At 70.1% G+C, this 46,136-nt stretch carries 37 protein-coding genes and 5 tRNA genes; 19 read left to right on the forward strand and 23 right to left on the reverse strand.

Annotated features, from left to right (window positions below; all coding sequences use genetic code 11):
* A partial coding sequence (locus Q664_RS10010) for a lantibiotic dehydratase (RefSeq protein WP_043392736.1) occupies nt 1-2,535 on the reverse strand: 2,535 nt, incomplete at its 3' end.
* Nucleotides 2,532-3,785 (reverse strand): lanthionine synthetase C family protein, encoded by a 1,254-nt coding sequence (locus Q664_RS10015; protein ID WP_075207400.1) that lies wholly within the window; start codon nt 3,783-3,785, stop codon nt 2,532-2,534. The genes Q664_RS10010 and Q664_RS10015, both read right to left, overlap by 4 nt.
* Before the next feature lie 217 nt (nt 3,786-4,002).
* Between Q664_RS10015 and Q664_RS58945 the strand changes: the two genes are divergently transcribed.
* Nucleotides 4,003-4,152: a hypothetical protein gene (locus tag Q664_RS58945; RefSeq protein ID WP_160174375.1), complete on the forward strand. Its 150-nt coding sequence runs from the start codon at nt 4,003-4,005 to the stop codon at nt 4,150-4,152.
* A 119-nt stretch (nt 4,153-4,271) separates the two neighbouring features.
* On the opposite strand, the gene Q664_RS10020 is transcribed toward Q664_RS58945, so the two are convergent.
* From Q664_RS10020 to Q664_RS51880, 5 genes are read right to left on the reverse strand one after another with little or no spacing between them, the layout of a single operon-like run.
* Nucleotides 4,272-5,036: a VanW family protein gene (locus Q664_RS10020; protein WP_152622016.1), complete on the reverse strand. Its 765-nt coding sequence runs from the start codon at nt 5,034-5,036 to the stop codon at nt 4,272-4,274.
* The gene (locus tag Q664_RS10025) at nt 5,020-5,751 is read right to left on the reverse strand and encodes a class I SAM-dependent methyltransferase (RefSeq protein WP_052517919.1); all 732 of its coding nucleotides are present in this window, start codon (nt 5,749-5,751) and stop codon (nt 5,020-5,022) included. The genes Q664_RS10020 and Q664_RS10025 overlap by 17 nt, the downstream gene beginning before the upstream one ends.
* 26 nt (nt 5,752-5,777) lie before the next feature.
* A complete protein-coding gene (locus Q664_RS10030) occupies nt 5,778-6,506 on the reverse strand; it encodes a glutathione S-transferase family protein (RefSeq protein WP_043392740.1) in 729 nt (242 codons plus the stop codon).
* Between the two features lie 10 nt (nt 6,507-6,516).
* Nucleotides 6,517-8,718: a molybdopterin oxidoreductase family protein gene (locus tag Q664_RS10035; protein ID WP_052517920.1), complete on the reverse strand. Its 2,202-nt coding sequence runs from the start codon at nt 8,716-8,718 to the stop codon at nt 6,517-6,519.
* Nucleotides 8,715-12,818, reverse strand: coding sequence for an ELWxxDGT repeat protein (locus Q664_RS51880; protein ID WP_052517921.1), 4,104 nt, complete (start codon nt 12,816-12,818; stop codon nt 8,715-8,717). The genes Q664_RS10035 and Q664_RS51880 overlap by 4 nt, the downstream gene beginning before the upstream one ends.
* A gap of 192 nt (nt 12,819-13,010) precedes the next feature.
* On the opposite strand from Q664_RS51880, the gene purL reads away from it, so the two are divergent.
* The 3 genes from purL to Q664_RS57555 all read left to right on the forward strand — a co-directional run bounded on the left by purL (nt 13,011) and on the right by Q664_RS57555 (nt 19,239).
* On the forward strand, nt 13,011-16,907 hold the full coding sequence (gene purL, locus Q664_RS10050) for a phosphoribosylformylglycinamidine synthase (protein ID WP_043392743.1): 3,897 nt from the start codon (nt 13,011-13,013) through the stop codon (nt 16,905-16,907).
* A gap of 85 nt (nt 16,908-16,992) precedes the next feature.
* Nucleotides 16,993-17,727 carry a LytR C-terminal domain-containing protein gene (locus tag Q664_RS10055; protein WP_043392746.1) on the forward strand — a complete coding sequence of 245 codons (735 nt, stop codon included), beginning with the start codon at nt 16,993-16,995 and terminating at the stop codon, nt 17,725-17,727.
* A gap of 75 nt (nt 17,728-17,802) precedes the next feature.
* The gene (locus tag Q664_RS57555; protein WP_043392749.1) at nt 17,803-19,239 is read left to right on the forward strand and encodes a hypothetical protein; all 1,437 of its coding nucleotides are present in this window, start codon (nt 17,803-17,805) and stop codon (nt 19,237-19,239) included.
* A gap of 58 nt (nt 19,240-19,297) precedes the next feature.
* On the opposite strand, the gene Q664_RS10065 is transcribed toward Q664_RS57555, so the two are convergent.
* The 6 genes from Q664_RS10065 to Q664_RS10090 are packed head-to-tail and all read right to left on the reverse strand — an operon-like array spanning nt 19,298 to nt 25,007.
* Entirely contained in the window at nt 19,298-19,906 is a 609-nt protein-coding gene (locus Q664_RS10065; protein WP_043392750.1) for an iron-containing redox enzyme family protein, read from the reverse strand.
* Nucleotide 19,907: 1 nt separating this feature from the next.
* On the reverse strand, nt 19,908-21,137 hold the full coding sequence (locus Q664_RS10070) for a CapA family protein (protein WP_043392752.1): 1,230 nt from the start codon (nt 21,135-21,137) through the stop codon (nt 19,908-19,910).
* A complete protein-coding gene (locus tag Q664_RS10075; RefSeq protein WP_043392756.1) occupies nt 21,134-22,117 on the reverse strand; it encodes a fatty acid desaturase family protein in 984 nt (327 codons plus the stop codon). Before Q664_RS10075 ends, Q664_RS10070 begins: the two co-directional genes overlap by 4 nt.
* A gap of 6 nt (nt 22,118-22,123) precedes the next feature.
* Entirely contained in the window at nt 22,124-22,735 is a 612-nt protein-coding gene (locus Q664_RS51885; RefSeq protein WP_052517922.1) for a methyltransferase family protein, read from the reverse strand.
* A complete protein-coding gene (locus tag Q664_RS10085) occupies nt 22,732-24,006 on the reverse strand; it encodes a condensation domain-containing protein (protein ID WP_043392759.1) in 1,275 nt (424 codons plus the stop codon). Before Q664_RS10085 ends, Q664_RS51885 begins: the two co-directional genes overlap by 4 nt.
* Entirely contained in the window at nt 23,988-25,007 is a 1,020-nt protein-coding gene (locus Q664_RS10090) for a hypothetical protein (RefSeq protein ID WP_043392761.1), read from the reverse strand. The genes Q664_RS10085 and Q664_RS10090 overlap by 19 nt, the downstream gene beginning before the upstream one ends.
* A gap of 265 nt (nt 25,008-25,272) precedes the next feature.
* On the opposite strand from Q664_RS10090, the gene Q664_RS10095 reads away from it, so the two are divergent.
* The gene (locus tag Q664_RS10095; protein WP_043392765.1) at nt 25,273-25,824 is read left to right on the forward strand and encodes a hypothetical protein; all 552 of its coding nucleotides are present in this window, start codon (nt 25,273-25,275) and stop codon (nt 25,822-25,824) included.
* Between the two features lie 307 nt (nt 25,825-26,131).
* On the opposite strand, the gene Q664_RS10100 is transcribed toward Q664_RS10095, so the two are convergent.
* The 3 genes from Q664_RS10100 to Q664_RS10110 form a co-directional block, all read right to left on the reverse strand.
* A complete protein-coding gene (locus Q664_RS10100) occupies nt 26,132-26,755 on the reverse strand; it encodes a Uma2 family endonuclease (protein ID WP_326938687.1) in 624 nt (207 codons plus the stop codon).
* Nucleotides 26,756-26,819: 64 nt separating this feature from the next.
* Nucleotides 26,820-28,451 (reverse strand): M20/M25/M40 family metallo-hydrolase, encoded by a 1,632-nt coding sequence (locus Q664_RS10105; RefSeq protein ID WP_084609692.1) that lies wholly within the window; start codon nt 28,449-28,451, stop codon nt 26,820-26,822.
* 15 nt (nt 28,452-28,466) lie between these two features.
* A tRNA-Cys gene (locus tag Q664_RS10110) sits at nt 28,467-28,538 on the reverse strand.
* A 130-nt stretch (nt 28,539-28,668) separates the two neighbouring features.
* On the opposite strand from Q664_RS10110, the gene Q664_RS10115 reads away from it, so the two are divergent.
* The 4 genes from Q664_RS10115 (at nt 28,669) to fdxA (ending at nt 31,910) form a co-directional block, all read left to right on the forward strand.
* On the forward strand, nt 28,669-29,823 hold the full coding sequence (locus tag Q664_RS10115; protein WP_043392771.1) for an acyl-CoA dehydrogenase family protein: 1,155 nt from the start codon (nt 28,669-28,671) through the stop codon (nt 29,821-29,823).
* 98 nt (nt 29,824-29,921) lie between these two features.
* Entirely contained in the window at nt 29,922-30,275 is a 354-nt protein-coding gene (locus tag Q664_RS10120) for a rhodanese-like domain-containing protein (RefSeq protein ID WP_043392827.1), read from the forward strand.
* A 112-nt stretch (nt 30,276-30,387) separates the two neighbouring features.
* Nucleotides 30,388-31,476: an aspartate-semialdehyde dehydrogenase gene (gene asd, locus Q664_RS10125; protein WP_043392774.1), complete on the forward strand. Its 1,089-nt coding sequence runs from the start codon at nt 30,388-30,390 to the stop codon at nt 31,474-31,476.
* A gap of 98 nt (nt 31,477-31,574) precedes the next feature.
* Nucleotides 31,575-31,910 carry a ferredoxin FdxA gene (gene fdxA, locus Q664_RS10130; RefSeq protein WP_043392776.1) on the forward strand — a complete coding sequence of 112 codons (336 nt, stop codon included), beginning with the start codon at nt 31,575-31,577 and terminating at the stop codon, nt 31,908-31,910.
* Nucleotides 31,911-31,981: 71 nt separating this feature from the next.
* Here the strand turns inward: fdxA and Q664_RS10135 are convergent, their stop codons facing one another.
* The 3 genes from Q664_RS10135 to Q664_RS10145 form a co-directional block, all read right to left on the reverse strand.
* A complete protein-coding gene (locus tag Q664_RS10135) occupies nt 31,982-32,761 on the reverse strand; it encodes a hypothetical protein (RefSeq protein ID WP_043392779.1) in 780 nt (259 codons plus the stop codon).
* A 142-nt stretch (nt 32,762-32,903) separates the two neighbouring features.
* Nucleotides 32,904-33,971, reverse strand: a complete 1,068-nt coding sequence (locus tag Q664_RS10140; protein ID WP_043392782.1) for a hypothetical protein — start codon at nt 33,969-33,971, stop codon at nt 32,904-32,906.
* A gap of 13 nt (nt 33,972-33,984) precedes the next feature.
* Nucleotides 33,985-35,148, reverse strand: a complete 1,164-nt coding sequence (locus Q664_RS10145; protein ID WP_043392785.1) for an MFS transporter — start codon at nt 35,146-35,148, stop codon at nt 33,985-33,987.
* A gap of 81 nt (nt 35,149-35,229) precedes the next feature.
* Between Q664_RS10145 and Q664_RS10150 the strand changes: the two genes are divergently transcribed.
* Entirely contained in the window at nt 35,230-35,706 is a 477-nt protein-coding gene (locus Q664_RS10150; RefSeq protein WP_043392830.1) for a GNAT family N-acetyltransferase, read from the forward strand.
* Nucleotides 35,707-35,830: 124 nt separating this feature from the next.
* Here Q664_RS10150 and hrpB read toward each other — a convergent pair whose 3' ends face one another.
* The 4 genes from hrpB to Q664_RS10170 form a co-directional block, all read right to left on the reverse strand.
* Nucleotides 35,831-38,395, reverse strand: coding sequence for an ATP-dependent helicase HrpB (gene hrpB, locus Q664_RS10155; RefSeq protein ID WP_043392790.1), 2,565 nt, complete (start codon nt 38,393-38,395; stop codon nt 35,831-35,833).
* A gap of 159 nt (nt 38,396-38,554) precedes the next feature.
* Nucleotides 38,555-39,610 (reverse strand): hypothetical protein, encoded by a 1,056-nt coding sequence (locus tag Q664_RS10160; protein WP_043392792.1) that lies wholly within the window; start codon nt 39,608-39,610, stop codon nt 38,555-38,557.
* Between the two features lie 72 nt (nt 39,611-39,682).
* A complete protein-coding gene (locus tag Q664_RS10165; RefSeq protein WP_043392795.1) occupies nt 39,683-40,387 on the reverse strand; it encodes an HAD family hydrolase in 705 nt (234 codons plus the stop codon).
* A gap of 151 nt (nt 40,388-40,538) precedes the next feature.
* Nucleotides 40,539-41,180: a HEAT repeat domain-containing protein gene (locus tag Q664_RS10170; protein WP_052517924.1), complete on the reverse strand. Its 642-nt coding sequence runs from the start codon at nt 41,178-41,180 to the stop codon at nt 40,539-40,541.
* A gap of 119 nt (nt 41,181-41,299) precedes the next feature.
* On the opposite strand from Q664_RS10170, the gene Q664_RS10175 reads away from it, so the two are divergent.
* The 9 genes from Q664_RS10175 (at nt 41,300) to Q664_RS10215 (ending at nt 46,098) form a co-directional block, all read left to right on the forward strand.
* The gene (locus Q664_RS10175; RefSeq protein WP_043392797.1) at nt 41,300-41,692 is read left to right on the forward strand and encodes a DsrE family protein; all 393 of its coding nucleotides are present in this window, start codon (nt 41,300-41,302) and stop codon (nt 41,690-41,692) included.
* A gap of 126 nt (nt 41,693-41,818) precedes the next feature.
* Nucleotides 41,819-43,141: an adventurous gliding motility lipoprotein CglB gene (cglB, locus tag Q664_RS10180; protein WP_043392799.1), complete on the forward strand. Its 1,323-nt coding sequence runs from the start codon at nt 41,819-41,821 to the stop codon at nt 43,139-43,141.
* Between the two features lie 65 nt (nt 43,142-43,206).
* Entirely contained in the window at nt 43,207-44,169 is a 963-nt protein-coding gene (locus Q664_RS10185) for a RimK family alpha-L-glutamate ligase (RefSeq protein WP_052517925.1), read from the forward strand.
* 72 nt (nt 44,170-44,241) lie between these two features.
* Entirely contained in the window at nt 44,242-44,694 is a 453-nt protein-coding gene (locus Q664_RS10190; RefSeq protein ID WP_043392803.1) for a protein-disulfide reductase DsbD family protein, read from the forward strand.
* A 6-nt stretch (nt 44,695-44,700) separates the two neighbouring features.
* The gene (rlmB, locus tag Q664_RS10195; protein ID WP_043392839.1) at nt 44,701-45,549 is read left to right on the forward strand and encodes a 23S rRNA (guanosine(2251)-2'-O)-methyltransferase RlmB; all 849 of its coding nucleotides are present in this window, start codon (nt 44,701-44,703) and stop codon (nt 45,547-45,549) included.
* Nucleotides 45,550-45,678: 129 nt separating this feature from the next.
* A tRNA-Thr gene (locus Q664_RS10200) sits at nt 45,679-45,751 on the forward strand.
* Nucleotides 45,752-45,833: 82 nt separating this feature from the next.
* Nucleotides 45,834-45,917: transfer RNA gene (locus tag Q664_RS10205), tRNA-Tyr, on the forward strand.
* 8 nt (nt 45,918-45,925) lie between these two features.
* Nucleotides 45,926-46,001 (forward strand) — tRNA-Gly (locus Q664_RS10210).
* A gap of 21 nt (nt 46,002-46,022) precedes the next feature.
* A tRNA-Thr gene (locus Q664_RS10215) sits at nt 46,023-46,098 on the forward strand.
* Nucleotides 46,099-46,136: the final 38 nt, after the last annotated feature.

Genomic DNA, 46,136 nt, shown 5'->3' on the forward strand with positions numbered 1-46,136 from the left:
GCCGTGCAAGCGCAGGCGCACGTGCCAGTCCGGGTCCCCGTAGCGGATGAAGAACCCGTGGTCCGCATCACCCGAGGCCAAGGCCTCCCTCATCAACGGCGCCACCGCCTCGCACAGGACGCGGTCGGCCGTGGCCGTGCCCGTGTAGAGCTTCGCGTAGAGCCACTCGGAGCCGGGGGCGAAAGAGCGGGGCAGTGACGCGGAGCGCGGACGGGGCTCCGCGGCGGCGGGGCGATCCGTGCGCACGAATGGCACCACCAACTCGTTGACGAAGCGGCCCTCGGGGCCGTGCGCGCAGCGGGCCTCATCGGGGAACTCGACGAGCTCCGCGTGATCTCGGTCCTTCACCAGGTGGACGAAGGTCTCCACGCTCAGCACGTTGTCGAGGTCCACCGGCAGCACGTTGTCCGCGTCCGTCACTCCCACGAAGCGCGGCAGCCCCAGCTCGTCGCGCAACCGCTGCACCGCCTGGAAGCGCGCGCCCTCGTGCACCTCACCCAGTGCCTCGAGCGCCTTCGCCGGCAGCCGCCACCGGGCACGTTGAAGGATGACCCGTCCAGCGACGACGCGAGGCAGGAAGGGGCTCGTCTCCAGGGCGCCCCATCTCCACTTCATGCCCCCCGTCGTGCCCTGCTGCTGGAGCGTGGCCAGGAATCGGTACAGCCGCAGGTGGGCCCGAGCGAAGTTGTGGGCGTTCGTCAGCCTCGGCAGCACTTCGCGCCCCAGGCGCTCCGAGCGCAGGACGATGCGGCGCCCCCGCACGCTGACGCGCAGGTCCGTGATGGGCAGTTGCCGCTCCGGCTCCGCGCCCGAGCGGCCGAGGAAGACGAGCTCATGTCCGCGCAGCACGGGCCGGCTCAGGATGTTGCCCACCCGTCCCTCGGGCTGGTGGACCACCTCCGCGTGGATGACGTCCGGACGGAGCGCCTCCTCGGCACGCAGGTGGGCCTCCACGTGCCGGTGGAGCTCCGGGTCCGCGTGGCAGAAGCGGCCCAGCAGGTTCGCTCCCGAGGGCCCCACCACCGCGTCGATGAGCACCTGGAAGTCCCCGGCGCCAACGGCCTCCTCCGAGGGGGCCAGCAGGGTCGCCATGACCGCGAAGGAGTCCGGCAGGGGCGGCGGCGAGTCCTTGGACTCCAGGGCCTTCAGGTCGCGCTCGTCCAGCACCAGCTCGCGAGCACCCGTGCGCAGCGTCTCCGCCAGCCGGCGTTGCAGGTGTTGCTGCCGGGCTCCCCAGGCGACGCGCTCCTCCGCGGCCGGGGCGGGGAACGCGAGCCCCTCCAGCAGTGGGGAGGCCTCCGCCGTGGGCACGTCCGTCTGGTCGAAGCCGATTCCCGCCTCCTCGTCGAGCACCTCGACGAGAGGGACCTCGCGCTCGCCGTAGCGCTGCTGGAAGGCCTCCCGGAAGTGGCGCAGGTGGAGCGGTTCCTGCGCCGGGTGGAGGCGGTGCAGCAGCCGGACGGCGCGGGTGAGCTCCTCCACGGGTCCCGTCCCCAGCTTCAGCTCGTGGGCGGGCTTCACCATGTCCACCTGGAACATGCGCGACAGCTCCACCGGAGCGGGCAGTGCCTCCAGCCCCCGCGCGAGGGCCCGGTAGCGCTCGGGGTCCACTCCAGGGGGGTGCTGGTTCAGCTCCTCGAGTACCCGCCGGGCCTGCTCCAGCCGCTGGTGGACTCCGGCGGCCGGAGCGAGGGAACGCAACTGCGTGAGCAGATCATGAATGGGCTCGGGGCCCGTCACCGCGGGCGCCAGCTCCGGCACGAGCAGCTGACTGGAGATCAGCTCCGCGACATACGCCTCGGCCTCCTCCAGCGACACGTCGGAGTCCGCGTCCGCGAGCGCCTGGGCCAGCGCGCGGGGGCTCGCTCCGGAGCGGGCCCGGTCGAGCGTGGCCTCCAGGTAGTCCGTGGGCTCCACCGCGACGAGGTGGTACGTACGCGCCCGGCCCTGGAGGCGCGACTCGGCGTAACGCAGCCGTCCCCCCGCCCGGTAGAGGCTGGTGTTGGGACGATAGAGGAGCGCCTCGCGCAGCTCGGGGAGCGCGGCCAGACGCTCCGCCAGCGTGCAGACGTAATCCATGTCCAGCCGCGCGTGCCGCTGGTACCGCTGGCGTCCGGTCAGCGCGAACCGGGTGGTTTCGCCCAGGTGGCCCACGGAGCAGCCCGCGAAGAGGCCGAACGGGGTGGCGCGTCCGGCGAGGCGGAACCAGTAGCGCACGAGGGCGCGCTCGACCTTCTGCCCACGCTCGCTCCCGGGGGCCTGTTTCCAGCTGTCGTGGCTCTCGTCGAGCGACGGCGAGGCGAGGAAGAGGGCCTCGCGAATCTCGGGGCGGGCGAGCGCTGCCTGGAGTCGCGCGCGCAGCAGGGCCCGATCCTCGGCCAGCGCCGCTTCCAGCCGGTCCATGTCGCCCTGTCGCGCGGCCTCGCGGGCCGAGAGCCCCTCGCTCCACGCGAGCAGCTCGTCGAAGGGCAACAGGGGCGTGCGGAGGGCGAAGAAACCCGAGGGGACGAAGCCGTTGGGCGTGGGCACGGTCATGGAACGGGCGAGGACGGAAGGGACATGAGGAACATCCGATCCCACTCGGGCTCCACCGGCGACGCCGCGGCCAGCAGTGCCAGCGCGACACCGGTGGCCCCCGTGAGGAGCGCCGGGGAGGCGATCCACTCGCGCGTGAGATCGGGCCGCACCTCATGGGAGAGGAACCCTCCCAATCCTTCTCCCGGCCGGTGGAAGGAGAGGGTATTGCGGAACCAGGCGCGCGAGGCCCGCGCGAAAACCTCTTCGCCGGTGGCGTGGAAGAGCCGGTGGTGGAGGTGGGCCAGCCCGGCGGCGCCATGGCACAGGCCCGCGTCCTGCACCTGCGAGCCGTCCGTCGATCGCTCCGCCATCTCACGGCAGAGCGCCAGGGCCTCCCGCTCCCAGCTGGGTTCCTCCACGGCTCGAGCCACCTGCAGCAGCGTGAGGGTCAGGCCTGGATCGCCGTAGCACCATGCCGGGCGGTTGGGCCAGGTCTGGAGGTGGGCGCTGATCCACGAGGGAAAACACGAGCCATGGGTGGCTGGTTGCCTCCGCGCCATCAACCCGCTCCAGCCTCCGCGCAGCAGCTCGAGCGCCTGGGACGTGGCGATGCCCGCGGCGGCGGCCCCCGCGAGCACCCAGAGGACTCCCGGCATGCCGTGGGCCACGCCCAGGTTGTACGCACCCTCGGGGAACTGCCCGCGCATCGGCGCGGGAACGAGGGGCGGTGGCGTCCACCAGCGCAGGCCTCCCTCGGCCGGCTGGGCGAGCTCCGCGAGCCGGGCGACGAGCTGCTCCAGACAGTCCCGGGCACTCGGACGGGGAAGCCGCTCCAGCGCGTAGACACCCAGCCCCACCAGGCCACTCACGAGATCATAGTGGTACTGCCAGGGACGGGTGCGCAGCAGTCCGGCGAGCGCCTCGTCGATCTCCGTGAGCGGATCCTCCTCCGCGACGTCCGTGCCCCGCAGGTGCTCGACGGTCCAGGCGATGCCGGTGAAGCCCTGGTAGAGGTCGGGCGGCAGGGGTTGTGTGGCCACCGCCTCCGAGGCCGAGTCGAGCAGTTGCTCCATGCGCTCCAGGTGGTGGGGCTGCGCACCCGCTCGCGCGAGGTAGGAGAACAGCAGGGCCATGCCGGCCTGGCCCGAGGCGAAGGAGGGATCGGGCGTCGCGAGCCGCTCCGGCATGGAGAGCTCCTCCGCGATACCGGCGGCGAGACGCAGGGCCGTCTCGCGCTCCTCTCCTTCGAGCAGGGGACTCCATCTCATGAGCGGGGGCATACGGGTTATCCATATTACCCGCTTCTGACATTCCTGTCCCTCATGACGGCTCTACGGCAATTATCTACTTCGGGTGGTGCACACCGGAGCCTCGTTCAAAGACAATCAAACAAAGCTTGTCACACGCATTGGAACACGGTTAGCCTGACAATGCCGTCCGCGAAGACGGTTGAGTCCCCATCCACGCGATGTCGAGGAGCAGGCCATGAACGAGCAGAAGAAGCAGCCCAAGAAGCTGAGCTTGAACAAGGAGACCCTCCGCAACATCACCACCGAGCAGGGTCCGCAGATGAAGGCCCCCCTCACCACCCCGCGGTGCACGGACTACAACTGTCCGACCGACATCTGCGGCTGATTCCTCGCACTGTCGGAATGGCATGACACAGGCCTGGCGGCTCCGTGGGAAACCGTGGAGTCGTCGGGCTTGTTTGTCTTTGTTCGTTGTCTTTGTTCGTTGTCTTTGTTCAGCCGGGCCTACGCCGCCTGCTCGGGTTTGCGGTACCGCGACACCCCGAGGCAATCCGGCTCCGTGGTGTTGGGGCGCCGCAGCCACGTCGTCACCTGGCGGCCGTCCGGTTCCTCCTCGATGGAGAACTCGACGTCGCAGGGCTCCAGCGGCACGGGCGCGCACACCGAGCCGGTGAGCGTGTCCGCGCCCAGTTCGAATCGCAGGGCGATGGGGAAGGGGAGCGTGTTGTGGAAGCGCAGATCCTTGTAGCCGTAGGCCACCGTGGCATCCGCGCCCAGGGGCGCGAAGCGGGTCTGCTCCGTGTAGATGTCCACCGAGTGCGCGTGCCGCTCCGTCACCCACAGGCCACCGCGCAGGGCCAGCAGGTACGTCAGCCCCGAGAGCTGGCACAGCCCCCCTCCAATGCTCACCTCGAGCCGCCCCCGCACGAGGTTGCGGCCGGGCACGAAGCCCCGGCGCTTCGTGGGCTGCCCCACCAGGTGCCAGAACGAGAAGAGCTCCTCCGGCCCCACGCGCGTGTCCTGTAGCTCGCGGATGGCCAGGGCGAGGTTGTGCTTCTTGCTCTCCACGTGCGCGGACTGGCCGAGCGGCTGCGTGACGCTCACGTACGCCGGCCACCCCCGTGCCTCGGCGCGGGAGTGCTCCGAGCCGGTGGCCATCCTCCTCCTCGCCCCCGAGCGCAGATCGCTCAGCGCACGCCGGGCGGCGGCCATCCGCACCCGGACGGGTACCGGGACGAGCGGGCGGAGGAGCTCAGTCCACCTTCTCAAGCTTCACCAGGTGGTACGAAGCGAGGTGCTTCAGCGGCGTGCGCCCGAGCAGCACCTCCGCGGCCATGAAGGCCGGACGGGCCGCGTGCGGCAGGCGGTGGATGGGGGCCAGCGCGAGGCCTCGCGAGCTGGCGAGGCGCCAGTGGCGTCCCCCCAGCATCTTCAGGTCCCACGTCATCAGCTCCGTGCCCGCGTGCCATCCCGTGCTCTGGTAGCGCACGAGCCGGCGGCGCAGCGCATTGGGAAAGTCGAACACCAGCACCCCTCCCCGGCGCAGCACCCGCCGGCACTCGGCCATCACCCGGCGGATGTCTCCCAGGTGCAGGTGCATGAAGAGGTGCAGGGCGAAGACGCTGTCGTAGCTGCCGTCGGCGGCGGGGATGCTCCAGGCCGGGGCGTGGTGGATGCGCCTGCCCGGCCAGCGCTCCCGGGCGCGCTCCACCATCTTCTCGCTGAGATCCAACCCCTCGCTGGCCAGGTCCAGGAAGCGGCCCGTTCCACAGGCGAGGTCCAGCACCCGTGGGCCCTGGAGCCACTCGCGCAGGGCCCGGCGCTCCAGCCCGTCCAGGTAGGCCCCGTACGAGGTGCCGAAGCGTTTCGCGTCGTACGTCGGCGCGAGGGCATCGTAGTAGGCGATGACCTCGCGGGTCTCCGCGGAGAGCTCCTCCGCGGAGGCCGGGGCCTGACCACTGACATCGGAAGGGTCCGAGCTCATCGGGACAGGCCTCTGGGGAACAGGGGTCAGGCGGCCTGGTTCTCGGGCGGCTTCCAGTTCGCGAAGAAGCGCGCCTTGAAGCGGGTGCAGTAGCGGACCAGGTTCTCCTGGGACAGGGTGTACTGCTTGAACTCCGTGTCCACCGGGTTGGCGATGATGCTCACCAGGAACGAGTAGACCACCGCGTCGAAGGACGTGGGGGATTCCCCGAGCAGGAAGGTCTTGTTGCCCATGATCGTCGCCAGCGCGGAGATGTCCTGCTTGGCCAGCGCCTGGACCTCCTCCATGTTGTGACGGCCCGTCCCCTGGTCATGGAGGATCCCCAGCATCTTCTGGCGCAGCGCCGTCAGGGGCACGGGGCCACCGGTGACCCTGGGCACCATCGTCTCCACGATGGGGATGTAGGCCCGCCAGCCCGCCTCATCCACCCAGCGCATGTAGACGATGTACCAGTAGGTGCACTCCTCCAGCATGCGCCGGATGGTGTGGCCGACCGCCATCTGCTCCGGCGTCAGGTGCGCATCGAGCGTGTCCCCGTGCTTGCGCTTGAGGTACTCGATGATGAACTGGGAGTCGCCCATGAGCTGCCCGTCGATCTCGACGTAGGGCGCCTTGCCCTTGGGCGCCTTGAGCAGCTCGGCCATCTTCACCTGGTAGGGCAGGCCCACCATCCGGAAGTACGCCTCCAGTTTGAAGCAGAAGGGGCTCAGGTTCGGGGTGCCCCAAGCCATGGGGGTCTGATAGAGGGTGATCATCGGTGTTGTCTCATCCAGTTGCCGAATGCTGCTGTGGTTCTTCCGTGCGTCCTGATTCTACCGGCTTGACGCGGACCTGGACTCCACTGAACGCGGCGTTGCCACTGAGGACATCCAACGCCTGGTCGTCGGTCAGGTCATTGATGCTCACGCCCGCATGCTCCCCGGCTACCCGGAGCCTCACGCCCTCGCGCCCGTGTCCGTAGCCGTGCGGCAGGCTCACCACGCCCGGCATCACCTCGTCCGTCACACTCACCGGTGCCTTCACCTCGCCGACGCGTGAGGATACCACCGCTTGCTCGCCTTCCCGTAGACCCAGTCGCCGGGCATCCTCGGGGTGTACCATCAGCGTACATCTCGGCTTGCCTTTGACGAGCTGCGGCACGTTGTGCATCCAGGAGTTGTTGTCCCGCAGGTGCCGCCGGCCGATGAGCAGCAGGGAGCCGTCCCCCGGGGCTCCCGCGCCCTCGGGGAAGCTCTGGCGCAGGCGCTCGAGGTCCGCCACCAGCGGCTCGGGGGCGAGCTGGATGCGGCGGTCGCGGGTGGCCAGCCGCCTCGGGAGGCTCGGCGCGAGGGGCCCCAGGTCCACCCCATGGGGTTGGGCCCTGAGGCTCGCCAGGCTCAGGCCCTTGCGGAACGGACGGAGCTTCATGCCGTACGGGCCGGCGCGCAACCCCAGGTCCAGCAGGCCATCCGGGCCGAGCGCCTCGAGCGTCCTGTAGGTCAGCTCGCCGCGCACACGGGGCTCTCCCCGCAGCGTCTCCAGCCGGTGCTTCAGCTCCAGGAAGAGCTGCCAGTCATGGCGCGTGTCCGGGCCCGGCTCGAAGAGGGGTGGGGAGTACTTGGCGGTGTTGCGCACCGCCAGGACGTGGAAGGCCAGGTCGTAGTGGCTGCGCTCCAGCTTGGAGCTGGGTGGCAGGATGATGTGCGCGTGCCGCGTCGTCTCGTTGATGTACGGGTCGATGCACACCATGAAGTCGAGCGACGCGAAGGCCGTGTCGAGCTGCCGCCCGTTGGGGGTGGACATGACGGGGTTGCCCGCGGAGGTGACCATCGCGCGGATGCGTCCGGGACCCTCGGTGAGGACCTCCTCGCCGAGCGCGGCCACCGGCAGCTCGCCCGAGAACTCGGGCAGCCCGCGCACCCGGCTCCGCCAGCGGCCGTAGCTGCCGCGGCTCATGGCCATGGCCTTGGGGCCTCCCACGATGTCGAAGGCGGGGCGGGTGAAGAGGGCTCCACCCGGGCGATCCAGGTTGCCCGTCACGATGTTGATGACGTTGATGAGCCACTGGCACATCGCGCCGAAGGCCTGCGTGGAGACGCCCACGCGGCCGTAACAGACGGCGGCTTCCGAGGCGGACAGCTCGCGGGCGATCCTCCGGGTGGTCTCCGCGGGCACGCCGGTGTGGGGCTCGGCGCGCTCGGGGGTGAAGCCGCGCGCCAGCTCGCGCACGGTGGCCAGGCCGTCCACGAGCTCCGCGAGCTTCCCCAGCTTCGGGCCCGTCTCCTCCAGCAGGACGTGCAGGAGCGCGAAGAGGAAGAGCGCATCGGTGCCGGGGCGGATGAAGACGTGCTCGTCCGCGACGTGGGCCGTCTCCGTCTTCCGGGGATCCACCACCACCACGCGGCCCCCTCGCTGCTGGATGGCCTTGAGCCGGTGGCGCACGCCCGGAGCGCTCATCAGGCTGCCGTTGGAGGCGAGCGGATTGGCCCCGAGGATGAGCATGTAGCGCGTGTGATCGATGTCAGGGATGGGGATGAGGAACTGGTGCCCGAACATCAGGTACGCGGTGAGCTGGTGGGGGAGCTGATCCACCGAGGACGCGGAGAACTTGTTCCGCGTGCGCAGTGCCCGCAGGAGGAACGGCAGGAAGATCAGCGAGCCGTGGTCGTGCACGGTGGGGTTGCCCACGTACACGCCCACGGCGTCCTTGCCGTGCTCGCGCTGGATGGCGTGCAGCCGCCGCGCCGTCTCGTCCAGCGCCTCCTCCCAGGAGATGGGCTGCCAGCCGGTGGCCGTGCGCCGGACGGGCTGCCGGAGCCGGTCCGGATCCTCGTGGAGATCCTGGAGCGCCACGGCCTTGGGGCAGATGTGGCCCTGGCTGAACGGATCCTCGTCGTCACCCCGGATGGAGGTGACGCGGCCCTCGGAGGTCTCGATGCGCAGGCCGCACATGGCCTCGCAGAGATTGCAGGTACGGAAGTGCGTCATCGTGTGCTCCGCCTGCGGGTGGCGAGGGCCAGCAGTGACAGCAGCCCCATCCACCCGGCCGCGCCCATGCTACCCGGAGCGGCGGAACAGCCACTGGACTTCTCGATGCGCACGTTGAAGGTGCACGTGGCCGAGTTGCCCGCATCGTCCCGGGCCGTCACCTCCACGGGGGTGTTACCGACCTGGAACACACTGCCGCTGGCCGGGGAGTAGGTGATGGTGGGCGAGGCCGTCACCCGGTCCGTGGCGGAGGGCTGGGGCAACTGCACCGCCACCGGCCCCTTGGCGATGTTCACGTCCTGCGGGCAGCTGATCAGCGGCGGCAGGGTGTCCACCACCACGACGGAGAAGCCGCACCCGGCCACGTTGCCCGAGGCGTCACGGGCCTGGACCTGGACGGGCGTCTCTCCGACCGGGAAGGTGCTCCCGGAGGCGTGGCTGAAGGAGAGCTCCACGGTGGAGGAGACGGTGTCCACCACGTTGTTCACGGTGAACTCCGCGGGAGCACCCGAGGGGCCGAGGGCCTCGGTCCGCAGGGTGGCCGGGCACCGGAGCGAGGGCGCCTGGGTGTCGCGGACGGACACCTGGAAGGTGCAGCTCGAGGTGTTGCGGGCGCCATCCGTCGCGGTGGCCGTGACGGTCGTGTCGCCCACCGGGAAGCGGCCGCCGTTGTCGTGGCTGTAGGAGAGGGTCGGGCGGGACATCTCTCCATCCGAGGCCTCGGCGGGCGGCCAGGTGACGTTGGCGCCGGTGGCGTTCTCGGCCTCGACGATCTGGTCCGCCGGGCACGACACCACCGCGGCCGTCGTGTCCTGCACGCGCACGGTGAAGGTGCACTGCTTGCTGTTGTTCCGCGCGTCGGTGGCCGTCACCGTCACCGTCGTGTTGCCCTGGGGGAAGAGGGTGCCGGACGCGTGGCTGACGGAGATGGCCGGGGCGCGGGTGACGGCGTCGGTGGCCTGCGGAGCGGCGTAGGTGACGATCGAACCGCCCGGGGTGGTGGCCTCCACCGTGGCGTTCGCGGGGCACACGGGCTCCGGAGGCGTGGTGTCCAGCACCGTCACGGTGAAGGAGCACGTGTCCACGAGGCCCGCGGTGTCGCGCGCGGTGACGTGCACCACGGTGTCGCCGAGCGGGAACAGGCTGCCCGGCACATGGCTGTAGGAGAGGGCGGGCGGGAGCCCGGTGTCGTCGCTGGCCGTCACCTCGAAGTCGACCCGCGCGCCCAGGAACTGCTGGGCCTCGGCGGGCGGGACCACCGGGCAGGTGACGTTCGGGGGCTCGCTGTTGGTGAGCAGCGACACGGGCATCAGCCACGGCTCGCGGCCGTGCCGCCCATCGTTCGCGCTGAAGGCGATGGAGTCCCCAGTGGGGTTGCTGATGCGGGTGAAGCCCGCGGGGTTGGAGCCGAGCTGCCAGGGCGCGATGTCGTGCAGCACGAACGTGCCCGCCTCGGTGCCGTCCGTGCGCCACAGCTCGGTGCCGCTCACGCCATCATTGGCGGCGAAGAGGACCAGGTTCTCGGCGGGGAGCGCGAAGAGCGACTCGGCGAGCACGCCGCTGCCCGCGCCCGGGAGGAGGTCCTTGACGCGGACGGGGACGGGCTCGGCCGCGGTGGTGTCGAGCTTCCACAGCTCGCGGCCGGAGGTGCCGTCGTCCGCGGTGAAGAAGAGCGTCTCGCCGAGCACCGTGAGGGCGCCGGGTTGGGAGCCCCCGCTCGCCAGCGAGAGGTCCTTGACGGGGACGGTGCCGCTCTCCGTGCCATCGGTGCGCCACAGCTCGCGGCCGGAGCCATCGTTGGCGGTGAAGTAGAGGGTGCCGTCGATTGCCGCGAAGGCGGAGGGCCCGGAGTCCAGCAGGCCCGGGGCGATGTCCTTCACCCGGGAGGTGTTCGCCGGGGTGCCGTCCGTCTTCCACAGCTCGATGCCCGAGGTGGCCTCGTTGGCCACGAAGTAGAGGGTGCTGCCCACCACTCCGGCGATGTTCATCACGGCGCTGAAGTCCACGCTGTCGCGGACCTCGGCCACCCGGGAGGTGTTCGCCGGGGTGCCATCCGTCCTCCACAGCTCGCGGCCGCCGTCCGTGTTCCGGGCGATGAAGTAGAGGGCGTCACCCATGGGCGTGATGCGAGAGGGGCGCGAGGACGGCCCGCTCCCCGGGGCGATGTCCTTCACCAGGCTGGTGCCCGCCTCCGTGCCGTCGCTCTTCCACAGCTCGATGTCGTTCGCGGAGTCCTGGCCGGCGAAGTAGAGGAAGCCGCCGTGCGCGACGAGCTCCATGGGGAGGCCGGACGCGTTGGAGAGCCGGACGGTGCTGGTCACTTGGGACGTGCCCGCGGCGGTTCCATTCGTCTTCCAGAGCCGGAAGCCCTCCGCGAGCGTGGGCATGGCCGCGAAATAGAGGGCTCCGTTCAGCGGCGTCAGGGCGCTCAGGCCCGCCTCCGCGGTGAACTCGGGCGCGTCCTCGGGGACGATGTTCACGAGTGGCACCGTGCCCGCCACCGTTCCATTCGTCCGCCACAGCCGGGCCGCCGCCTCCTGCTCGAAGGTGGTGAAGTACAGCGCGTCCTCCCAGGCGGCGAAGGGGGCGGGGTTCGAGCCCCGGGTGGGCGTCAGCTCGGTTCCCACGGGGACGGTGGTGGCCGCGTCGCCCTTCGACTTCCACAGCGTGGGCAACGGCGGGTTCTCGTCGGAGAGGCCCGTGCCCGGCGCGGTCGCCACGAAGTACACCGTGTCTCCGAGGACGGTGAACGCCTCGGGGGCCGGATCCAGGAGGCGGTCTCCCGGGAAGACGTTGGTGCCGATGCGCCTCGAGCCCGCGGGCGTGCCGTCGCTCGTCCACAGCTCATGGCCCACGCCCGGCTCGTACCCGGTGAAGTAGAGCGTGCTTCCCTGGGCCGTCATCAGCAGGGGGCCCTTGCCGCCCGCGGCCTCGAAGTCCACCAGCTTCGCGGTGCCCGCCGCCGTGCCGTCCGTCGCGTAGAGGGCGCTCTCGGTGTTGCTCGCGTCCCTCAGCATGAAGAAGAGGCGCGAGCTGGCGGCCACGAGCGAGTCTGGCTTCGCCACGGAGTTGTTGCCGGAGATGAGCTCCAGGACGCGCTGCGTGCCCGCCTCGGTGCCATCCGTCTTCCACAGCTCACGCCCCGTCGTGCCGTCCGTGGCGACGAAGTACACCGCGCCCTCGAAGGCCGTGAACTGCACGGGGCTGGAGCCCGTCGCGCCCGGGAGGATGTCCTTGACGCGCACGGTGCCCGCCTCGGTGCCGTCGGTCTTCCACGGCTCGGTGCCGGCCGTGCTCTCGGTGCCCGCGAAGTAGAGCGCCCGGCCGGAGCGGACGAGCCCGCGTCCCGACGTGGGGGCGGGGACGGTCAGGCCCGTGCCGACCCGGACGGTGCCCGCCGGGGTGCCATCGGTGCGCCACAACTGCCGGGCGCCCCCCGGATCCTTGACCAGGAAGTAGAGCTTCCCTCCGAGCTCGGTGAACGACTGGGGCTCGCTGCCGCCCGTGCCCAGGGAGATATCCCGGACGAGCTGCGTGCCCTCCGGAGTGCCATCCGTGCGCCACAGCTCGGCGCCGTACGTGCCGTCATTGGCGCTGAAGAAGATCCACCCATTGAGCTCGGCGAACTCCGTGGGCCGCGAGCTGTCCGGGCCGGGGAAGATGTCCTTGAGCAGGAGGGTCCCCGCGGTGGTGCCGTCCGTGCGCCACAGCTCCACGCCATGTGCGTCGTCCGCGGCGGTGAACCAGGTGAGCCCCCGTGAGTGGAAGAGCCGGGAGGGCGTCGAGCCGGTGTTGCCCGGGACGATGTCGGCTACCAGCGCGGGGCCCGTGGCGTCGAGCCTCCACAGCTCGGGCCCGGTGCTGTCCTCGTTGGCCGTGAAGAGGAGCGTCGTCCCCGCGGCGACGGGGGACTCGGGGTAGCGCACCAGCGCGCGCTCGGCCTTCACGCCCACGTCCACCAGGGAGGCGGGACCTTCACCCAGGGCCCGGCGGGTGGCCTTCGGCGCCTGACGGGCGGGTTCCTCGGGAGAGGGAGACGTGCAGGCCCCCCCCAGCACCAGGACGCCCAAGGCCGCCAGGATCGTGTTCGTTCTCACCATGCTGTTCCTCGGAAGGCTCCCCCGCCGGACCAGGGGGGCCGGACATGTCGGATCGGCGGCATTCAACCATATCCAGACCCGGCGGAAGGCCCTCCGAGCACATCCCGGAGGGCAGGGGAGCAGGGGCTTCTGGCTCCCGTGACGATCTCTTTCAGATGCAGGAGGGGGTCCGTGGAGATAAGAGGCGGCTCCATGCTCACCCTGCGTGGTGCCCCCGCCCTCTCCGAGTTCCGTCTGGCCAAGCTGCTCGCTCGCTGCCGTGAGCTGGAGCCCGCCGTGGCCTCCGTCTACGCGGAGTTCGTGCACTTCGTCGACCTCGCGGCCGATCTCTCCGAGTCCGAGCGGTCCTTGATGGACAGGCTGCTGGAGTACGGACCCCGGCTGGCCCGCGGAGAGCGGCGCGGCGGCCTGCTCCTCGTCATCCCGCGTCCCGGCACCATCTCGCCCTGGTCCTCGAAGGCCACGGACATCTTCCAGAACACCGGCTTGCGCTCCGTGCGGCGCATCGAGCGGGGTATCGCCTGGTGGGTCGCTGACCAGGCCGGCAAGGCCCTGGGCCCCGAGCAGCTCGCCCGCCTCCAACCGGTGCTGCACGACCGGATGACGCAGGCGGTGGTGGGGCGCGAGGAGGACGCCGCCATCCTCTTCGCCGGGCACACGCCCCGGCCGCTCACCACCGTGGACGTGGTGGGCGGAGGCCGGGCCGCGCTCGTCACCGCCAACCGCGAGCTGGGCCTGGCGCTGGCCGAGGACGAGATCGACTACCTGGTGGCGCGCTTCACCGAGCTGAAGCGCAACCCCACCGACGTCGAGCTGATGATGTTCGCGCAGGCCAACAGCGAGCACTGCCGGCACAAGATCTTCAACGCCTCGTGGACCATCGATGGAAAGCAGCAGGAGCGCTCGCTCTTCCAGTCCATCAAGAACACCTACGCGGCGCACAAGGAAGGCGTGCTGTCGGCGTACAAGGACAACGCGGCGGTGATGGAGGGCTTCGAGGTGGAGCGCCTCTTCCCGGAGGTGTCCACGGGCGAGTACCGCTTCCACCGTGAGCCCGCGCACATCCTGATGAAGGTGGAGACGCACAACCATCCCACCGCCATCTCGCCGCACCCGGGTGCCTCGACGGGCTCGGGCGGAGAGATTCGCGACGAGGGCGCCACGGGCCGGGGCGCGAAGCCCAAGGCGGGCCTGACCGGCTTCTCCGTGTCCAACCTGCGCATCCCCGGCTTCGAGCAGCCCTGGGAGCAGCCCTACGGCAAGCCGGAGCGCATCGTCTCCGCGCTCGACATCATGATCGAAGGCCCGCTGGGTGGCGCCGCCTTCAACAACGAGTTCGGCCGGCCCAACCTGTGCGGCTACTTCCGCAGCTTCGAGCAGCAGGTGCCCACGTCCGAGGGCGTCGAGGTGCGCGGCTACCACAAGCCCATCATGATCGCGGGTGGCCTGGGCAACATCCGGGACCAGCACGTGCAGAAGGGCATCCTGAAGCCGGGGGACAAGATCGTCGTGCTGGGCGGCCCGGCGATGCTGATCGGCCTGGGTGGCGGCGCGGCGTCCTCGATGACGCAGGGCTCGAGCGCGGCGGACCTGGATTTCGCCTCGGTGCAGCGCGACAACCCGGAGATGGAGCGGCGTTGCCAGGAGGTCATTGACCGCTGCTGGGCGCAGGGCGAGGCCAACCCCATCCGCTCGATTCACGACGTGGGCGCGGGCGGCCTGTCCAACGCGGTGCCGGAGCTCATCCACGACAACAACCTGGGTGGACGCTTCGAGCTGCGCGAGGTGCCCAATGCCGAGCCCGGTATGGCGCCGGTGGAGATCTGGTGCAACGAGGCGCAGGAGCGCTACGTTCTGGCCATCGCGCCGGAGGACATGCAGCGCTTCGCGGCCCTGTGCGAGCGCGAGCGGGCGCCCTTCGCGGTGCTGGGTGATGCCACGGCGGAGCAGGAGCTGAAGCTGACGGACCGGCAGTTCGGCAACGCACCCATCGACATTCCGATGGACGTGCTGTTCGGCAAGCCGCCGCGCATGCACCGGGACGTGAAGTCGCGGCCGCTGACGCACGCCGAGCTGAAGCTGGACGCGCCGGTGACGGAGATGCTGGGGCGGGTGCTGGGGCACCCGACGGTGGCGGACAAGGGGTTCTTGATCACCATCGGTGATCGGACGGTGGCGGGCCTGACGGCGAGGGACCAGATGGTGGGTCCGTGGCAGGTGCCGGTGGCGGACTGCGCGGTGACGCTGTCGGCGCACGCGGGCTACACGGGCGAGGCCATGTCCATGGGCGAGCGCACGCCGGTGGCGCTCATCGACGCGGCGGCCTCGGCGCGCATGGCGGTGGCCGAGTCCGTGATGAACATCGCCGCGGCGCGCATTGGAAGGCTGGGGGACGTGAAGCTGTCGGCCAACTGGATGGCGGCGGCGGGCAGCCCGGGCGAGGACGCCAACCTCTACGCCGCGGTGAAGACGGTGGGCATGGAGCTGTGCCCGGCGCTGGGCCTCACCATTCCGGTGGGCAAGGACTCCATGTCCATGCGCACGGTGTGGGAGGAGAAGGGGGCGCGCAAGGCGGTGACGGCGCCGCTGTCGCTCATCGTGTCCGCGTTCGCTCCGGTGCTCGATGTGCGCAAGTCGCTCACGCCGCAGTTGCGCGAGCCGGGCGCGGACTCGCGGTTGGTGTTCGTGGACCTGGCGGGTGGCAAGCAGCGGCTGGGTGGCTCGGTGCTGGCGCAGGCGTACTCGCAGGTGGGGCCGCGCTGCCCGGACGTGGAGAGCCCCGAGCTGCTCAAGGGCTTCTTCACCGCGATCCAGGTGCTCAACGAGGGGGGCCTGGTGCAGGCCTACCATGACCGCTCGGACGGTGGTCTGCTGACCACGCTGGTGGAGATGGCCTTCGCGGGGCACTGTGGCTTCGACGTGGACGTGGCCGCGCTGGGAGCGGATGTCGTGGCGGCGCTCTTCAACGAGGAACTGGGCGCGGTGCTGCAGGTGAAGGCCGTGGACCTCCAGCGCGTGCGCGACGTACTGACGCGGCACGGGCTGGGCTCGCACTGCCACGAACTGGGCCGGCCGAGCGCGGCGCTGACGGTGCGGGTGCGGCAGGGCGCGAAGGTCCTCCTGGAGGAGGACACGGTGGGGTTGCGCAAGGTGTGGTCGCGCGTGAGCTACGAGATGCAGAAGCTACGCGACAACCCGCGCTGCGCGGAGGAGGAGTACGCCGCGAAGTGCGAGCCGGGCGACCCCGGCCTGTCGGCGCGGCTCACGTTCGACCCGAAGGAGGACGTGGCGGCGCCGTACATCTCGAAGGGCCTGAAGCCCCGGGTGGTCATCCTTCGCGAGCAGGGGGTGAACAGCCAGTTCGAGATGGCGCGGGCGTTCATGCGCGCGGGCTTCAGCGCGGTGGACGTGCACATGAGCGACATCCTCTCCGGGCGGGTATCGCTGAAGGACTTCACGGGCGTGGCGGCGTGCGGAGGCTTCTCGTACGGAGACGTGCTGGGCGCGGGTGGAGGCTGGGCGCGCTCCATCCTGTTCAACACGCGAGCCCGGGATGAGTTCGCGGCGTTCTTCGCGCGCGCGGGCACGTTCGCGCTGGGCATCTGCAACGGCTGCCAGATGATGTCGCAGCTGCGCGAGCTGATTCCGGGCGCGGAGCACTTCCCGCACTTCGTGCGCAACGTGTCGGAGCAGTTCGAGGCGCGGCTGGTGCAGGTGGAGGTGGCGGAGAGCCCATCGCTGTTCTTCAAGGGCATGGCGGGGAGCCGCATCCCCATCGCGTCGTCGCACGGCGAGGGCCGGGCGGAGTTCGCGAGCGCCGAGGAGGCGGCGAGGGTGAACGGGCTGGGGATGGTGCCGGTGCGTTTCGTGGACAACCACGGGCGGGTGACGGAGACGTACCCGGCGAACCCGAATGGCTCGCCGCACGGAATCGCGGGCCTGACGTCGAGGGACGGGCGGGTCACCATCATGATGCCGCACCCGGAGCGGGTGAGCCGGAGCGTGCAGTACTCGTGGTGCCCGCCGGAGTGGGGCGAGGACGGCCCCTGGATGCGGATGTTCCGCAACGCCCGCGCGGCGCTGGGCTGAGCGGGGGCAATGTCCATCATCTGGCATCGGCGCGAGACCGTGGGCCGATGGCCATGGGCCATGACGTGCTGCCACCCTGGGCCCCATGGCAACGCAACTCACCCCACCTTGGGACAAGGCGGATGTCCTCATCAAGGCGCTGGCGGGTATCGCGTTGCCTGTCGCGCTCGCCCTGGTGGGCTACTGGTTCAGCGCTCAAGAGCAGGAGCGGACCACCCGGCAGCTCCAGGCGGATCGCGTCGAGCGGATGCTCTCGCACCTCACCAGTGAGAATCCCCGGCAGCGGGTGCTCGCCATCCGGGTGTCGCGCTTCCTGGCCGAGCGGCGGCAGCTTCCCCCGGAACTGCTCGACGTCCTCATCGCCACGGCCGAGGGGGATCCCGAGCGGAAGGTCTCCGAGGAGGCCGTCGAGGCGCTCGGTCGCATCGCGGAGAGCGACATTCCCGAGGAGCAGCGGCGCATCGCGTCCGAGGCCCTGCGGACGCTCCCGGAGCGCGTCTACATCCGCATCTCCGACGAGAGCCAACGTCCCGAAGCCGAGGAGCTGGCGGAGAAGCTCTCCGCGCGGGGCTTCGTCGTACCGGACATCAAGAACGTGGGCAGTGGCCCCTCGCGGGCGGAGGTCCGGTTCTTCAGCGGGGCCGAGCGTGAGGAGGCGCGGCGGGTGGCGGCGCTCGTCGAGGAAATGGAGCGCCAGCGTCCGGAGCGGCGCGTGGCTCGTCCCCAGCCTCTGCTCCGGGAACCCGTCACGGAGGAGCTCGTGCCCGAGCGCCCGGCTCCAAAGTCCCGGACATTGGAGCTCTGGTTGCCGCGCGAATAGAGCTCGAGGTCGCGCGGGCGCCCGCATCAACGCCCAGGCCAGGGGACAGCGGGAGGGGTGCTATGAATCACCTCCATGCGCGTTGCCTGGATTCCGCGGCTCCTCGTCGTGCTGGGTCTGCTCGGAGGGGGTCTGCTCTGGCTGGTCCCCCGTTTCGAGACATTGATGAATGGGACCAGTCCCTGGACTCCACCCGAGCCGGCCGTGGCCGGGCTCCCCGCCGATACCACCCAAGCACTCCAGGCCCTCTCGGTCCATGGCTCCGTCCCCGAGTGTCAGGCACACGCGAAGGACGAGGGGGAAGACGACGCCGAGGAACATGTGCACCGTCACATCATCGTTCCCGTGGAACCCCTTGCGCGGCTGGAGGGACAGGCGGAGAAGATCCGGCCCTACCTGGGACACCCCTCGGAACCCGTCGTCTACCGCGCGGCCTCGCTCCTGTGCTTCATCCAGGACCGGCCGTCGAGACGTGCCCTGGAGTGGCTCGAGAGCCGCTACCCCCGCCGTCCCTGGGTCTGGCAGATCATGGCGGGGGCCGGCCTTGTTTCCGATGAGGTGTTGAGGTCTCGTCGGGCAGTCGGCGATCAGGCGGAATATCCCAAGGCGGGCCATGAGGCGCTGTCCTCGCTGCCCGACGGCAGCGGCCCCTCGCCCGAGGCGCTTGCCCTGGCACGGCGCATCTCGGAGGGCGATGCCAGCGCCGTCCGCCAGGCGCTCCAGCTCACCCAGGCGATGGAACTGGCGCGGCGACCGGACGGTGGCCACGCCCTGAGACAGGTCTCGACTCCCCGGGGACTCGCCCTCGTCTACCAGGCGATCCTGGAGCGCTGGGAGGCTCGGGTGCTCTCGTATTCCACGGGCTCGCCCCATCCGCAGCGGGAGTGGAAGGAAGGTCCCCTGGAGGGGATGGGCCTGGAGATCCTGATGTCGGTGAGGGGGCGCACGGGGAAGGCGCGGGAGGCGGTGCTCGTGGAGACAGTCGGGCTGATGCCCGAGTCCCTGAGGGAGCCCATGTACGCCGCGATCAAGCAGGACACCTCCCTCTTCAGGGAGATCGCACGCTTCGCCCGCTCACCGGAGGGACAAGAGGTGACCGGAGTCACGGCTCGCGCCTTCATGGAGCGGCTCGAGCAGGAGGACACCCGCGAGCAGGCCCAGAAGCGCGAGGCCATGTCCGAGCCCATCATCGCGCTCTTCCGGGCGGGAGACGTGGCGGCACTGAAGCAGGTGGCCGCCTTCGACATGAACAACCCGTTCCGCCCGCTCCAGCAATCGCTGGCGGCCAGTTATCTACTCGCGCTAGGGGAGCATGAAGCGTTCGCCCTGGGCACGCTCGAGGCCTCACATCTCACGCTGAGGATTCCCGAACGCAACGTCATCCGCGGTGTGGTGAAGCTGGTGCTCGATGAGGCGAAGTCCGGAGCCACGAAGAAGCGCCTCCAGCGCATCTACGAGCGGTTGAGCAGGCACTGCCAGGGAGAGGACTGCTCTGTCGAGCGTCCGCGGTGAGCCTCGAATCCCCCTGGTTTGGGTGTGTGGTGCGCTGGAGCAGAGGCTGCCTGGCGCGCTATGCCTCCGCGAGCGCCCGGCGATGGATGGCCACCCAGAAGTCCGCCGCCTGGCGCGCGCCGTCCAGCAGGGGCTCGGGGCCGTGCGCACCGAGCGACTCGCAGAGCGCCTGGGCCCGCGCGCCGTGCTCCACGTCCACGTCCAGGTGCACGAGCAGGAAGCGCGCCCGCGTCCTGTCCAGGCCGAGCCGCCCCAACCCCTGGCGTGTGTCGCCCCCGAGGTGCCGCGCCACGCCCTCCAGCACGTACAGCGCGCCGAGGAACGAGAGCTGGCGCTCCGCCGGGATGCCTTCCCAGAAGGCGTGGAACGCGGAGACCTCGCGGGGCGTGGCGTCCGACGGCGTGCGCCCGAAGGCCGCGAGGTCCGCCTTCGCGAGCTGGTAGTGGGACTGCTCGTCCGCCGCGAGCTCCGCGAAGAAGGCCTTCAGCTCGGGGAGCGTGGCGCGCCCGGCCGCGAGCCGCAGCCGGTCTCCACTGCGCAGCGTGTAGTGGTACATCATGTCCAGGAAGGCCACGTACCGCTCGGGCGTCACGGTCGGCAGCCAGCCCGCGACGTGCCGGGCCATGCCCACGGTGAGTGCCTCCAACTGCTCCCGCATCGACACCATCTCAGTCCCTCCGGGTTGAAATCAGTCCGCCCAGGGTGCGCCGCGCGTGCGCGAGGTGCGGCGCCGCGCGCTCCAGGCCCAGCTCGTCCACCGCCACGACCCCCGCGTCCAGGAAGCCCTCGCCGCCCAGGCCCCGCCCGCACGCCGTGGGCACCGCGCGCACGTCCACGGGGCGCAGGGGGCCCCCCGCGTCCCGCGCGAGCGCGAGCTTCAGCACCGCGCCCGTCTGGCACGCCCGCGTGGGCATGATGCTCAGGAAGTTGCCGAGCGAGTACGCGATGAGCCCCACTCGTGGCGGCCCTCCCCGGCGCACCTGCGCGGGGCACGTGGGGTCCCCGCCGTCGATGGAGACCAGCTCCACGGGCTGCAGCACGTGCGGCGAGGAGCCCAGGAGGATGTCCGCCCCGCGCTCGATGAGGCGGTAGGCGTGCTCGCGCTGGAGGGACTCGGGCCAGTACTCGTACTCGAAGCCCCAGTGCGGCATGAGCACCACGAGGTCCGGCCCCACCGCGCGCGCCGCGTCGATGAGGGCGCCCAGCCGCTCCCAGTCGGGCGCATGCAGCGGGTTGCCCAGGCGCGTCACCGGAACGCCCTCGGGCGGCGCCCCCGCGAGGTGGTTGATGTCATACGTCACCGCGGCGATGCCCAGGCGCACCCCGGCCACCTCCAGGCCCGCCACCGCGTCCTCCGCCCGGGGGCCTCCGACGCAGCGGTGCTCCGGGCGGGCCAGCACGCTCTGGCGCGTGCGCTCCAGCCCTTGCGCGCCCTGGTCCAGCGCGTGGTTGTTGCACAGCGAGAACACGCGGTGGCGCGCGGTGCCCTCCCACGCGTCCAGGTAGCCCGGCGGCGCGTTGTAGTGGAGCGTCTCGTAGACGAGCCGGGGCACGGGCCGCGCCGGGTCCACGGGCGTCTCCAGGTTGGCGAAGGCCACGTGCGCGTCCGCCATCAGCGCGCGCACGCCCGGAGAGAGGGCCTCGCGGAAGCCGCTGCGAATCCACATCACATCGCCCACGGCGCACAGGTTGAGCGCCGCGGGCGCGCCGGGCTTCCAGCTCCCGGAGGCGAGGTGCCGGGCGACGCGCGCGAAGTGCTCGGCGTCCTCGGTGCGGCGCGGCTCGGGGACGTGGAGGAGGCTCTTGGCGATGTAGCGCAGGTTGAGGTCCCAGCGGGACAACGGCCAGCGGCCGTCCTCGTAGCGGATGTCCGCGTATAGCTGGCGCAGGGCGTTCATGGGCGCTTTCGTTCCAGGGTGACGAGCCGCACGTCCTCGTCCACGACGGTGGGCCCGGCGAGCAGCGCGCGTCCCATGACGTCGAGGTAGCTATCGAAGACGGGGGCGCCGCGCGCGAGCAGCCCGGGGCGCAGGTGGGTGTGCAGCCTCGCGAGGTTGTAGCCGGGCACGCGCGGGTAGAGGTGGTGGTCCAGGTGGTAGTTGAGCCCGTTCCAGAGGAAGGTGACGAGCCGCGTGCCGCGCACCGTCGTCGCGGTGTGGAAGCGGTCCCCGCGCCACGTGTTGGCGTAGTGGTCCGCGATGGACTTGAGGCCGTTGAGGGGGCTGGCGAAGAGCACCGGCAGCAGCCAGCACTCCACCGCGCCGGGGACGAGCCCGTGCCGCGACAGCAGCCAGAAGAGCCCCGCGTAGAAGCCCGCGTAGCAGAGCAGCACCGCGCCATGGCGGCGCAATCGCGCGCGGGAGAAGTGCTGCAGCGGATAGAGGACGTTGAAGTAGATGAGGCTCAGCGGGATGCCGAGCAGCACGGTGGCGTAGAAGAGCGCGCACAGCCCGAGCGAGCGGCGGCCCGCGTTGTAGGCGTCGGGGTCCTTCTCCGTGCGGTTCCAGCGGTGGTGCGCGAGGTGATCATGGCGCATGGGCTCGTAGGCGATGCCCACGAGCAGGCTGAGCGCGTTGCCGAAGAGGCGGTTCTGCCACGGCCTCGGGAAGAGGTTGTCGTGCCACGCGTCGTGGTCGAGCTGGATGAGCCCCATCACCGCCCCACCCGCCAGCATCCACAGCGGCAGCTTCACCCAGACGCTGTCCGCGCGGGCAATGGCCACGGCCGCCGCGACCCAGACACCCAGGTGCAGCGCCGCCATGCCCACCGCGCGCAGAGGACGGATGCGGAGCAGCTCCACCAGCTCGGCGCGGGAGAGGCCGGGCTCCGGGGGCGTGGCACCGGGCGAATCAACGGGAGGCGAGAGGGCTGGCTGCATGGCATGTCAGAAGTAGCGAGGGACGCGCTGGCAATAGCGCGCGTAGGGCTCACCGAGGCGGTCCGCGAGGAACCGCTCCTCCTGGAGCACCAGTTGATGGAAGAGCCCCCCGAGCGCCGCACAGGCGCCCAGCGTCACAACGGACGGAGCCCAGAGCGAAGCCCCTACGAGGTACAGGTAGGAGAACACGTAGATGGGGTTGCGCGAGTAGCGGTGGAGTCCCCCCTCGTGCAGCTCGGGCCGGGCCTCCCCCGCGTCCACGCCGATGCGGAACGCCGGGCCCATTGCATACTGGGCCCACAGCATGCCCAGGAGCCCCACGACACCGAGCACCCAACCCGCGAGCGGAGGAATGGGCAGCAGCGGCCGTCCCCAGGACATGACGGACCACGCGGGCCAGAACGCGGCCGCGAGCACGGAGCCGGCCCAGAGCAGCGAGACGCCACTGATGCGCCGCGTGACGCGCGTGTGCGCGCAATCCGCCGCCGCGCTCCGGTAGGCCAGCGGGCTGCGCCCGAAGCGCAGGCGGTAGACGAGGCTGGAGCCCAGGTGCCCCGCGAGCACGTGCAGGGAGATGAAGCCCAGGTACACCCCGGGCGCCTCGCGCAGCCCCATCATGGCGCGAGCACCTCCGCCCGCAGGCCGAAGCCCGAGGACGCCCACCCGGCGACGCGCTCCGTGAAGTCGCGCAACTCCTCGCGCGTCCAGAGGCCCTCGAAGGCCGCCGTGTTGATGTTGAGCGTGTCCGCGAACGACAGGCCCGTGGCGCCCCAGGTGGCCGTGTGGCTGCGCATGGAGCGGATGCGGAACGGCGCCTCCGTGAAGTGCTTGTCCATCCGTCCCAGGTAGGTGACGACGAGCGTGTTCGTCCGGGGCTCGGCGATGAGCCCGGGACGCGCGTTCTCGCGCAGCACCCGCGCCGGTGCGAGCCGGGCCACCGCCATGCACTCCAGCGCCGTCGTCCAGTGCACGCCCTCATCGAGCACCCGCTGCACCTCGGAGCGGAGGAAGCGGGCCAGCTCGCGCGGGGCCTCCAGCCGGGCGCGGACCTCCTTCAGGGAGATCTCAATCGGCACCGCGGAGCAGCCATTGCCCAGCGTCCGCCCGAGCCCCAGCATCCGCCGCAGGTCCACCGGCATGCGCAGGCGGATGAGTCCGTCCGCCGGGGACTCTCGCAGCGCCACGCCCGCGAGCAGCGCGGAGAAGAAGACCTCCGACGCATGGAGGTCCGTGTCGCCCTGGGGAAGCGTGAGCCGCGCCGTGGCCGAGAGCGCGTGTCCGGCGGTGTCCCCACTGCGGCGCAGCCCCATTCCGCGCTGCGCCAGGAGCCGCCGGCGCGGACTCGTGAGCCCCAGCACCACGCCAGGCTGGCGCAGCGCCGCGAGCAGCACCTTGCCATCCGTGAGCGTCGAGGGCTCCAGCGGGCGCGACTCCGGCCCGCGTCCCGCGCAGAGCAACCACAGCCGCTCCAGCAGGTGCGCCAGCGCCTTCGCGTCCCCGATGGCGTGGTGCAACTGGATGCCCAGCAGCCAGGGCCCCTGGGCCGCGTCCACCATGGGATGCAGGTGCAGCCGCAGCGGCACGTCGCGCGTGAGGTCCACCCGTGTGTTGATGATTCGCGCCACGGCGTCGGGCTCGGACAGGGGCTCCGCGCCTTCCACCAGGGCCGCGTCCACCTCCGCGTCCCCGCGCACCGCGGGCACCCATGCGCGGCGCGCGTCGTTCCAGGCCACGTTGAGGCGCTCGCTCTCCCGCACCAGCGCGCGCAGCCCCCGGCGCAGGAGCGCCACGTCGGGTCTGTCCTCCAGCCGCAGCAGCACCGTGGCCCAGATGGTGGCGACCTCGCCATCCAGCCGCGCCATCACCGTGTCTACGAAGTTCGCGCGCATCGCTCCATCCATCCCGCGAAGAGTTCCCGGGCCCGCGCGCCGTCCAGCCGGGCGCGGCTCACGGCTTCGCACGCGGCCCTCGGGTCCGCCACGTATTGGAAGACGAGTTCATCCGGCTCGCGCTGGTGGAGGCGGATGCCCGTTGGAAGAAAGCCGGCCGCGAGGAGCACCGGCGTCCCCTCGGCCACCCACTGGGGCTCGCCCATGGGCAGGTGGATGAGGTCCACGCGCGCCCGCTCCGACGTGAGCGCCGGGGTGCCCTCCGCGCTGAAGCCCACGAGGACCCGCCGCTCCAGACGCAGCGACGCGTTCCAGTCGAGCGGACGCAGCACGGCGCCCTCCCTCCATGCCCGGCGCTCCAGCGGCGTGAAGGCCACCGACTCCGCGAGCCCCACCCCGGCCAGGATGGACGCGAGCCACTCCCCCCACGGGCCCTCGGGCAGGTAGCGCCGGCGTGGCGGCGGGGGCGCGAGCACCGTCGTCATCGCCAGTGCCTGCATGGGCACGCCCAAGGCCTCCTCCACGCCAATCACCGTCTCGCCCCGCGTGTAGTTGACGACGAGGCCCATGGGCCTCGCCCGCATGAAGCGCGAGGCGTAGCGCTGCGCCATGACGTGCAGCGTGGAGGTGTTCTGGTGCAGGAAGCCCACCCAGCGCCCGAGCCGCTCCAGCAGCGAGCCCCACAGCGCCTCGTGCTCGGCGCGGCCCATGAGGGTGCGGCGGCTCGGCAGCGCCACGGAGAGCCCCGAGTCCAGCGAGTCCCGCCCCGGCTTGCTCCACAGGCCCGTGTGCCACAGCAGCGCCCCCCGCGCGTCGAACTCGCCGAGGCTCAGCAGCGCCCCGTCCCTCCAGAGCCGCACGGCGCCGCCGGGCTCGTAGAGGAACGGGTAGGAATACGTCTCCGCGTAGCGCGCGTGAAGCAGCTCGCGGAAGGCCGGCTCATCGGGCTCGGCCAGCCAGCGCGTGTGCTCGCTGGGGTTGGCGGCGCGAAGGTCGTCCATCAGGGAAACAGCCCGGTCCCGGCCCATGTGCGCTAGCAATACATCCTTGAGGCCAGCCGGGAAGGCCCCGCTCCCGCCCGGACGCAACCTCGCTCGCCCGCCCCTCGTACAGCGCCTGGCACACGGGTTTGAAGCCCCCTGCACAGCCGAGGCGCATCAGAGGGATGGGGGCCCTGTCGAGGGAGCTGGCCCTCATCAACGTCCAGTCCGGCCCCACGATTGACGGCATGACGAATCTCGGCCGATCCTGCTCGGCGGAGGCTCCATGTCCCGTCACGTGCTGATGGCCGTGCTGTGTTTGTCGCTCACTGCTTTCGCTGACACTCCGAATCGCTTCGAGCCGCAAGAGTTGTCCAGCGAGGCGGTCGTGACCTTCGTCCTGACCTGCTCCGAGAAGGTCAAGAAGTCCGACGCCAGCATCGGCGAGGCGCAGCGCCTGAGCTTCTGCTCGTGCGCGGCCGATGCGTTGCGCCTGCGGCACAAGCAGCCGGGGAAGGACAAGGCTCCGAGCGCCGAGGACCTTCAGCGCTGCGCGAATACGCTCACCCGGTCATCTCCGGAGGAGGTTGCCGGGCAGCTCCGGAGTCAGCCTGCGCAGTCGCCGTCGGAGCACAAGGTGGCGCCCGCCTCCACGCAGCCGGACACGTCTCGGAGCACGGGTTGGGAAGACCCGGAGGACACCTCGTCGTCGGAGTCTCCCAGCAGTGTCGAGCCCGCGCGCAGCTGCTGCAAGGTGTGCACGAAGGGCTGTCCCTGCGGAGACTCGTGCATCTCGTGCAGCAAGGTCTGCCGCAAGGGGCCCGGCTGCGCCTGCTGATTCAATCAGCGGCACTGTTGTCAGGTGATGTGCCGCTCACGCGTCAGGAACATCATGCTCGTCTGAACGCGTGGTGGTTGATTCGTCTGTTCGCCAGGGTTGTCCGGCCGTACGGGTCCGACACGCCAACCATAACGGTCCTAAGGTAGCTATTCTCGGGCGACCGAGTGCGCGAAGCAGCGTGGCCTCTCTCGTAGAGTCCCGCCGCGTGCCCACTGCCGTCAGCAGTCGACGGTAAGAGCGGCCGTAACCAAGATGCCCCGTACACTCGGGCACCCTGGCGAGCAGACGAACTCAACCACCACGCCTACTCGGCCCAGACGAGCGCCAGGTCGAGCTCGAAAGCCTCGAAGGGCTCGGTGCGCACCCGCTCGTCTCCGGCGGCTGAATCGACGAGCAGCCAGTGGCGCCCCTCGAGCCGGTAGATTTCGAGCGTCTGGGCAACTGGATCCACGTGCCACACGTTCCGCACGCCTTCCCGGGCGTAGATGCGCATCTTCTGGATCTTGTCGATGCGCCGTGTGCTCTTGGAGAGCACTTCGCACACCCAATCTGGAGCGAGATCGTAATGTGCTGGGGCGTCGTCCCCCCCGATGGCCCCAGGCAAGCGCTCGCGCCTCCACCCGGCGATGTCTGGCACGAGCTTGTCTGGTCGGGGGCCGAGGTGGAGTTCAGGTTCGTAGAGGAGGACCCACCCGCCCGGGCCCCCTGTGCCGAACAAGAAGGGCATCGAGAGGAGGGTACTCAGACGTATCGTTGCGTTGGCATGCGGGCGGGCCGGGCGGGGGCTGACGTGCAGCTCGCCGTTGAGAATTTCCGCCACCATCTCAGGGGGCACTGCCTGGAAGGCCGCCTCGATGGACGGGGCGTTCCGTTCGGTGGACGGTGGATCAGGAGGACGACCGGGAGCCATGCGTGGAGATTTCAGCATGACCCTCGCCCTGTGCAATCCCGGAGCCGTCGAGGCGCCACCGCCCCGATGGCCACGGAACACGTCAGCGGTTCGCCGGGCCCGCGGAGGTGTTGGACTTCCGTCCGCGCTTCCCGGACGTCCACTCCTCCAACATGTTGCCGAAGCTCTTCATCTGCTGGCCCAGGTCCGTGGTGCGGACCAGTTCCTCCACCTGCGCGCGTGACTGGCGCGGCAGCTTCGCGTCCATCTGCGCGAAGCCGTAGGCCAGCGCCGCCGCGACGGCCGTGTTGAGCCGCAACTGCTGCGGATCGCACTTGTCCAGCTCGTCCGAGCGCGCGTGGTAGTTCGGGCCGTAGAGCGCCGGCTCCTGGTTGGCCACCAGGTTGGGCACGCCCTGCAGCATGAAGTCGAAGTTGTCCGTGCCCACGATCGGCGCGTCCACCTGCGTGAACGGGCCCAGTCCCTTCACCGGCTCGAGCGCCTGGTCCACCAGGGGAGGCAGCTCGGGGCGGCCTCCCGTGAAGAATCCGTTGATGCGTCCGCAGCCGATGTCGAACGAGGACGCCATCACGTGCTTGTCCAGCTCGGCCTCGTGCGTCTTCACGTAGCCCTCCGAGCCGTACATGCCCTGCTCCTCGCCGTTCCACAGCGCGAAGCGGAGGGTGCGCGCCGGTTTGATCCCCAGCCGCTTCATCTGCCGCGCCACGTCGATCAGCGCCGCCACGTTCGCCCCGTTGTCCAGCGCCCCCGTGCCCAGGTCCCACGAGTCCAGGTGCGCGCCCAGCACCACCACCTCGTCCGGGCGCGTGCTGCCGCGGATCTCCCCGATGACGTTGTAGCTCTCGTAGGCCGGCCCGGTCTGGAGCTCGAGCTCGGCCGTGAGCGTCAGCGCCTTGCCCGTGCGCAGCAGGCGCTGGGCGCGCAGCGCTCCGTCCCGCTCCATCACCAGCATGGGCCGCGTGTTGCCCATGCCCACCGACACGTTGTGCCGGTAGAGCAGGTTGTTGGGCCTCGAGCCCACGTACACCACGCCCGCCACGCCGGCCGCGAAGGCCCGCGTTTCGATCTCCGCGGCCTCGGCGTACTCGCGGAACAGGTCGTCCACGTTCTTCAGCTCCGTCGTGTCCACGAGCAGGAACGCGCCCTTCGCCTTCCCCCCGAGCGCCTTGAAGTCCTTCTCCGTGCCCCTGCCCGCGTCGAGCAGCGGGGCCGTCAGCCCACCCTTGGGCGTGGCGGTGGAGAAGGGCATGGCCGCGATGCGGGGCGAGAACTCCAGCCCCTTGCCGCGCAGGGTGGCGGACGCCGAGCGCTCCAGCCACAGGCCCGGCATCTGGAAGGGCTCCTTGCGCGCGTCGACGCCCGCCTCACGGAAGCGCGCGAGCGCCCACTCCACGGAGCGCAGGTTCGCCGGCGAGCCCGTGGCCCTCCCGCCCACCTCGTCCACCAGGGACTGCAGATCGCTCAGCAGCGGCGTGTCCCCGAGGAAGGCGCCCACCAGCCGTGCCGCCTCGGCCCGCGAGGCGTCCGAGGCCTTCGCCGCGGGCTTGGAGGGCTCGGCCGCCAGGGCCGGTGCGCCGAGAAGGGACAGGGACAGGAGGGACGACAGCAGCCGGCGGGAGGAGGCGGTGCTCAGGCAGAGGCTCCAGGAAGAGTGGGGCCGCCATCCTGCCAGACTCCGGAAACACGAAGGCCCGATGTGAACCGGAGTCCACATCGGGCCCTTGCTGTGAGGCGCCACCCGGATTCGAACCGGGGAATGAAGGTTTTGCAGACCTTTGCCTTACCACTTGGCTATGGCGCCGCGAGAAGCGTGTACGCCTTATATGAACCCGAAACAGCCGGGTCAAGACAGGAGAGTGGGGAGCGTGCACATCCATGTCCGGTAGCATCCCGGCCGAGCGGTCCCGCCAGCCACCGGAGGAACTTCAACGATGCTGCAGGGTTATGGGCTGTACCTGGAGGAGCACGAGGCCTTCCGCCGCACCGTCCGGGCGGTGGTGGAAAAGGAGCTGAAGCCCTTCGCCTCCCAGTGGGAGGAGCAGGAGGAGTTCCCCCGGGAGCTCTTCACCCGCTTCGGCGAGCTGGGCTTCCTCGGTCTCAAGTACCCGGAGGTCCATGGAGGTTCCAACGCCGGGGAACTCTACGAGGCGGTGCTGCTCGAGGAGATGGGGCGCTGCGGCTCGGGTGGCGTCGCGGCCGGCCTGGGGGCCCAGCACACCATCGCCACCGGCCCCCTCCACAAGTTCGGCACCGAGGAGCAGAAGCAGCGCTTCCTCGCCCCCGCCATCCGGGGGGAGAAGATCGGCGCGCTCGGCATCACCGAGCCCAATGGCGGTTCGGACGTGGCGGGCCTGCGCACCACCGCCCGCCGCGACGGGGACCACTACGTCGTCAACGGCTCGAAGACCTACATCACCAATGGCGTCCGGGCGGACTTCGTCGTGCTGGCGGTGAAGACGAACCCGGACGCCGGGCACAAGGGCCTGTCCCTGCTGGTGGTGGAGAAGGGCACGCCTGGTTTCTCCGTGGGGCGCAAGCTCAAGAAGCTCGGGTGGCGCGCCTCGGACACCGGGGAGCTCTTCTTCGAGGACTGCCGGGTGCCCGCGGCCAACCTGCTCGGCGGCCTGGAGGGGCAGGGCTTCTATCAGATCATGGGCAACTTCCAGTGGGAGCGCCTGTCGCTCGCCCTGGGGGCGCTCGGGGCCATGGCGGAGATGCTGGAGGTCGTCATGGCCCACGTGAAGGACCGGCGGGCCTTCGGCCACGCGCTCCACGAGTTCCAGGTGGTGCGGCACCGCATCGCCGAGCTGGCCACCGACTTCGAGGCCGCGCGTCAGCTCACCTACCACGCGCTGCGCCTGCACGTGGGGGGCGAGTACGCCATCGCCCAGACGTCCATGGCCAAGAAGGTGGCCACCGAGACGGCCTGCCGGGTGGCCGATGCGTGCCTCCAGCTCCACGGCGGCGCCGGCTACATGATGGAGTACGACATCCAGCGCCACTGGCGGGACGCGCGCCTGGGCCCCATCGGCGGGGGCACCAGTGAGATCATGAACGAGATCATCGCGAAGCAGCTCGGCCTCTAGGCGGACGCGGGGAGGGGACGGGCAGGCGGGCCCCGGGGAAGGGGAATGAGGGGGCTCCTCGTTTTGCGGGACAGACACCGCAGCAGGAGGTCCGGGTGGTGGATCCCCGTATGCCTTGTACCGAGCTCTATGTCCGGCTCGGAGACGAGGAAGTACTCGTGCTCGACTGCCGTGATCCCGAGGATTGGGATCGCTACGGCCTGCATATCCCCGGTGCCCTGTGGATGCCCTTCGAGGAGATTCTGCGGGACTCGGGGGCCCTCCCCGACGACGAGCTGATCGTGGTGTGTGGGTGTTCTCCGGATGGCTCGGATGCGCGCCGCGCCTGCCGGCTGCTCAACCACCGGGGGCTCACCGCGGTGTGCCTGGAGGGAGGCCTCCAGGGGTGGATCACCCACGGCCTGCCCACCGAGAGCCACCTGTCGGGAGCCTCGGCGAGCGGGCTGTGCTGAGGCGCTGAGCCCGGGCGGGTGAGGCTTTCGCCGCGGTGCGTAGCGGTCCGGCGCCAAAGGGTGTAAAGGGGCCCCACCTCTCGACCCCCCACTGGAAAGGGAGTCTGACACCATGGCCAAGCTTCGCGCTGTCCTCATTGGCGCCACTGGACTCGCCGGCCAGCAGTTCATCGCCGCGCTGAAGGATCACCCCACCATCGAGCTCACCGGCCTGGCGGCCTCGCCGCGCTCGGCGGGCAAGGCCTACGCCGAGGCGCTCAAAGCCTCCAACGGGATGACGGCGTGGTTCGTCCCCGAGGCGCTCCCCGCGTCGATCGCGAAGATGAAGGTGGTGAGTGGCGAGGAGGTCCAGGCGAAGGACTACGACATCGCCTTCTCGGCGGTGGAGTCGGACGTGGCCAAGGACATGGAGCCCCGGCTGGCGCGGGACATCCCCGTGTTCTCCGCGGCCAGCGCCTTCCGCTACGAGGCGGACGTGCCGCTGCTCATCCCCCCGGTGAACGCCGACCACGCCCGGCTGGTGCGCGAGCAGCAGAAGCGCCGCGGCTGGAAGGGCTACATCGTCCCCATCCCCAACTGCACCACCACCGGCATGGCCATCACCCTGGCCCCGCTGGCCGAGCGCTTCGGCATCAAGTCGGTGCTGATGACCTCGATGCAGGCCATGTCCGGCGCGGGCCGCTCGCCCGGCGTCATCGGCCTGGACATCCTGGACAACGTCATCCCCTTCATCCCCAAGGAGGAGGAGAAGGTCCAGGTGGAGACCAAGAAGATCCTCGGCACGCTGGACGCCGCGGGAGCCGCCATCACCTCGCATGATGTGAGGGTGTCGTGCACCTGCACCCGCGTGGCGGTGATGGAGGGACACACCGAGTCCGTGTTCGTGTCACTGGCGAGCAAGGCCTCCGTGGCCGAGGTGGTCCAGGCGATGCGCGAGTGGCGGGGGGCCGAGGTGTCGCGCGACCTGCCGTCCGCTCCGCCCCGGTGGATCGAGGTGCTGGATGATCCGTTCCGCCCGCAGCCTCGGCTGGACCGGGACACGCACGGCGGCATGGCCACCACGGTGGGGCGGGTGCGCGAGGACGGCGTGCTGGAGAACGGCTTCAAGTACCTGCTCGTGTCCCACAATACGAAGATGGGAGCGGCCAGGGGAGCGATCCTGGTAGCCGAACTGATGCGTGCCCAGGGGCTCCTGGGATGAGTAGGCTCAAGGAGTACTTCATTTAGGGAGTGCTCCCCCCGTCCCAACCCATGTACTGTGCGCGCGCGCACGGACTCAGTCCAAGAGGAGATTTTTCAATGGCTTACGTGGTCACCGAGCCTTGCATCAAGTGCAAGTACACCGACTGTGTCGAGGTCTGCCCGGTCAACTGCTTCTACGAGGGCGCCAACTTCCTGGTCATCCACCCGGACGAGTGCATCGACTGCGGTGCGTGTGAGCCGGTGTGCCCCACCAAGGCGATCTTCCCCGAGTCGGATCTGCCCGGCGAGTACAAGGAGTACAAGGATCTGAACGCGAAGTTCGCCACCCAGTGGCCGAACATCGCGGAGAAGAAGGCGTCCCTGCCCGAGGCCGAGGAGTTCAAGGACAAGAAGGGCAAGCGCCAGATGCTCCTGGAGAAGCCCGGCAAGTAGTCCCGTTGTCCGAGGCGTCCGAGGCCCTCCGCCGAGAGGCGGTAGGGCCTTTTCCATGTCCGGAGTCCGGCTCAGGATGCCAGCAGGGCACTGAGCTTCAGCCCGCGAGCGGCCAGCTCCTCGCGGATGCGCACCAGGTCCTTCTGGGGCAGGGGTCCGCGGCGCCCCTGGATGCGCAGGGACACCTCGCGCTCGCCCGTGCGCTCCACCTCCACGGTGGCATCCAGCGCTCCTCCCAGGCGCATCGCCAGCGCGGGCCGCTGCGACTTCACGAACACCTCGATCTGCTCGATGAGCTCCAGGGCCGCCTGCACGCGGACCTCCGGGTTCGACGGCTCCACGGCGGCCGAGCCTCCGACGCCTCCCGGTGGTGGGTTCCCCGTGGCGGAGACGGCCTCCTCGGGGAGGCGCGAGGTGGGGGTCTCGGGGCCCGGCGTGGTGGGTGCCGAGCGGGGAGCCACCGGTTCCGCGCGTGGCTCCCGGGCGAGCTCCCGGGCGATGAGGTCGGTCACGCGCTGCTGCACCCGCTCCTGGTGCGTCTGGTGGGCGTCTCCTCGCACGTCCCGGAGCCGGTGGGCCTCGGTATGGAGGCCCTGGCGGACCTGACCGAGGTGCTCGGCGCTGGCGATGGCGCCTCGCGGCGGTGTCCGCGCCAGCGCGGTGGCGGCCATGGCTCCGGTGGCTCCCTTTGCAGTGGTGACGAGCGCGGTGACGAGGCTCCGGGCGGCCTGTCCTCCCTGGAGTGGAGCCTTCACCGTCTCCGGCGGGGCCTTCTTCAGTGCTTCCTGGAAACGGCCCTTGTCCGAGGCGGGCCTGGCTTGTGCTGTCTCGGGGTGTCCGTCGACCTTCATGGGTCCCTCGTGGTGCGGGGTGGGACCCGAGGGAGAGCACGGCCCATGCCAGGGGGGCTCGACGGAGGGACACGGGGGTGGACTCCCGGACCGTGGACGGGGAGCCCACCGGCGAGACGCCCACCCCCGCTGCTCCGGGGTGCTACCGGCTCGGTTTGCCGAAGGCGCCCGACTGCTCGGGGGTGACGCCCATCAGCTCGTTGACGGCGAGGGGGCAGCGGAACACGGCGTTGGGATCGGCCAGCACGTTGCCCTGGGACCAGTTGCGATCCTGGAAGATGAGCCCGTCGCGCAGCTCCACCTCGTCCACCGCCTTCTTGAAGCCCCAGAAGCGCCCGCGCACCATCAACTGGGTGCCCTTGGGGATGCGGCTCAGGTCCAGGTACTGCTGGGGCGCGAGCTTCGCGGTGATGATGACGGAGGGGCGCTTCTTCGGCGTGCCGAAGGGGTTGATTTCGTTCTCTTCAGCGGGAAACGGGTACCAGATCAGCTTCGCCACGGCCACGAGCGGCTCGGGCTCCTCCTCGATGATGGGCTGGCCCTTGCGCTTCTTCTTGGGCTTCTTCTTGGGCTTCTCGATGTCGAGGTCGAGCAACTCGAGGCCCCCGAAGGCCACCTGCCGGTCGAGGTAGCTCTCGCGGAACATCTTCTCGGCGGAGCGGGCGGCGGTGGCGTTGGCGCGGCGGACCTCGATCTCATAGCGATCGCGCAGGGCGGGCAGGGTGAGGAAGAAGCTGTCGATGGGCTGGAGGCCCTCGGAGAGGAAGCGCAGCTTGCCCACGTCGATGGTGAGCACCACGGGCCCGAGGGCCGCGGCGGTCTGGAACCAGTTGGGCGGCAGCTTCCGGTCGATCAGCACGCGGCGCACCATGGCCACCAGGTACGCGTTGGCCTGGAAGCGCGGGGTGCTCAGCTGGGTGTTGAGCGCCTGGACGAGCAGGGGATCCAGGAAGAAGTTCTCGTCGCGCTTGTGCAGCAGGGGCGCGGTCTCGCCGAGCAGCGTGAGCAGCCCGCCGAGGAGTTGGGCACAGTTGGGATCGTTCGTTCCCTGGTTGAGGGCCTGGTAGAGGCCGGTCCTGAGGAAGCGGCGGTCGAAGTCCTCCTCCTTGATGTTGGGCACGTCGTTACCGGAGCCGAAGAAGACCTCCGGTTGGGCGGCGGCGGGGAGGGACGAGAGACAGAGGACGAGTGCGAGGAGCGCGGATCGCATCGGGCACAGGCTATCACGCCGGGAGGCGGGACTCCTGGGGCGGGATGCGGAGGACGAGCGCGGCGGCGGCCAGCTCGAGGACGGCGGCGGCGGCGAAGAGGCGGTGCCCCCCGAGCCAGTCGTAGCCGGCCCCGGCGGAGGAGTAGCCCACGAGTCCCCCCAGGCCGAAGGTGATGGCGGCGAAGAGTCCCTGGCCGGAGGCGCGCAGGTGCGGGGGGACGCGGCGGACGACGAAGGCGATGCTGGCCACGTAGAAGACGCCGAAGGACAGGCCGTGGAGCAGGGAGAGGGCGGCGATGACGCCCCGGGAGGTGGCGAGGGAGAGCCCGGCCCAGCGCAGGGCACTGGCGGTGAAGGCGAGCACCAGGAGATTGCGAGGGGAGATGCGGTCGGCCACGCGGGGGTAGAGGAGCATCACGAGCACCTCGGCGGTGACCCCGAGCCCCATGGCGATGCCCACCACGGAGGGAGGCAGGCCGAGCGAGCCGACGAAGATGGAGAAGGTGCCGTGGTAGGGGGCGCAGGCGATCCAATGGAGGGCGCAGGCGGCGAGCAGCCAGCTCAGCTCCCTGTCGGCGAGGAGCTGGAGCCCGGCGAGGGGGTGGACGGGAGCCCGGGCCGTGGGGCCGCTGGAGTCACGGAGGGTGAAGCTCCAGAGGGTGAGGGTGACCAGGAGGGAGAAGGCGGCGAGCACGGTGGCCCGGCCCACGGACTCCACGGAGAGGCCGAAGAGGGTGGAGGAGAGGACGAAGCCGAGCGAGCCGAAGAGGCGCAGGTGGGAGTAGGAGCCACCGGTGCGGGCGATGTGCTGGAGGGCGAGGCTGTCGATGAGGGGGGTGATGGAGGAGGCGAAGAAGGCGTAGGCGGCGAGGGCTGCGACGAGGGTGGGGAAGCGCTCGACGAAGAGGAGGGGGATGAAGCCCAGGCAGGCACCGGCGCAGACGGCGGAGAGGACGTGGTGGGGGCGGCCGGTGCGATCGGCGAGGTGGCCCCAGAGGTGGGGCGCGACGAGGGCGAGCAGGGGGCTGAGGGAGAGGAGGAGGCCTATCTGGGAGACGGAGAGGGTAAGGGATTTCAGGTAGGCGGGGAGGAAGGGCAGGACGATGCCGGTGATGGAGAAGTAGAGGGCGTAGAAGCCGATGAGGGGGAGGCGTCCGGTGGCCTGGGAAGGGAGCATCGAGTCGGGGGGGCGCTTAGCACGGTGGGGTGCCTTTTCGTCTGTTTGCCCCGCCTGGATTTGTGTACGGTGGCCATCGCCATGTCGACCCCGGAGATCCCGCAGCCGCCCGTCACCATTGCGCAGATCAAGGATGAGGCTGAGTTGTTTCAGGCGCTCGCCATCCGCGAGGTGGTGTTCATCGAGGAGCAGCACGTGCCCGAGGGCATCGAGCGGGATGCCGAGGACGCGAAGGCGTACCACGTGTTGGCGTTCCAGGGTGGGCACGCCATCGGGACGGGGCGTCTGGTGATGTTGCCCGAGCCGCCGCCGGGAGAGACGGGGACGTGGGGGCAGATCGGCCGCATGGCGGTGCTGAAGGCGCACCGGAAGGCGCGAGTGGGCGCGATGCTGCTGACGACGCTGGAGGACGAAGCGCGCCGGCGGGGAGTGAGCGGCATCATGCTGCACTCGCAGTTGTACGCGCTGGAGTTCTACAAGAAGCAGGGTTACGAGGCGCTGGGCGAGGTCTTCCAGGAAGCGGGAATCGAGCACCTGGAGATGCGCAAGAAGCTGTAGTCGGCCACACCGTCAATATCCCCTCGCCCTCCGGGAGAGGGACGGGGTGAGGGTGCCAGGACCCCGGGTTGTGCCCGCGTGAAGCCCCCTCTCCCTCTGGGAGAGGGTTGGGGTGAGGGTCAGCTCAAATCCGCCGTCCACGTTCGGCCGGGGTCTGCGCATGACGCGGATCCTCGGGCCAGCTGTGCTTCGGATACTTCCGGCAAAGCTCCTTGCGGAGGGACGGGTAGTGCCGTTCCCAGAATCCGGCGAGGTCGGTGGTCACCTGCACGGCGCGCATGTTGGGAGCGAGCAGGTGGAGCACGAGGGGAACCCTGCCAGCACAGACACTGGGCCCCTGGGCCATGCCGAAGAAGTCCTGAAGCCGCGACTCGACCCAGGGGGGCTTCCCGGGCTCGTAATGAACCTTGGAGGTGCGCCCACCAGGGAGGGAGACCTTCTCGGGGGCGTGGTTGGACAGAAGCCGTGCCTGTTCCGCGGTCAGCCGTGAATACAGGGCATCGAGCAACGAAACCCCCTCGAGGTCGGCGAAGCTGCGAGCCCCGGCGCACAGCGAGGCGAGCGAGTCCCGCATGAAGGCCTCGTCGACGGTGGGGAAACCGGCCTCGGGGAAGGCCTGGGCGAGCAGGGCGACGCGGGTGCGCCACTGCACGAGGGCCTCGGGGTCGGCGAAGCGGTCGGGCCCGGCGGCGAGGGCCTGTTCCACGAGGACGCGAGCGGCCGCCTCGGAGGGAGGAGCGGGGGTCCGGGTCTCCTCGAGGACGAGATTCCCGTAGGACATGCGGGTGATGCGCTCGACGCGCTTGGAGGAGGGGTTCCACTGGAGGGCATCGACCTCTTCCAGCGCATCGGGGTACAGGTCGAGGAGCCACTCGGGCTCGACGGCGCTGGCGATGCGGATGATGACGCCGCGGCCGGGACGCTCCTCGGCGTCGACGGCGATCATGAGCTCGGGCTCCTGGACGACGCTGACGTCGGAGAGCTGGGCGGTGCCGCCGCCGAAGAGGAGGAGCTCGGGGGAGCGGGGCTTGCGGCGGCGGGCGACGCGGTCCGGGTAGCCGGCGAGCGCGCTGAGCATGAGGGCCTGTTCCACGTCCTCGGGGCGGGAGGGCCGCTGCCCCTGCTCGCGGACGGCGCGCCGGAGCTGGCGCTGAACGCGGTCCACGGCCTGCACGGCGCCGTGCTCGAGGGAGAGCGACTGGACGCGGCCGGAGGAGAAGTTGGAGCGCTCGGCCTGGCGGAAGCGCTCGAGCAGCTCCAGCAGATCCGAGGGCCCGGCGACGACGTTGGCGGCACGGCCGGGGCCGGAGAGGTTGGTGCGGGCCTCGCGGCGGATGTCGCGCTCACCGACGAGGGCGGCGAGCAGGGCCGCGTCGGCGCCGACACCGCGCTTCTCGCCCTCGACGATGATGCGGGCCTGACGGGGGTGGAGGGGGAAGCGCAGGAGCCGCTGGCCGATGGGGGTGACGGACCCGTTGGAGGCCACAGCACCCAGCCGGCGCAGGAGACTCTCGGCGGCCTCGAGGGAGGCGGCGGGAGGGGGCTCGAAGAAGGGGAAGGAGACGAGGTCGGTGATGCCGGCGGCGCGCAGGGAGAGGACGGTCTCGGCCAGGTCCATGCGGCGGATTTCGGGGGCGTCCTGGTCGGGGCGGCCGTCGAAGTCGTGCTGGGTGTAGAGGCGGAGACAGTGGCCGGAGCGGGTACGGCCGGCGCGGCCGGCGCGCTGGGTGGCGGAGGCGCGGCTCACCTTGGAGAGCTTGAGGATGGGCAGGCCGGACCAGGGCGAGTGCGAGGCGACGCGGGCGAGGCCGGAGTCGATGACGGCGGCGACCCCGTCGATGGTGACGGAGGTCTCGGCGACGTTGGTGGAGAGGATGATCTTCCGGCGCGAGCCGCGGCGCACGGCGCGGTCCTGCTCGGCGGGGGGCAGGTCGCCGTGGAGGGGGAGCAGGTCGATGCCGTGGCGTCCGGCGAACTCGGAGCAGGTGTCCATGGCGCGGCGGATTTCGCCGGCGCCGGGGAGGAACACGAGCACATCGCCGTCGAGGCCGTTGGCGTGGAGCCGCTTGATGCCGGAGAGGACCTGGGCATCGAGGTAGCGGTCATCGGCGGTGGGGAGGTACTCGAGGCTGACATCGAAGCGGCGGCCCTCGGAGCGGAGGGTGGGGCAGTTGCCGAGGTAGGCGCTGATGGGGGCGGCCTCGAGCGTGGCGGACATGACCACGAGCTTGAGGTCGGGGCGGGGGCCCTGCTGGAGGCGGCGCAGGAGGGCGAGCGAGATGTCGGCGGAGAGGTGGCGCTCGTGGAACTCGTCGAGCACGACGACGCCGACGTCGCGGAGGGTGGGATCGGAGAGGAGGCGGCGGCCGAGCACGCCCTCGGTGACGAAGGAGAGGCGGGTCTTGGGGCCGCGGACATCCTCGAAGCGGACCTGGTAGCCGACGGTCTCGCCGACGCGCTCGCCGATCTCCTCGGAGACGCGCTGGGCGGCGAGGCGGGTGGGGAGGCGGCGGGGCTGGAGGACGACGATCTCCTTGCCCTGGCCGAGGCCGGCCTCGAGGAGGGCACGGGGGACGCGGGTCGTCTTGCCGGCGCCGGGAGGGGCCTCGAGCACGAGCGAGTTCGCGCCCCGCAGGGTGGAGACGATCTCGGGCAGGAGGGGATCGATGGGAAGGGCGACGTCGGCCATGGCCGATTCCTCTTGGAACCACTCGTAGTCGACTACGAGTGGTGTGTGTTTGTGGCCTACATCACTCGTAGTCGACTACGAGTGAGGGGGCGGCAGGCGCACCTTCCGAAGCGGCCGTTCCAGTTCAACACCCTCTTGGGTAGTCCGGGGCCACGGCTTTCAGGCCGATTCCGAGGTGGACTTGGGGTCATTCTTCTTGCGGCCGCGCTTGGAGGGAGCCTTCGCGGGCTCGGCGGCCGGGGGAGCGGGAGTGGGCTCGGGAGCGGGAGGGGCCTCGGGAGCGGCGGCTGCTACCGGAGCGGGAGGAGGCTCGGGCGGAGCGTCGGGGGCCACTGGGGATTCTGGCTCGGAGGGCGCGGCACCGGAAAGCGCGGCGAGCTCGGCCAGTTCGGCGGCACTGGGCTCGGCGGAGTCGGTCTGGAGGGGAACGGCCTCGGTGGCCTCGGACTCGGGCTCGGGTTCGGAGGCACCGGCTTCAGTGGCCCCCAGCTCGGCGGGGTCGATGAACGGCAGCCCGCGGGCGGCGCGCTTGCGCGGCTTGGCGGCGAGGCCGGAGTTCTCGAAGGCATCGGGGATGGGGGCGAGGGAGGCCTCGGCGAGGCAGCGGGCCTGACGCAGGGCGATGTCGAGCTTCTTGCCGAGGGCGATGAGCTCGGCGCGAAGGGGAGCGGCCTGCTCGTGGGGGAGCTGGACGGGGGCGAAGCAGGCCTGCCAGGTGGAGTAGGCGGTGGCGACCTGATCGAGCACGGGGCGGACGAAGGAGAAGTCGTCGCGGGCGAGGATGCGGGAGACGTAGGAGGACTTGAGGCGGCGCTCGTAGCCGGCGGCGAACTCCTGGATGGCCTCGCGGGAGGCGCGGCGGAGCTGGGGGAACTTGAGGTGGGGGAAGAGGGCCTCGATGACGGGGGAGCGGCTGCTGGCGCAGAAGGTGATGCCGGCGTGGAGCTTCTCGAGGGAGTCGACCCAGAGGTTCTGGAGGTTGAAGGCGAACTCCTCGCGGACCTCCTCGAGCTCGGGGAGATCGCGGACCTTTTCGAGGAGGGCGGGAGCGGGGGCGCGCTCGGAGCGGACGATCTGGATGGCGGAGGAGAGCCACTCCTTCTCGCGCTCCAGACCCGGGCGGCCCGCGAGCAGCTCATCGGCGGCGGCGAGGCGCGAGTCGATGGCCTCGGCGAAACGGACGAGATCGTAGGCTTCGAGGGTGGACAGCGACATGGGGAGGGGCTCCTCGGGTCCTGGGCGGGGCGGCGGGAGATACCACACGCCGGGGGAGGGTGGGGGTGGGGCTCAGCGGCCGTCGAGCAGGGCGGCGAGCGCTTCGCGGGCCGTGAAGTCGGGGAAGGCGTAGTCGGCGCCGCAGGAGAGGAGGGCGTCGGGGGTGAAGCTACCGGTGCCGACGCCGATGCAGGAGGCGCCGATGCCCTTGGCGGCGGCGACGTCCTTGGGGGTATCGCCGATGACGACGACGCGGCACTCCTGGAGGGGGACTCCGAGCTGAGAGGCACCGGACTGGGCGCCATGGCGGATGAGCTCGACGCGGTCCTCGTGGTCGCAGCCGAAGCCGCCGAAGGAGAAGCGGTCGTGGATGCGGACGCGCTCGAGCTTGATGCGAGCGCCCTGGCGGACGTTGCCGGTGCCGAGGCCGACGGCGAAACCGGGGCGGGAGAGGGCGGCGTCGACGGCCTCGCGCATGCCGGGGTGGAGGCGGTAGTCGCGCTCGTCGACGAGGGGGACCTCCTGGGCGAGGTGGAGGAGGTAGGAGTCGATGACGGCGGAGATGGCGTCGGAGGAGGGGTGGGCGCCGATGATATCGAGTCCCTTGCGGACGATGGCGCGGTCGGTCATGCCGGACATGCTGAAGGAGTCACAGGCATCGAGGCGGCCGTGGAGGGCCTGGAAGGCGAGCGCCATGGAGCGGCGGCCGGCACCGCCGGTGGTGACGAGGGTGCCATCGATGTCGAAGAGGAGCACGGTGGGGCGCATGGCCCCCATCTAACGGAAGGCCGGGTCCGATGCGAGCGCCTCCCTGTTTGTCCTGGGAGCATCCACACCCTCGCCCTCCGGGAGAGGGGACGGGGGTGAGGGTAGCGCCCCCTCTCCCTCTGGGAGAGGGTTGGGGTGAGGGTCTGCGCGGACGCAACAACTACGGTTCGACGTAACTCAGCCCCTGCTGGATGGCCTCGCGAACGGCGAGACTCTCCTCGAGAGAAAGCCGTTCCTCGAGGGCCTTGCGGACCTCGGCCCCGCCCATGCGTCCGAGGGTCTGCGCGGCGGTGGCGCGGACCTGCTCATTGGGATCGGCGAGGAGGGGAGCGAGGACGGGAACGGCCTCGAGTCCGGAGCGGCGGCCGAGCGCGAGCGTGGCGGCGGCGCGGACGGAGGAGACGGGGCTGCGGAGCATCTCCTGGAGGCGCTGGGAGGCCTCGGGGTGGGCGACGACAGCGAGGGCGGCGACGGCGCGGGAGCGCTGGGGCTCGGGGGAGCTCGGGTGGGTAACGATTCCGAGGAGCTCGGAGAGGGCCTCGGGACCGAGCCGGGCCCAGTCGGATTCACGAGGGAGCGCGTCGGGGCTGTCGAGCAGGCGGAGGATCTCCTCATGGAGCGAGCCATGGGGCTGGGGCGCACTGGGGGAGGAGGGCGGCATCAATGCAGCGGAGGCCGTGCCGAGGTGGGAGGAGCCCGTCAGGAGCAGCGCGGCGAGCGCACAGGTGGACGCCAGGGAGGCGGTGGACGGACGGCGGTGCGAGCCGGAGCGGGCCGGGAAAGGCAGTGGGGAGAAGGACACGGGGGAGCTCCCTCGTTTGGGCGTCAACGGAGCCCGTTTATAGGCTGGAGGCCCGGTCGGATACGACGCACCCCGAGTGCCTTTTGCTGAAAGTGGATTCTTGTATTGTCGCGCGCCTTATGGCCGGCCGCGTCTTCTTCTTCCTGCAGCACGCCACGTATGAGCCTGCGTTCCAGGCCGCCTCGATGGGCATCACCGCGGCGGCGATGGGGGACGAGGTGTACTTCGTCTTCGCCTTCGATGCCTTGAGGGCGCTGGTGAGGGGGAGCTTCGGTCAGCCGCACACGGAGAAGGAGTTGTCGGAGAGTGCGAGGGCGCAGGGGTTGGGGGTTCCGGTGCCGGCGCGGATGCTCGAGGAGGCGCGGGCGTTGGGGGCGAAGCTGGTGGCGTGCGATACCACGGTAAGAATCTGCGGATACTCGCCGGAGGAACTGAAGGGGACGCTGGACGAGGTGATGGGACTGGCGTCGCTGTGGAGATTGACGGCAGGTGCACGCACCCTTGCTCTCTAGGGAGGCACTGGATTGCTGCTGGCCGAGGGCGCGCGGGAGAGGGTATTGTCGGCACGCTTTCGGGGCCGGACCCTGGTGAGCGCGGGAGGAACCCGCGCGTGATTCCGAGGAGCGATTTTCAATCTTATGCGCGCCAAGCTGACTCTCCTGAGGGCCCTCGTGTTGGGCACGGTCGGTGGTGTTCTCGCCACCGGTTGCCAGACGTATGACTTCGAGCCGGTGGAGCCACTGGCCATCTCGCAGACGACGGAGACGCGCGAAATCAGCGCGCGCAACGCCAAGCCGAACCTGATGATGCTGGTGGACACGTCCGGTTCGATGACGCTGCCGGTGAACGAGAATCTTCGGGATTCGGTGGGGACGTACGTGTGCCGGCGGGGTGGCACGGCCAGCGGTGATATCTGCGGCGTGAACGAGTCCTTCCCGTGCGACACGGGCGGCGCGCCCCCGGGCAGGTGCCCCACGCGTTGGACGTCGCTGCAGCATGCGATGAGCTCGTTCCTCACCGACAGCGGTGGTATTGCGCGCATCGGACTGGCCACCTACCCGGATCTGAATGCGGACAAGGTCTACAAGTGTGGCGGCACGGCCGGAATCACCGTGCCGCTCCCGCCCTCGGACGCGGATGACGAGGCCACGCTCAAGGCCACTGCCACGGATGTGAACACCAAGCTGCAGGCCATCAAGAACGCCTCGTCCACGACGGGGGTCCAGAAGCCGGAGGGCGGTACGCCCACCAATGACAGCCTCAAGTACATGCTCACGCTGCCGGAACTGCAGACGAACGCCCGCTCCAGCTTCGTGCTGCTGCTGACGGACGGCCTTCCCAACTGCAGCCTGCAATTCCCGACCCCCTACCCGAACGCGGGCTGCAAATGCACGCTGGGCACCCTGAGCGGGACGTCCCTGTGCACGTATGACCCGTACAACAAGCTGGGCTGCCTCGACAGCGATGGCTCGGTGTCGGCGGTGAAGGCGCTGAAGGACGCGAACATCAAGACCATCGTCATCGGTTTCGGCGCGGAACTGGCCACCGGAGATGGAACGGCGATTCTCAATGCCATGGCCGAGCAGGGTGGCTTCTCGCGTACCTGCAAGACGAACGCGGACTGCGGCGCGGGTGATACGTGTGACACGGCCAGCGAGCTGTGCAACCGCCGTTTCTACCAGGCGGCCAACGCGGAAGAGCTGTCGGCTGCGTTGCGGAAGATCAGCGAGACCATCCAGGTGACGGACCCCTGCCTGTTGGCGTTCGCTGACGGCCAGGCGCCGACTTCCCAGGAACTGGTGGTGGTCTACGTCAACAAGGAGCGTCTCGCTCCGGGTGCGAACACCTGGCTCCTGACGGAAGACGGTATCCGCTTCCAGGGCGATACGTGTGCTCGCATCGAGGCCTCCACCTCGGCGAACAAGGTGAACATCGAGGTTCGTGCCGTTCAGAAGCGGTAGCCTTCGGGGCGGCTTTACGTGGTGAGGTGCCGGGGCTATGTCTCCGGCGCCCGCCCTGGCCGCCCATGAAGATCACCATCCTCTCGCGCTCCGCCTCCATTTCATCCACCAAGCGTCTGGTCGAGGCCGGGCGCGCGAGAGGGCACCAGGTGCGTGTGCTCAACCCGGTCCGGGTGGAGATGCACCTGGATGGGCAGCGCGCCAACCTGTACTACCGGCGCCGCAAGCTGTCCCCGTGCGACGTGGTCATCCCGCGCATCGCCCAATCCATCAACAACTACGGTCTGGCGGTGGTGAATCAGTTCGCCATGTGCGGGGTTCCGCTGGTGAACACGGCGCGGGCGATCGCCGAGTCGCGCAACAAGATGCGCTCGCTGCAGTTGCTGTCGGCGCACGGCATCGACATCCCGGCGACGGTGATGGCGCGTGACGCCGCGGACCTCAAGGCGATGGTGGGCCTGGTGGGGGGCGTGCCGGTGCTGGTGAAGCTGCTGCAGGGCCAGGAGAAGCACGGGGTGATGGTGTGCGAGAGCCTCCAGTCCCTGGAGGCTGCGCTCGAGGCCATCCTCGGATTGGGGCACAACCTGGTCGTCCAGCAGTACGTACAGAACAAGGGACAGGATGTGCGGGTGGTGGTGGTGGGAGGCCGGGCGGTGGCGGCGGTGCGGCGCCGTCCGAGGGTGGGCCGGCTGTCCTACACGCTCAACCGGGGAGCCCGGCTGGAGCGCATCGAGTTGACGGAGTCCCAGCGGAAGGCGGCGGAGCGGACGGCGACGCTGGTGGGGTTGGAGGTGGCGGCGGTGGATCTGCTGGACGTGCAGGAGGGGCACCCCAAGGTCTTCGAGGTGAACAGCTCGCCGGCGCTTCCGGAGATGGAGGCGGCCACGGGGTTGGATCTGGCCGGCATCATCATCGAGCGCGCCGAGCAACTGGTGGCCGGGGGTCCGAGGGTGGGGGTTCCGGAGCCGGAGCCGCGTACTCCATCCAGGCGCAAGCGGAGGCCCAAGGCCTCCGTGGGCGAGGCATGAACAGAAAGAGGCCCCCGGACGTCGGAGGGTCGGTGATAGGGTGCCCCCGCTTTTCCGTGAGGAGAACGAACCATGCTGCACTTGCGACGCATCACTTCCCTGGCCGCCGCGCTGGTGGCCATTGCCAGCACCCAGGCCCACGCCGAGGAGCAGGTGAATCCGGCCACCCTCTATGAGGTGAGCACGGAGGGCACCTCCACCAAGGTGAAGGCGGGGGAGCAGGGCGTGTTCGTGTTGTCCATCAAGAGCAAGCCGGGCGCCCACGTCTCCGACGAGGCGCCGCTGAAGCTGGAGCTCAAGGGCGGCGCGCAGTTGGCACCTGCGCAGGAGAAGCTGGCGCTGAAGGACTCGGTGGCCAAGAAGGCGCAGGGGCAGCAGTTCGTGGATCCCCGCTTCGAGGTGCCGTTCAAGGCCACGGCGGCCGGCAAGGGCACGCTGGAGGCGAAGCTGACGTTCTTCATCTGCTCGGATCAGCTGTGCGCCCGTCAGCAGAAGACGTTCTCCCTGCCCGTCGAGGTTCTCTAGTCCGTGGTGCGCCAGCGATCGTCCAGGGGCAGTGAGCGCGGAGAGCAGCGTGGGGAGCGTGGGGGAGGGCGCGAGCGCGGCGCGGAACGGAGCGAGCAGCGCTACGTCTACGGGGTGAACCCGGTGCTCGAGTCCTTGCGAGCACACGCGGAGCGGGTGGAGCGCCTCTTCGTCACCGAGGGGCAACTCGCCGCGAAGGCGGCGGCGGAGATCTTCAGCCGTGCGAGGGACGCGGGCATCCGGGTGGAGCGGGTGCCCCGGGAGCGGCTGGCGGTGCTGGCCGATGGTGGGGTTCACCAGGGCGTGGTGGCCGAGCTGCGGGGCTTCGAATACGCCGAGCTGGAGGAGCTGCTGGAGGCGGCCGGGAAGAGCGGGCGTCCCGCGTTGCTGGTGGTGCTGGACGGCATCCAGGATCCGCACAACTTCGGGGCGATCATCCGTTCGGCGCACGCGATGGGAGCGCACGGGGTGGTCATCGCCAAGGACCGGGCGGTGCCGGTGACGGGGGTGGTGGCCAAGGCGTCCGCGGGGGCGGTGGAGCACTGTCCCATCGCGCGGGTGGTCAACCTCTCTCGGACCCTGGAGGAGTTGAAGGAAGCCGGGGTGTGGATCGCCGCGGCGGACCCTCACTCGAAGCAGCCTCTGTGGAGCGCCCGGCTGGACGGGCCTCTGGCCGTGGTGGTGGGGGCCGAGGGAGCAGGCGTGCGCCAGGGGGTGCTGGAGCACTGTGACTTCCGGCTCGGGATTCCGATGCTCGGTCAGGTCGGTTCCCTGAATGCGTCCGTTTCGGCGTCGATTCTGCTATACGAGGCCGCCCGGCAGCGGGGGACGTCACGTCCCGGTGCCGGAAGTTGAACCGCCCGGATCAAACCGCTTGACTTGGGGGGCGGGGACTTCTAAAAGGGCGCGCCTCGACGGGACGGGCGGTTGGCGGTTCCCAGTCGGTGGGACGGGCGGGATGGGGAAGCAGCCGGAGTGATGGATGCCGGTGTAGCTCAGCTGGTAGAGCACCTGATTTGTAATCAGTAGGTCGCGGGTTCAAATCCCGCCGCCGGCCAGCACGGGGCCGCGGATGAGGGCCCGAGGCAAAAAAGCAGTAGGAAGAACAGTGGTTTCGCGGTAGTTGAAGACGGCGTTGCGGAGGGATACCCAAGCGGCCAAAGGGAGCAGACTGTAAATCTGCCGGCTCTACGCCTTCGTTGGTTCGAATCCAACTCCCTCCATCGCAATCGCGGGAATAGCTCAGTTGGTAGAGCGTCAGCCTTCCAAGCTGAATGTCGTGGGTTCGAGTCCCATTTCCCGCTCCAGTGTTGTAGTCGCAGATACAAGCCCCGATAGCTCAGTTGGCAGAGCGCATCCTTGGTAAGGATGAGGTCACCAGTTCAATCCTGGTTCGGGGCTCCATTTTTTCGAGGAGCGTTATGTCCAAGGAAAAGTTCGAC

Origin of the sequence: Archangium violaceum Cb vi76 (genome assembly GCF_000733295.1) — a bacterium.
Classification (GTDB): Bacteria; Myxococcota; Myxococcia; order Myxococcales; family Myxococcaceae; genus Archangium; species Archangium violaceum.

Coding starts and splice junctions, on each gene's coding strand:
- Q664_RS10085 (WP_043392759.1), bottom strand. CDS start 24,006: ATGCGCGCGAACTTCGTAGACACGGTGATGGCGCGGCTGGATGGCGAG.
- Q664_RS10055 (WP_043392746.1), top strand. CDS start 16,993: ATGGCAACGCAACTCACCCCACCTTGGGACAAGGCGGATGTCCTCATC.
- Q664_RS51885 (WP_052517922.1), bottom strand. CDS start 22,735: ATGATGGGGCTGCGCGAGGCGCCCGGGGTGTACCTGGGCTTCATCTCC.
- Q664_RS10185 (WP_052517925.1), top strand. CDS start 43,207: ATGAAGATCACCATCCTCTCGCGCTCCGCCTCCATTTCATCCACCAAG.
- Q664_RS10190 (WP_043392803.1), top strand. CDS start 44,242: ATGCTGCACTTGCGACGCATCACTTCCCTGGCCGCCGCGCTGGTGGCC.
- Q664_RS10100 (WP_326938687.1), bottom strand. CDS start 26,755: ATGCTGAAATCTCCACGCATGGCTCCCGGTCGTCCTCCTGATCCACCG.
- Q664_RS58945 (WP_160174375.1), top strand. CDS start 4,003: ATGAACGAGCAGAAGAAGCAGCCCAAGAAGCTGAGCTTGAACAAGGAG.
- Q664_RS10105 (WP_084609692.1), bottom strand. CDS start 28,451: ATGTGGACTCCGGTTCACATCGGGCCTTCGTGTTTCCGGAGTCTGGCA.
- Q664_RS57555 (WP_043392749.1), top strand. CDS start 17,803: ATGCGCGTTGCCTGGATTCCGCGGCTCCTCGTCGTGCTGGGTCTGCTC.
- hrpB (WP_043392790.1), bottom strand. CDS start 38,395: ATGGCCGACGTCGCCCTTCCCATCGATCCCCTCCTGCCCGAGATCGTC.
- Q664_RS10065 (WP_043392750.1), bottom strand. CDS start 19,906: ATGGTGTCGATGCGGGAGCAGTTGGAGGCACTCACCGTGGGCATGGCC.
- asd (WP_043392774.1), top strand. CDS start 30,388: ATGGCCAAGCTTCGCGCTGTCCTCATTGGCGCCACTGGACTCGCCGGC.
- fdxA (WP_043392776.1), top strand. CDS start 31,575: ATGGCTTACGTGGTCACCGAGCCTTGCATCAAGTGCAAGTACACCGAC.
- Q664_RS10160 (WP_043392792.1), bottom strand. CDS start 39,610: ATGTCGCTGTCCACCCTCGAAGCCTACGATCTCGTCCGTTTCGCCGAG.
- Q664_RS10165 (WP_043392795.1), bottom strand. CDS start 40,387: ATGGGGGCCATGCGCCCCACCGTGCTCCTCTTCGACATCGATGGCACC.
- Q664_RS10095 (WP_043392765.1), top strand. CDS start 25,273: ATGTCCCGTCACGTGCTGATGGCCGTGCTGTGTTTGTCGCTCACTGCT.
- Q664_RS10115 (WP_043392771.1), top strand. CDS start 28,669: ATGCTGCAGGGTTATGGGCTGTACCTGGAGGAGCACGAGGCCTTCCGC.
- Q664_RS10140 (WP_043392782.1), bottom strand. CDS start 33,971: ATGCGATCCGCGCTCCTCGCACTCGTCCTCTGTCTCTCGTCCCTCCCC.
- cglB (WP_043392799.1), top strand. CDS start 41,819: ATGCGCGCCAAGCTGACTCTCCTGAGGGCCCTCGTGTTGGGCACGGTC.
- Q664_RS10090 (WP_043392761.1), bottom strand. CDS start 25,007: ATGGACGACCTTCGCGCCGCCAACCCCAGCGAGCACACGCGCTGGCTG.
- Q664_RS10150 (WP_043392830.1), top strand. CDS start 35,230: ATGTCGACCCCGGAGATCCCGCAGCCGCCCGTCACCATTGCGCAGATC.
- Q664_RS10015 (WP_075207400.1), bottom strand. CDS start 3,785: ATGAGATGGAGTCCCCTGCTCGAAGGAGAGGAGCGCGAGACGGCCCTG.
- Q664_RS51880 (WP_052517921.1), bottom strand. CDS start 12,818: ATGGTGAGAACGAACACGATCCTGGCGGCCTTGGGCGTCCTGGTGCTG.
- Q664_RS10145 (WP_043392785.1), bottom strand. CDS start 35,148: ATGCTCCCTTCCCAGGCCACCGGACGCCTCCCCCTCATCGGCTTCTAC.
- Q664_RS10070 (WP_043392752.1), bottom strand. CDS start 21,137: ATGAACGCCCTGCGCCAGCTATACGCGGACATCCGCTACGAGGACGGC.
- Q664_RS10135 (WP_043392779.1), bottom strand. CDS start 32,761: ATGAAGGTCGACGGACACCCCGAGACAGCACAAGCCAGGCCCGCCTCG.
- purL (WP_043392743.1), top strand. CDS start 13,011: ATGCTCACCCTGCGTGGTGCCCCCGCCCTCTCCGAGTTCCGTCTGGCC.
- Q664_RS10030 (WP_043392740.1), bottom strand. CDS start 6,506: ATGATCACCCTCTATCAGACCCCCATGGCTTGGGGCACCCCGAACCTG.
- Q664_RS10175 (WP_043392797.1), top strand. CDS start 41,300: ATGGCCGGCCGCGTCTTCTTCTTCCTGCAGCACGCCACGTATGAGCCT.
- Q664_RS10025 (WP_052517919.1), bottom strand. CDS start 5,751: ATGAGCTCGGACCCTTCCGATGTCAGTGGTCAGGCCCCGGCCTCCGCG.
- Q664_RS10035 (WP_052517920.1), bottom strand. CDS start 8,718: ATGACGCACTTCCGTACCTGCAATCTCTGCGAGGCCATGTGCGGCCTG.
- Q664_RS10075 (WP_043392756.1), bottom strand. CDS start 22,117: ATGCAGCCAGCCCTCTCGCCTCCCGTTGATTCGCCCGGTGCCACGCCC.